The 57,671-nt window shown below is 63.7% G+C and carries 47 protein-coding genes and 1 tRNA gene (1 of these 48 running past the window's edge); 13 read left to right on the top strand and 35 right to left on the bottom strand.

Going from position 1 to position 57,671, the window contains the following annotated elements; translation table 11 throughout:
- The first annotated feature begins 594 nt into the window (after positions 1-594).
- Positions 595-1,218, top strand: a complete 624-nt coding sequence (locus PCE31107_RS20820) for a hypothetical protein (protein WP_150610527.1) — start codon at positions 595-597, stop codon at positions 1,216-1,218.
- A gap of 39 nt (positions 1,219-1,257) precedes the next feature.
- Here the strand turns inward: PCE31107_RS20820 and PCE31107_RS23885 are convergent, their stop codons facing one another.
- The 17 genes from PCE31107_RS23885 to PCE31107_RS20905 form a co-directional block, all read right to left on the bottom strand.
- The gene (locus tag PCE31107_RS23885) at positions 1,258-1,647 is read right to left on the bottom strand and encodes a DUF6710 family protein (RefSeq protein WP_150610528.1); all 390 of its coding nucleotides are present in this window, start codon (positions 1,645-1,647) and stop codon (positions 1,258-1,260) included.
- 176 nt (positions 1,648-1,823) lie between these two features.
- Entirely contained in the window at positions 1,824-2,654 is an 831-nt protein-coding gene (locus tag PCE31107_RS20830; RefSeq protein ID WP_150610529.1) for a hypothetical protein, read from the bottom strand.
- 31 nt (positions 2,655-2,685) lie between these two features.
- The gene (locus PCE31107_RS20835; protein ID WP_150610567.1) at positions 2,686-2,943 is read right to left on the bottom strand and encodes an SH3 domain-containing protein; all 258 of its coding nucleotides are present in this window, start codon (positions 2,941-2,943) and stop codon (positions 2,686-2,688) included.
- 126 nt (positions 2,944-3,069) lie between these two features.
- Positions 3,070-3,972: a hypothetical protein gene (locus PCE31107_RS20840; RefSeq protein WP_150610530.1), complete on the bottom strand. Its 903-nt coding sequence runs from the start codon at positions 3,970-3,972 to the stop codon at positions 3,070-3,072.
- The gene (locus PCE31107_RS20845; RefSeq protein WP_150610531.1) at positions 3,969-4,886 is read right to left on the bottom strand and encodes a recombination directionality factor; all 918 of its coding nucleotides are present in this window, start codon (positions 4,884-4,886) and stop codon (positions 3,969-3,971) included. Before PCE31107_RS20845 ends, PCE31107_RS20840 begins: the two co-directional genes overlap by 4 nt.
- A 45-nt stretch (positions 4,887-4,931) precedes the next feature.
- Complete coding sequence (locus PCE31107_RS20850) at positions 4,932-5,921, bottom strand: YqaJ viral recombinase family nuclease (protein WP_150610532.1); 990 nt, start codon at positions 5,919-5,921, stop codon at positions 4,932-4,934.
- Positions 5,922-6,020: 99 nt separating this feature from the next.
- Entirely contained in the window at positions 6,021-6,986 is a 966-nt protein-coding gene (locus tag PCE31107_RS20855; protein WP_150610533.1) for a DUF932 domain-containing protein, read from the bottom strand.
- Positions 6,987-7,089: 103 nt separating this feature from the next.
- A complete protein-coding gene (locus PCE31107_RS20860; RefSeq protein WP_150610534.1) occupies positions 7,090-7,437 on the bottom strand; it encodes a hypothetical protein in 348 nt (115 codons plus the stop codon).
- Positions 7,438-7,545: 108 nt separating this feature from the next.
- Entirely contained in the window at positions 7,546-9,003 is a 1,458-nt protein-coding gene (locus tag PCE31107_RS20865; RefSeq protein WP_150610535.1) for an AAA family ATPase, read from the bottom strand.
- Positions 8,996-10,105 (bottom strand): hypothetical protein, encoded by a 1,110-nt coding sequence (locus tag PCE31107_RS20870; protein ID WP_150610536.1) that lies wholly within the window; start codon positions 10,103-10,105, stop codon positions 8,996-8,998. The genes PCE31107_RS20865 and PCE31107_RS20870 overlap by 8 nt, the downstream gene beginning before the upstream one ends.
- Entirely contained in the window at positions 10,105-10,341 is a 237-nt protein-coding gene (locus tag PCE31107_RS20875) for a helix-turn-helix transcriptional regulator (protein ID WP_150610537.1), read from the bottom strand. Before PCE31107_RS20875 ends, PCE31107_RS20870 begins: the two co-directional genes overlap by 1 nt.
- Before the next feature lie 290 nt (positions 10,342-10,631).
- Positions 10,632-11,831 (bottom strand): tyrosine-type recombinase/integrase, encoded by a 1,200-nt coding sequence (locus PCE31107_RS20880; RefSeq protein WP_150610538.1) that lies wholly within the window; start codon positions 11,829-11,831, stop codon positions 10,632-10,634.
- A 176-nt stretch (positions 11,832-12,007) separates the two neighbouring features.
- Positions 12,008-12,098: transfer RNA gene (locus tag PCE31107_RS20885), tRNA-Ser, on the bottom strand.
- Positions 12,099-12,201: 103 nt separating this feature from the next.
- The gene (serS, locus tag PCE31107_RS20890) at positions 12,202-13,506 is read right to left on the bottom strand and encodes a serine--tRNA ligase (RefSeq protein ID WP_017235382.1); all 1,305 of its coding nucleotides are present in this window, start codon (positions 13,504-13,506) and stop codon (positions 12,202-12,204) included.
- A 165-nt stretch (positions 13,507-13,671) separates the two neighbouring features.
- Positions 13,672-15,078 (bottom strand): replication-associated recombination protein A, encoded by a 1,407-nt coding sequence (locus PCE31107_RS20895; protein ID WP_246181918.1) that lies wholly within the window; start codon positions 15,076-15,078, stop codon positions 13,672-13,674.
- 142 nt (positions 15,079-15,220) lie between these two features.
- Positions 15,221-15,871, bottom strand: a complete 651-nt coding sequence (gene lolA, locus PCE31107_RS20900; protein WP_130025242.1) for an outer membrane lipoprotein chaperone LolA — start codon at positions 15,869-15,871, stop codon at positions 15,221-15,223.
- 5 nt (positions 15,872-15,876) lie between these two features.
- Positions 15,877-18,207 (bottom strand): DNA translocase FtsK, encoded by a 2,331-nt coding sequence (locus tag PCE31107_RS20905; RefSeq protein WP_039830646.1) that lies wholly within the window; start codon positions 18,205-18,207, stop codon positions 15,877-15,879.
- Between the two features lie 324 nt (positions 18,208-18,531).
- Here PCE31107_RS20905 and trxB point away from each other — a divergent pair, with 324 nt between their 5' ends.
- Both trxB and PCE31107_RS20915 read left to right on the top strand, forming a co-directional pair.
- Positions 18,532-19,488 (top strand): thioredoxin-disulfide reductase, encoded by a 957-nt coding sequence (gene trxB, locus PCE31107_RS20910; RefSeq protein ID WP_026132246.1) that lies wholly within the window; start codon positions 18,532-18,534, stop codon positions 19,486-19,488.
- A gap of 98 nt (positions 19,489-19,586) precedes the next feature.
- A complete protein-coding gene (locus PCE31107_RS20915) occupies positions 19,587-20,264 on the top strand; it encodes a Smr/MutS family protein (protein ID WP_150610540.1) in 678 nt (225 codons plus the stop codon).
- Between the two features lie 322 nt (positions 20,265-20,586).
- On the opposite strand, the gene PCE31107_RS20920 is transcribed toward PCE31107_RS20915, so the two are convergent.
- The 5 genes from PCE31107_RS20920 to PCE31107_RS20940 all read right to left on the bottom strand — a co-directional run bounded on the left by PCE31107_RS20920 (position 20,587) and on the right by PCE31107_RS20940 (position 26,394).
- Positions 20,587-20,925, bottom strand: coding sequence for a P-II family nitrogen regulator (locus PCE31107_RS20920; RefSeq protein WP_017235376.1), 339 nt, complete (start codon positions 20,923-20,925; stop codon positions 20,587-20,589).
- Between the two features lie 87 nt (positions 20,926-21,012).
- Positions 21,013-23,115, bottom strand: coding sequence for an NAD(+) synthase (locus PCE31107_RS20925; protein WP_150610541.1), 2,103 nt, complete (start codon positions 23,113-23,115; stop codon positions 21,013-21,015).
- A 155-nt stretch (positions 23,116-23,270) separates the two neighbouring features.
- Positions 23,271-24,407 carry a GNAT family N-acetyltransferase gene (locus tag PCE31107_RS20930; RefSeq protein WP_026132245.1) on the bottom strand — a complete coding sequence of 379 codons (1,137 nt, stop codon included), beginning with the start codon at positions 24,405-24,407 and terminating at the stop codon, positions 23,271-23,273.
- Positions 24,408-24,579: 172 nt separating this feature from the next.
- Positions 24,580-25,107, bottom strand: a complete 528-nt coding sequence (gene ppa, locus PCE31107_RS20935; RefSeq protein WP_017235373.1) for an inorganic diphosphatase — start codon at positions 25,105-25,107, stop codon at positions 24,580-24,582.
- Between the two features lie 102 nt (positions 25,108-25,209).
- Positions 25,210-26,394: an alpha-hydroxy acid oxidase gene (locus PCE31107_RS20940; protein ID WP_150610542.1), complete on the bottom strand. Its 1,185-nt coding sequence runs from the start codon at positions 26,392-26,394 to the stop codon at positions 25,210-25,212.
- Positions 26,395-26,544: 150 nt separating this feature from the next.
- Here PCE31107_RS20940 and PCE31107_RS20945 point away from each other — a divergent pair, with 150 nt between their 5' ends.
- Positions 26,545-27,420, top strand: coding sequence for an IclR family transcriptional regulator (locus PCE31107_RS20945; RefSeq protein WP_017235371.1), 876 nt, complete (start codon positions 26,545-26,547; stop codon positions 27,418-27,420).
- 38 nt (positions 27,421-27,458) lie between these two features.
- Here the strand turns inward: PCE31107_RS20945 and PCE31107_RS20950 are convergent, their stop codons facing one another.
- From PCE31107_RS20950 to PCE31107_RS20970, 5 genes are all read right to left on the bottom strand, one after another.
- Positions 27,459-28,370 (bottom strand): dihydrodipicolinate synthase family protein, encoded by a 912-nt coding sequence (locus tag PCE31107_RS20950; protein ID WP_150610543.1) that lies wholly within the window; start codon positions 28,368-28,370, stop codon positions 27,459-27,461.
- A 47-nt stretch (positions 28,371-28,417) separates the two neighbouring features.
- Entirely contained in the window at positions 28,418-30,124 is a 1,707-nt protein-coding gene (locus PCE31107_RS20955; RefSeq protein ID WP_150610568.1) for an ABC transporter permease subunit, read from the bottom strand.
- A gap of 99 nt (positions 30,125-30,223) precedes the next feature.
- On the bottom strand, positions 30,224-31,369 hold the full coding sequence (locus tag PCE31107_RS20960; RefSeq protein ID WP_150610544.1) for an ABC transporter ATP-binding protein: 1,146 nt from the start codon (positions 31,367-31,369) through the stop codon (positions 30,224-30,226).
- A gap of 45 nt (positions 31,370-31,414) precedes the next feature.
- Positions 31,415-32,458 carry an ABC transporter substrate-binding protein gene (locus PCE31107_RS20965; RefSeq protein WP_130027752.1) on the bottom strand — a complete coding sequence of 348 codons (1,044 nt, stop codon included), beginning with the start codon at positions 32,456-32,458 and terminating at the stop codon, positions 31,415-31,417.
- Between the two features lie 214 nt (positions 32,459-32,672).
- Positions 32,673-34,109: an FAD-binding oxidoreductase gene (locus PCE31107_RS20970; protein ID WP_150610545.1), complete on the bottom strand. Its 1,437-nt coding sequence runs from the start codon at positions 34,107-34,109 to the stop codon at positions 32,673-32,675.
- Positions 34,110-34,369: 260 nt separating this feature from the next.
- Between PCE31107_RS20970 and PCE31107_RS20975 the strand changes: the two genes are divergently transcribed.
- From PCE31107_RS20975 to PCE31107_RS20990, 4 genes are all read left to right on the top strand, one after another.
- The gene (locus tag PCE31107_RS20975; RefSeq protein ID WP_130025235.1) at positions 34,370-35,809 is read left to right on the top strand and encodes an aldehyde dehydrogenase family protein; all 1,440 of its coding nucleotides are present in this window, start codon (positions 34,370-34,372) and stop codon (positions 35,807-35,809) included.
- A 106-nt stretch (positions 35,810-35,915) separates the two neighbouring features.
- The gene (locus PCE31107_RS20980; RefSeq protein ID WP_017235364.1) at positions 35,916-36,674 is read left to right on the top strand and encodes an SDR family oxidoreductase; all 759 of its coding nucleotides are present in this window, start codon (positions 35,916-35,918) and stop codon (positions 36,672-36,674) included.
- A gap of 93 nt (positions 36,675-36,767) precedes the next feature.
- Positions 36,768-38,084, top strand: a complete 1,317-nt coding sequence (locus PCE31107_RS20985; RefSeq protein ID WP_165385246.1) for an MFS transporter — start codon at positions 36,768-36,770, stop codon at positions 38,082-38,084.
- Positions 38,085-38,252: 168 nt separating this feature from the next.
- Positions 38,253-39,761: an MDR family MFS transporter gene (locus PCE31107_RS20990; RefSeq protein WP_130025234.1), complete on the top strand. Its 1,509-nt coding sequence runs from the start codon at positions 38,253-38,255 to the stop codon at positions 39,759-39,761.
- A gap of 33 nt (positions 39,762-39,794) precedes the next feature.
- Here PCE31107_RS20990 and PCE31107_RS20995 read toward each other — a convergent pair whose 3' ends face one another.
- The 4 genes from PCE31107_RS20995 to hemC all read right to left on the bottom strand — a co-directional run bounded on the left by PCE31107_RS20995 (position 39,795) and on the right by hemC (position 44,100).
- A complete protein-coding gene (locus PCE31107_RS20995; RefSeq protein WP_017235361.1) occupies positions 39,795-40,967 on the bottom strand; it encodes a heme biosynthesis HemY N-terminal domain-containing protein in 1,173 nt (390 codons plus the stop codon).
- A 9-nt stretch (positions 40,968-40,976) separates the two neighbouring features.
- On the bottom strand, positions 40,977-42,140 hold the full coding sequence (locus PCE31107_RS21000; protein WP_174966749.1) for a uroporphyrinogen-III C-methyltransferase: 1,164 nt from the start codon (positions 42,138-42,140) through the stop codon (positions 40,977-40,979).
- A complete protein-coding gene (locus PCE31107_RS21005) occupies positions 42,137-43,054 on the bottom strand; it encodes a uroporphyrinogen-III synthase (RefSeq protein WP_150610547.1) in 918 nt (305 codons plus the stop codon). The genes PCE31107_RS21000 and PCE31107_RS21005 overlap by 4 nt, the downstream gene beginning before the upstream one ends.
- Before the next feature lie 77 nt (positions 43,055-43,131).
- The gene (hemC, locus tag PCE31107_RS21010) at positions 43,132-44,100 is read right to left on the bottom strand and encodes a hydroxymethylbilane synthase (protein WP_150610548.1); all 969 of its coding nucleotides are present in this window, start codon (positions 44,098-44,100) and stop codon (positions 43,132-43,134) included.
- 79 nt (positions 44,101-44,179) lie between these two features.
- On the opposite strand from hemC, the gene ppc reads away from it, so the two are divergent.
- The 3 genes from ppc to argH all read left to right on the top strand — a co-directional run bounded on the left by ppc (position 44,180) and on the right by argH (position 49,763).
- Positions 44,180-47,146 carry a phosphoenolpyruvate carboxylase gene (ppc, locus tag PCE31107_RS21015; RefSeq protein ID WP_246181919.1) on the top strand — a complete coding sequence of 989 codons (2,967 nt, stop codon included), beginning with the start codon at positions 44,180-44,182 and terminating at the stop codon, positions 47,144-47,146.
- 310 nt (positions 47,147-47,456) lie between these two features.
- The gene (aroQ, locus tag PCE31107_RS21020) at positions 47,457-48,152 is read left to right on the top strand and encodes a gamma subclass chorismate mutase AroQ (RefSeq protein ID WP_174966750.1); all 696 of its coding nucleotides are present in this window, start codon (positions 47,457-47,459) and stop codon (positions 48,150-48,152) included.
- Positions 48,153-48,365: 213 nt separating this feature from the next.
- Positions 48,366-49,763 (top strand): argininosuccinate lyase, encoded by a 1,398-nt coding sequence (gene argH / locus PCE31107_RS21025; protein WP_150610550.1) that lies wholly within the window; start codon positions 48,366-48,368, stop codon positions 49,761-49,763.
- Positions 49,764-49,876: 113 nt separating this feature from the next.
- Here the strand turns inward: argH and gltS are convergent, their stop codons facing one another.
- The 4 genes from gltS to apbC form a co-directional block, all read right to left on the bottom strand.
- On the bottom strand, positions 49,877-51,091 hold the full coding sequence (gene gltS, locus PCE31107_RS21030; protein ID WP_130025226.1) for a sodium/glutamate symporter: 1,215 nt from the start codon (positions 51,089-51,091) through the stop codon (positions 49,877-49,879).
- 353 nt (positions 51,092-51,444) lie between these two features.
- The gene (locus PCE31107_RS21035) at positions 51,445-53,730 is read right to left on the bottom strand and encodes an arginine/lysine/ornithine decarboxylase (RefSeq protein ID WP_150610551.1); all 2,286 of its coding nucleotides are present in this window, start codon (positions 53,728-53,730) and stop codon (positions 51,445-51,447) included.
- Positions 53,731-53,835: 105 nt separating this feature from the next.
- A complete protein-coding gene (dcd, locus tag PCE31107_RS21040; protein WP_026132167.1) occupies positions 53,836-54,405 on the bottom strand; it encodes a dCTP deaminase in 570 nt (189 codons plus the stop codon).
- A 123-nt stretch (positions 54,406-54,528) separates the two neighbouring features.
- A complete protein-coding gene (gene apbC / locus PCE31107_RS21045) occupies positions 54,529-55,656 on the bottom strand; it encodes an iron-sulfur cluster carrier protein ApbC (RefSeq protein WP_255501466.1) in 1,128 nt (375 codons plus the stop codon).
- Positions 55,657-55,886: 230 nt separating this feature from the next.
- On the opposite strand from apbC, the gene PCE31107_RS21050 reads away from it, so the two are divergent.
- Complete coding sequence (locus PCE31107_RS21050; RefSeq protein WP_017235059.1) at positions 55,887-56,531, top strand: YiaD family glycine zipper/OmpA-like lipoprotein; 645 nt, start codon at positions 55,887-55,889, stop codon at positions 56,529-56,531.
- Positions 56,532-56,969: 438 nt separating this feature from the next.
- Positions 56,970-57,671, top strand: partial view of a methionine--tRNA ligase gene (gene metG / locus PCE31107_RS21055; RefSeq protein WP_150610552.1) — the beginning only. Its footprint extends 1,407 nt past the window's final position; 702 of the gene's 2,109 nt are visible here — the first part of the coding sequence; its start codon is at positions 56,970-56,972; its stop codon lies off the right edge, out of view.

The following is a 57,671-nucleotide window of genomic DNA, read 5'->3' on the forward strand; positions in this document are numbered from 1 at the left end:
CAAATCGGCAGCATGATTGCCTCGGACGTTCCACTTAAAAATCTCAGAAGACTGTCCGAACGAGCGAAGCCACCTCTTAAGGCTGGAATACATCGAGCTAGGCAAGCCGCAATAGAACGCGTACATCGAACGGTTCAACCGGACCGCGCGCTATGAATGAGGTCGATTGCTGCTGACGGTCCACCGTTCAACGCTAGGCGGAACAGTGACCAACGCTGGCCAGCTCCCACGCGAAGCTAAGTGGCAATGCTGTCAGCGTCTTATCCCGACGCTCTCATCAAACGCAGCCATTCCCTTCTAAATGGCGACATAAAAGCCCATGTGAAAAATTCCATTTCCCTGACGTTTGCTTCGAACTGCATTGGATATTTTCCATTGAAACGGGTTGTCCTCCTGCCCCTTGCCATTGCTTTTTATGTAATAGATAAAACAACATCAATTCATAAATGACAAAAACCGACAGGCAGATGAGCAACGGCTCAAGCCCATCATCGACAGATGAATGACGGTAGCCATCAGCTACACGATCCTCATATCGAATAAAAAAATATCAACACGGTTGATCCGTTGGCATAACCACCAACGAGATCAATCATGTTCGATGAAAACTGCTATGGCCACGGCATCAGCCGTGACAACGAGATCAAACGTCGTAAGGCTGAACAAGCCAGAGTCCGCAGGAACAGACGTACAGGCCTGAGCTTTGAAGAAGAGATGTTCGAAGATAGCTCGCGCCATCTGATCCTCTTCCCCACTCTGATCTACAAGAAACGGCACCGTCCAGACGTGATGCTCGGAACGATTCAGCAGCATCGAGATCGATTGTTCCGTCATGTCGAAGACTACGACAGCGAATTACTGCAAGGCATTCGCGGACTGATCTGGAAACTCGAAGAAGGCAAGCGCTCAGGCTTGCATCTTCATCTGCTCGTCTTCTATCGAGGTGATCGCAGAGCTGACGTACCGATTTGCAGGATGCTCGGCGAGTATTGGGAGCACGACATCACGAAGGGATGGGGCGACTACTGGAATTCCAATGCCCATAAGGCTGATCTGGAACACCGATGGGGAGTGGGTCTCGGCCAAGTCAATCGGCGTAATGATCCCAAGCGTGATTCCCTGCGTCTCTTCATCGAAAACTATATGGCGAAGTCCAACCAGGTGCCGAGGGATCGTACCGATGACGATAAGTTGTTCGGCGTGCGGTATTTCGGATAATCAGCGTAAGCACCCGGGGTATGCTGATCTGCCCCGTCGTCACGCTGCTTCTCCGCTTCGAGCTACATCGATGCTGTCGCGAAACGCCGGAAGACCCTTCTCATGCATCAGGTTACCAATCTCGAAAAACGCAGCTAAACGTTGGCTGAGGACCGGACCGAGTTTTCTTCCAGTCCCGATCTCTCGATAGGACTCTGCATCGGCATAGATCTCCGAGAAGAGATAGGTCATGTAAAAAACGTAAGTCGGCGTGAGAACCCCTTCGCCAGCGAGAACCCCCGCGGCAATGGAGTGATTGCCTCCTTGTACAAATCCAATACCCCAGGGTAGCCAGAGCGCCACGCGATGATTGGAGTCCTGGCGCCAAGCACCCGAGTGATGGCGATTCCAGATACGAGGATAAGAATCGGGACATGGCGCCAAAGCCAACTAGGTACCCGGCGGGACGGTTCTTCCGGAAAGGTCATTGCGCAGTCACCTCGGCCTTGATCCGGCTAGCCGGAAAAAATCCTGATGAGAAATGAAGCCTACCTGTTCTGCCCTTACGGGCAGAACAGGTAGCTCACTCTCAAGGGTAGATTTGCAGCAACGTACTGCCACTGCAGTTACTGGCTGCGCACAATGCTGTCTTGAACATTGAGCACGGCGTGAACGTGATCATCGCCCCGACGACGGAGCAAATTCCACATCGTCTGGTTCCAATTTCGATCTTGACGTATAGCGCTACCGTCCTGCCTCTCCAGCGCGACGCCGGACCAAGCAGGAACAACCTCGTTATCGCGGACGAACCACTGGAATACTTCGGTCGCTTTGGTCACGCCGCCGTATGCCTTGTCGATCTGTGCGAGCGCATCTTTCTCCGATTGTTCGAAACGGATGCGCTCATGCTCCACGGCAGCCAAACCACCCTTGGCATCATTCAGTTCCCGTTGCGCCCGTTCAACGGAGAGTTGGACCGCTGCCATTGCGCCTTCTCGGTTGACGAGTGACTGTTTCAGATCTTCCGGATTTGCTGGCGCTGGCGCACTCGCCTGTGCGGCTTGCAACTGCGCGAGTTGGCTCTGCGCGTCGGCAAGTCGTTTTTCCAGAGCCTCGGGATTCTGCTGACGGATGCTCTCAGCCGTCTGATCAAGGCCACGGTAGTAGCCTTGGAAGTCGTGTTGCGTATCGGCGATTTTCTGCTGACGAAACGCCGCAAGCAGCGCCGCGCCACTCTTCAGATCGCAGCGATATTCGACGACAACGCGGTTCGTGTCATCCTTGAACGAACGCCATTCGTCCTTCTCGCACGACTCGCGGTTCAACAGCGCTGTCGCGTAGGTATGTGTTGGGTCTTGCGGGACGGAAGCAGCCTTGACTGTATCCACCTCGGAATGGCCACAGCCTGCTAGCTCGACGCTGATGACGGCCGTTGCAATAAAGGAAATGCGTTTCATTTTTTCTCCAAAGTTAAGGTCGGGTTGTCAATCAGTAGTCACTTGGTAACAAGATCGTCGTCACCGATCGGTCGGCTTCCGTGATGATCCAGAACCTCTCGCCGTCAGGCAGGTCGTAGCTCGACAGCAGACGCTGGCCGGTCAACAAGGCCAGTTCGTTGGCGGCTTGGTCTTCGGCGGACAGCGCACCCCAATCGCCATGAAGATGACGAGCGAGAAGGAGCACACCGGACATTCCGATGGCATCGAGCGCAGCCTGAGCGGCGGGTGTGATGACCGGCTGACCCATGGGGAAGCGCGGTCTGGGAGGCGAATGATTCAAAGTGAGACTCCTGTAGAAATCGAGAACGAGCGCGGCCCTCCGGATGGACCGGATATGTGGTGTGAACGGGGAGAATTCAGCCGATTGAGGGAATTACGGCGTGGCGCTGGCCAACTGACGCCGAAGCGCAGCAGCCTTTGCCTGGGAACAACGCAGATGTCGGCGAATGCCGGAAACGGTAGGCACCACGATACCGGCCTGAATATCGCGGGTGAGCCTCGTGACTTCGGCTTCTGGCTCCGGGACGACAGGTAACGGTTCAGGCACAGACATGTCGGTTACCGCGACCGCTAGACTGTCTGTGACGGATACCTGCCTACTGGGTATCAATGCAATCCACCACAGCAGGCACGCCGTCGCCTCCAGTACCGCAGCGAACGCCAACCCTACGAGCAGATCGAGCGTCGAGCCTGCTGCCCCGAAAAGCGCCGCCAGTCGTGCCGTGACTGGATCACGACGAACAGCATCACGGCGGGTCTCGGCCCTGTCTTCGATGGCTTGATACCGGCGGATGTCACCCGCTTCGGCATCCAGCGCTTCGAGTCGGGCCGTCAGCCCTGCACGACGCCCATGCAGTCCCGTACAGTCACCAATACAGGGACGGGCGTTAGCCTGGGCCAGTTGCGCCGTGACCGATGCGCGATCCACCATGACTGCCGCGAGACTGCGATGTACCGGGGCGATCACGATAGGTGTGGATGCGACCCGGAGATCGCCCGCATGCGACTGAGACAGCAAGAAAAACGTCGCATGTCCAAATGACGCCGACGCTATGCGGCACAGCCACAGCGGCGAGCCGACACCGCGCACGGCAATCGGTGCTGAGAGGCACAAGGCAGGTAGCAGATGGGCGCTGACCACCAACACTACGCCTATCGCAACCCACACAAGCCGTTCCGACAACCACCCGCCGCGCTGCCAACCCGCCAGTACCGACATACAAACTGCCGTACTGGTCGCCATCGCCGCCAGAGCGAGTGCTAGACGGCGGGTCATGCCGCCTTCCCACCCAAGAGCGCAGCCCGCTGATCGAGTCGATCCTTCAGGCTGGGTGCGGTAGTTGTCTCCGTACCGTCGTGACCCTCGCCGTGGCTCCCAGTCTCGCCAGGCTCCCCCGGGTAGAACTCGTCCACGACCGCCGCGCCGTCTTCGATACTTTCCTCGAATGCACCGTTACCGAAGCCAGTACGCGCCGCCGCATCGAGTGCCACCTGGTCGAACCCGGCCCCCTTGCGCCGAGCATCCAACTCACGGGCTTCCGTAATCGCTGTTTCGATCGTGCTACCGAGCCTGACACCAATATCGGTGTAGTAAATCGGTGCGCGATAGCTCTGCGTGGTGGACTTGCCGCGCAGTTTCAGTTCCAACGGCAGACAGGCCAGCAGGTTGCCAGACACGGCGCTGAAGTAATGCAAGCGTGCAGCGAGCGTGCGGATCGAATTGATCGACGTCGTGCGAAAGCAAAAGCTCCCCATCTCGTCCTCGTCCCCAATCAGCACATTGAGCCGCCCGTAGGGCTTGCGCGCACAGCCCTGGCCGAAGGCACAGCCGTCCGGTGACGGGCACGACATCTCTTCGATGCCAGCATCCGTGACACGCCGACAGGTTTCACCATTACCAACGCAGACCGGTCGTCCTGTCTCGCGATCAAAGCACGAGTATTCGGCACGCAGGTTCAGGTCGGGATCGCTGAAGAGAAACCGCACGGGGATCGCGCGAAGTTTGCCGGTATTGGCTTTGCGCAAGGTCTCGTTGAGCGGGTGCAACACCCAGCCCTCGCGGTTTTGTACTTGGGTGGTCAGGGTGAACTGGTCGTCTTTCTCAGGAAGGCGCTTGCCGTTCTTTTCAACGACGCGCCCGATGCTGATCCTCCCGAGCACCGGAGGGGTGATAGCCAGGCCTTTGAGCATGATGGAACTCCTATATGTAGTTAGAGAGGGATGGCCAGGTATCGGTCAATCCCGGATCAGGAATCGACGAGTTCCGGGCTTGGTGATGGCGTACTCGGAAGCCAACTCGGGATGGTTCAGGAGCAGCAAATCGGTATTGATGACGGTGCTGTCCTGGCTACGCTTGAACAGAACGCGGCCCGTCTCGAACTGCGCCGCGGACGCATCGCCCATAGCCTGTTGCAAGGTCTGCTTGAGCTGCTCGGCGTAGTCCTGCTTGGCCTTGATGTCGGCGCGCAGGTTGACCAGGTCGGCAAACGTCGCCGATAGGTTCCCGTCGTCGCTGAAATCCACTGTGGATGAATTGCCGGGGTACAGGACACGCAGGGCGCGATCCGCCGACTCCGATCCATCGGCCGGGGGTGGCGTGTCGCTCGTGACGTACTCCCAGAACTGCGCTTCCAGGTGGATCAGCCGGGCAATGAGATCGTCGTCGCGTTGGATGCGATGGACTTCCAGCCGCTGGCCGCAGATCAGTACGGCGACGTCCGCTGTCTGCTTGCCGGTTACAGAAAGCTGGTGTTGGACTTGAAGCTGGACGTACTCTGGCACACCGTCCTTCCAAAGCCGTGCGCCGAACTCGCCCGCCGTCTTGCACTCCAAAATCGATACGTCTGGAGTGCCGACGACCTCCCGATCCAGGTTCGTCAGCATGAAGGGAAACTGCGGATGCTGAAGGATCGCGTTGACCTTGCGCACCTTGCGGCCCGTCTGTTGGGTATAGCTAGCCGCGACGATCGGTTCGAGCATCGTTCCCCAGTACACAGGCTCCGTGGTGTCCTTCGGATCGGGCCTAGGCAGATCGACATCCCGGTTGGTTTTCTCCATCCAGAGTTCGAGTTGGGATTTATACGGACTCAGGCCCACAGCGGCTGCGGCGTCGGAACCACCGATGCCGGTCTTGCGCACGTCCAGCCAGTCGGCCCGCTCGATCTTGCGGGTGTCGATCAGGCGCAGCGCCGGGCGGGTGTCCGGCTGTTGTTTGGGTAAAGCCATGATGGAGACCTCCAAAAATGAAGAAACCCGGCCAGCGCGTGAGCGCTGCCGGGCTTCATGGGGGATGATGAAAAAGTGGTTGCCTGTAAAAAGGCTTGCTCATGCGACGAGCTTCAGTGCCTCGTCCCAAGCTTTCTGCTTGATGTCAGCGCCAGCACCAAACCAGGCGGCATCCAGGCGGTGATCATCGGAACGGGCGCGACGGTGGTGATCCACATACTCGGTGATCGCGTTCACCAAGCCCCAAGCCGTACCCGCTGCCGAAGCCATCTCGGCACCCTTGCCCTGTCCGTTGTAAAGCGCGTGAACAGCCTTGAGCGCCCGGTCGTTGATCGCCACGGCCAGGCCTTCGGCATTGGGATTCACTGGATAGGTCAGCACACGCTTGAGGAACGTCTCGGCAGCAGCATCCGTGACCTTGCAGTCGCTCAGCGCCTTCATGCGAGCGAGGAACGAATCCCAGGATGACACTGCGATCCCGAGCTGGCGCTTGACGGCCTGTGCATCGAACTGGCTGCGGTGGCCGACCTTGATGGCGTCCGTGCCATTGCCGAGCGCCACGCGCAGGGTGTTGTTGCAGACCACGCGAATCGACGTGAACTGAGCCGTCGTAGCCAGGCTACCGTCATTTCCGGTCGCGAGGAGCAAGTAGCCATTGACGCGATCGCGACCTTTCAGGCAGGCGGACTGGCCGGTTTTGGCGAGCGCCCAGAGTTTGCGCCCCTCCTTCAACACGCCAGCGGTCTCCAACTCGAATCCGCCCGCTTCCACCAAATCGCGGTAGAACTCGATCACCTCACGGGGTTGCACGACATTGAAGCGGCGGGAGACGACCGACAGCGGAGCCTTGGTGTCGGAGCGGTACAAGACCTTCTGGTCCGGGAAGGCGTGGATGGAACCGATGTTGTCGCTGCCAGCGACGTAGCGGACGTCGGCGGACTCGACCGTCCAGTCCATGCCGGCTTCACGCTGCCAGACTTCGAGCGGTTGTTTGGGAGAGAGTTGATTGCCCAGGCCGTGCCAGGGCTCTTGGCCGACGTAGGCCATGGATTGCACCAAATGCATGGAAATCTCCAGATGGGAATGGGAAAGACGAACGCATAAATGCCTACAGCCCCGAAGGGCTGTAGGCATGGAGCGGAAGAAAGGAAAAGGCTGAGGACGGTGACTAGCGTTGCGCCAGGTGGCGTTTGCCGAAGGTATGACCGCAGGCGTGGCATTCGTAGTTGTCGAGCAGTGCGTTATCGACCTGTTCACCGATGGCCGCACCGGCAGCGCCTCCGGCGGCACCGCCGATCAACGCGCCCATGAGTGCTCCGGCCAGGCCACCAAATAGGGACCCGACCGGCCCGGCGATCATGCCGAGTGCAGCGCCGGCTTCTGCGCCCCCCAGAGCAGCGGCGGCGCTACCGGCAGCGCCGGCGGTGGTGCCCACGACCGTGCCGGTCTTGCGGCCGTAGTCATGAGTGGTGATGTGCTGCGAATCACAGCGAGGGCAGGAAAGGGCATTGTTCATTTATCGACCTTGTGAGAATTCGGGGCAATCGGTGTTGCCCAGGCAATCCAGGGTGGATGCTCAGTCGGGTGATATATGTGTGAAGTTTTCTGCGATGCCCTTGGTACGCTAGGATTGGGCTCCGTCCTTGCGCATGTAGCTGATGAATCTTTCCGATGTCGAAGGCTTGTCGGGAAGGTTCATCTCGTCCTGCCAAAAGGGAGTTGATCCGGGCTGAGTGTCCTGGCCAGCGTCAGGCAGATTACGCTCGGCCGCCCAAAACTCAGTCGGCTCCCTCGACTTTCCGTCTTGGTCGTGTTTTTCGTCTTTTCCGCTTTTTTCGACTTTCGGGATGTCATCATCGTAACGCCCCTCATCACGCGAGTTACGTCCTTGGTTGCGTCCTGGCGTGCGATCAGCATCATCGCGGCGGCGGATAAGGCGCTCCCCCTGGTAGCCAGCACGCGACGGGGCACAAAGGCTATCGAAATCAGCGCCGGGAAGCGCCCAGTACCATGCGCCACGCGACTGCCCAGGCTCCTTCGTCGACTTCCCACCCAGTTCGGCCAACGCCTTGCGCAAATTCTCAGGGGTATAGCCTTGGGCCTGCCCGCTACTGATGGCTTCATTGGCTTGTACCGGGCCACTGCGCAATAGGTCACCCACGAATTCCAATTCATCGGCCAACTCGTCCTCGATGGACGCGACATTGGACTCGGCGTCTCGAACGATGGTCTCGGGGTCACCAACCAAGTCTTGCATGTCCCACTTCAACGCTGTCGCGTCCGCAACACCATTTTCTGCATCAAGGCGGACGGATTGGATCGTAAAAGCGTGTCCGCCATTGGTCGGCCCGATGTTGGACTTGGCGCGCACCAGCACTCCGCGGGCGGGATCGTCCGTGGAAGTTCCAGTTCCCATCACCCTGCTGACGAACAAGACGACGCGAGACACTGCCAGGTAGGCGACGCTACCGTTGATGCGGTCAGCCAACTTCTTCTTGGACGAGGCCTTGGCCAAGTGACGCACGCCGATGATGGCAAGCCCTTCCTGTTCGGCCAGCAGAATCAATGGCTCCAGGTTTTTGCGCACGGCATCGTTATTGTTCGTATTGCCAGAACCCGATGGCAACGGGTCAATCGCAACGACACGAACATCTGTCCCCGAAGCGCGCAGGCGCTTGATCTCGTTGATCAGTTCGGGCATATCCGAAGGGCGGAAATAACGTCGCTTGCCGTGCTCGGCCATGCCGCGCAAGACCAGGATGTTTTTCAGCTCCGCGCGGGCTGCGATCAGGCGTGCCATAACCGTTTCTTCGATACTGTCCTCGCTCGTCCAGTACAGGCAAAACACTTTAGGTGCCCGCGTGCCATCCGGGAGCAAACCACCAGTGGAGAATGCGGCAAGCAGGTCGGCCAGCAGTGTGGTTTTTCCAGAGCCTGGCTCACCGACCAGCAAGTGCAATTTGCCGACGGCAAGCCAGAATCGCCAAAGCCAATCGATCGCCAGAAGCGCAATGTCACTGGCGCGATCAATGATCGGGCCGTTGCGTTTCGGGGGCGGCGTATAGGAGTCGTCGTTATGCATAGTGATACTCCTTACGCTGTGCGACAACCGTCATGGGCTGAATGAATGTGAAGGTCGGTAGCGCCTCGGAGCCTTTGGCGCGGACGTATTTCTCGCGCAAGGCACGGCACTCTAGTTCGAGCAGGAGCGCGTCCTTTTTTGCGGCGTCGTGCTGCTCAATCAAACCGCACCAGGAGCATTGCGGTTCACGCCAATGGTGAACATGGCCATCACCGTCCGTCACCTCGTCCCACAGAAGATCCACCTCGTCGGCAAGGTCGCTCGGCGCTGCACGGCCATCGGCCAGCAAAACGGCACCAAGATAAAGACCATGAACGCGAGAGAAATTGACTGTGATGACACCACCTCGAAGCTGGCCCTTGATGAACACTGTTCGTTCAAGATGATCTTGGAGCGCGAGTAGGTCTTTCTGGACCAACGCGATGCTGGGGCGGTGAATTACGTCGGGTTCGTCATATATCCTTTCCTTCGACATTGTCTCCAAGAATAGCAACTCGTTGTTCCTCGCACACTCGTACAGCGCATACGCGGCTGATTCGTTCGCTGGGACGAACGGCTTGCGCAAGAGAGCAACCTTGTACGCGAGAACCGGCTCGTCACTGAAAAACGCCGCTTCGATGGCACGCTGAACTCGCATCACATCGGCGCTGCTCTTGCGCTGCCATTGAATTGCGCGTGCTACGGCCTGAGCGCGCGCGCCTTCATGGCAAACCTGCTCGAACAGTTCGCGATTAAACATGCCCATTTCCTTGCGATCGGCCATTGTGCTCACAAGTTGGCTGAAATGGCTCGGCAGCAGGGTGCGCAAGAGAACGTCGATGACGGGGACATCCTCGCGATCCGGACTCGGAAGCGTTCGACACAGCTTCAGGCGACTGGTGATGTCATCCTGCTCTTGGTCGCTAAAGAACATGCGACGCCCATTGAAAATCTGTGCCGTAGTCTTAACCGCCGCACGCAGGCTTCGGGCGTAGTCGTCCACTAACCAATGCGTGGTGCCGTCGAGGCAATGAGCGATGCCGAAGTCGAGGCCGGCTTGCTTGATACAAGCATCGTGCTTACTCGGGCTAGACACGTTGTTTGTATAGGAGGGGCCGCTCATCACGCCACCTCCGTTACGCCGAGGACCTCACGGGTACGAGGGCGTGCTTTCAGCCAGGCCTCAACCTCGTCGGCGATATAGACGGTTTTGCGCGTGCCAAGCCTAATCGGCAGCGGCCACGTCGGATCGTAGTAAGGGGATTTGGGGTCTTGCCAACTGAATCGGGTCGTTTTGCCGATACCGATCAAGGTATCAACTTCGGCGCCCCGCAGGTGGAGCGGCTTGATTGTGTTCATGTAGCCTCTGAGCAGACGGTCGTAGCTGCGTGAGGGGTCGTAGCAAATGCGCGCGCCCACCACCCAGCATCCGAGTTAAAGGATGTGGTAATGGGTCGCAGTACGACCGCACGTCGGCGACTACAAAGGTTCCGCTGCTCAAGTCAGAGGTACAAAACACTACCCGGACAACCGGCCAGAAATGCCAGTCATGCGAAAGCCGGTTGGTGCGTCAACCAAGCCTGATACGAATGAGACCACAAATTTTCTTGCACGGCAACAAATTGTGATCTCGACGCCCCAGTGGTAAATCAGGCGCTACGTAGTTGCGTGACCGACGCGCCGGTCACACATCGATCCAGATAGTCCGACCAAGACTGCATCATCTTGGCTCGTGGCTCCAGATACAGCGCATGGTTGTATGCCGCGCTCACATCGTTGCGTTCCTGGTGCGCCAATTGCAACTCGATGTGCTCGTGTGGCCAACCTTGTTCGTGCAGGACCGTCGAGGCAACACCCCGGAATCCGTGCCCAGTCATCTGCCCCTTGTAACCCATGCGCTCTAGCGCCTTGAGGATGGTGTTGTTCGACATCGGCTTCTTGAAGTCGCGGTCGCCGGGGAAGAGAAGCTCCCGGTGGCCGGTCAGGGTGTGCAGCATCTGAAGCAAGGTTACGGCCTGGCGCGACAGCAGCACGATATGCGGTGCCTTCATCTTCATCCGCTCGGGCGGGATGTCCCAACGGGCATTGTCCAAGTCGAATTCGACCCATCGAGCGCCGATCAACTCGCTGGTGCGCACAAAGGTCATCGCCATCAGCTTCATTGCCATGCGGGTCACAGTACTGCCCTGATAGACCTCGATGTGGCGCAGCAGTGCAGGCAGTTCCTTGGCGTCCACGCGCGCGTAATTCTGTTTGCGGCGAGATACGAGGATGTCGCTGGGGCGAATTTCGGTAGCCGGGTTGCGTGTCGCCGAACCGTGGGCGATGGCATAGCGGAAAATCTGGCTACAGGTTTGCAGGGAGCGCTTGGCGATATCAAGCGCGCCGCGCTCTTCAATCGCCTTGGTCATGCGGACCAGCTCGGGGGCCTGAATCTCGCTGATCGGGCGCGCACCAAGCGTCGGAAAGATGTCGGACTCCATACGGCGCAACACATACTCGGCGTGGCGAGCGCTGCGTGACGGCGACCAGTGATCCCACCATTGGCGAGCAACCTGCGAAAAGGTCGTCCCAGCCGGAGCCAAGGCCTGCTGTTTGCGCTCGGCCATCGGATCGGTGCCCGATGCCAGCAATTTCCGAGCGGCTTGGTGTGCCTCACGGGCTTCGGCCAAGCTCACGTCCGGGAACACTCCCAAGGCCATGACCTTTTCCTTGCCATCGACGCGATATTTCCAGCGCCAGTACTTGCCCGCCTGATTGACCAGCAGGTAGAGCCCGCCCCCATCAGCGAGCTTCTGGGGCTTCTCGGTCGGTTTTACTTTGAGGACTTGTTGGTGGGTCAATGGCATGCTGGGGGTATCTGGCTTTGGGGGTACATAGACATACCCCCAAAAATACCCCTCAAGCTACCGGATTGCAACGAACCTTATCGGACCACCCAGAAGCAAAAAAGCCCGTGAAACGTTGATTTCACGGGCTTTTCGCCTACTTTCCGAACCGATTTGGATCGCTTCGGATTACATCTTGGCGGAGAGGGTGGGATTCGAACCCACGGTACGGTATAACCGTACACCGGATTTCGAGTCCGGCGCATTCGACCACTCTGCCACCTCTCCAAGCGTTCTTTTTGCTTTGGTTCGCTGCCCAAGTGGCCTCAAGCAGCGAGAAAGAGATTATAGCCGAATTTCGTCAGCCGCCAACCCCCTTTCTCCAATTTTTTTACGCAGCCGGCGCGAGACGCTCGATGCCGCCCATATACGGACGCAGCACATCGGGCACCGTCACCGAGCCGTCCGCGTTCTGGTAGTTCTCCAGCACCGCGACCAGCGCGCGCCCCACGGCCAACCCCGAACCGTTGAGCGTGTGCACCAACTCCGGCTTGCCCTGCGCATTGCGGAAACGCGCCTGCATCCGTCGGGCCTGGAAGCTCTCCATGTTCGAACACGACGAAATCTCGCGGTACGTGTTCTGCGCCGGAATCCAGACTTCCATGTCGTACGTCTTCGCGCTGCCGAAGCCCATGTCGCCCGTACACAGCACAATCGTGCGGAACGGTAGTTCAAGCTTCTTCAGAATCGTTTCCGCATGCCCCACCAGCATCTCCAGCGCGTCGTACGACTCCTCCGGACGCACCACATGCACCAACTCGACCTTGTCAAACTGATGCTGGCGAATCATGCCGCGCGTATCCTTGCCGTAGCTGCCCGCTTCCGAACGGAAACACGGCGTATGCGCCACCATGCGCAGGGGCAACGCATCGCCCGCCAGCAATTCGTCGCGCACAAGGTTCGTCAGCGACACTTCCGCCGTCGGAATCAGATAGAAGTTCTCGATGCGCTCGCCGTCCTCACCGCCCACCTTGCGCGGCACCTTGAACAGATCGTCCTCAAACTTCGGAAGCTGCCCCGTGCCACGCATCGACGCCGCATTCACGATGTACGGCACGTACGTTTCCGTATAGCCATGCTCGCTCGTGTGCGTATCGAGCATGAACTGCGCCAACGCACGATGCAGACGGGCAATACCGCCCTTCATCACCGAAAAGCGCGCACCGGCGAGCTTCGCCGCCGCGTCAAAGTCCAGACCCAGCGCAGCGCCCAGATCGACGTGATCGCGCGGCGTGAAGTCGAACGCGCGCGGCGTGCCCCAGCGGCGCACTTCCACGTTCTGCGTTTCGTCCGAGCCGAGAGGCACGCTCTCGTGCGGCAAGTTCGGCACGCCCAGCAATACGTCCGACAGACGCGTCTGAATCTCCTCCAGACGCACCGACGACGCCTTGAGCGTGTCCGCAATGCCGCCGACTTCAGCGATTTCGGCCGAGGCGTCCTCGCCCTTGCCCTTTTTCATGCCGACCTGCTTCGAGAGCGCATTGCGGCGGGCCTGCAGCTCCTCGGTTTGCGTCTGAATCTGCTTGCGCTCCGCCTCGAGCGCAGCAAACGTCGCCACGTCCAGCGTGTAACCGCGCGCCTTGAGTCGCGCCGCAACGCCGTCGAGATCCTTGCGAAGAAGTTGAATGTCGAGCATGGTGGGGTGTCTGTCGTTAGCGGCCCACCGTCGTGGGCCAAAAAATTCGTTCTGGCTGCCCGCTTGCCCATCAAGGCACCGGAGGCAGCATCAAGCCAGGGATTTTACCAAACGCACACGGCGATTTCGCCATTTGGCGTGTTGGCGACGGCAGGCGCGTCCGCGTCAGGCCGATTCATCGTCGGAAGGCTCGGCCGGCGCGGGCTTTCCGGAAGGCATCGCCCCCGCACCCGACGACTTCGCCGGGGCATCGGCACCACGCCCCTTGGTGTTCGCGCGCCGCCACTCGGCATCGAGCGACTTCAACCAGTTGAGCTTCTCCCCAATCTTGCCCTCCAGCCCCCGCGGCACCGGACGGTACCAATGCTGGGCGCGCAGATCGTCGGGGAAATACGTCTCGCCCGCCGCGTAGGCATCGGGCTCGTCATGCGCATAGCGGTACTCGTGGCCGTAGCCAAGTTCCTTCATCAACTTCGTGGGCGCGTTGCGCAGATGGATCGGCACCGCCCGCGACTTGTCCTTGCCGACGAATGCCCGCGCCTGGTTGTAAGCGTTGTAGCCGGCGTTCGACTTCGGCGCCGCCGCAAGATACAAGATGGCCTGCGCGAGGGCGAGTTCGCCTTCAGGCGTGCCGAGGCGCTCGTAAGTCTCTGCCGCGTCGAGCGCGATGCGCGCCGCGCGCGGATCGGCCAGACCGATGTCCTCCCACGCCATGCGCACAATCCGGCGCGCGAGATAGCGCGGATCGGCGCCGCCGTCGAGCATGCGGCAGAACCAGTAAAGCGCACCGTCCGGCGAGCTGCCCCGCACCGACTTGTGCAACGCGCTGATCTGGTCGTAGAACGCATCGCCGCCCTTGTCGAAGCGCCGCAGATTCTCGGCAAGCACGCTGGCGAGCAACGCTTCGTCAATCGTCGTGACGCTCTGCATCGCCGCTGCCTGCGCGACGATCTCCACGTTATTGAGCAGCTTCCGGCCATCGCCGTCCGCCGAATCGATCAGGCCCTGGCGCGCTTCGTCCGTAAATCCGATGTCGCCCAGTTCATGCGCCGCGCGCACGATCATCTCCCCGAGTTCGTCATCATTCAGGCTCTTGAGGACATACACCGCCGCGCGTGAGAGCAACGCACCATTCACCTCGAACGACGGATTCTCTGTCGTCGCCCCCACGAAAATGAAGAGCCCCGATTCGACGTGCGGCAGGAACGCGTCCTGCTGCACCTTGTTGAAGCGATGCACCTCGTCGACGAACACCACGGTTTGCTTGCCTTGTCCGCGCTGGATCTGCGCGGCTTCGACAGCGTCGCGAATATCCTTGACCCCGGAGAGCACCGCCGACAGGGCGATGAAGTATGCCTTGAACGCATCCGCCATCAGGCGCGCCAGCGTGGTCTTGCCCACGCCCGGCGGCCCCCACAGAATCATCGAGTGCGGACGCCCCGCTTCGAACGCCACCCGCAAAGGCTTCCCCTTGCCCAGCAAATGGCGCTGGCCAATCACGTCGTCGATGGTACGGGGGCGCAGGCGCTCGGCCAAAGGCACCGAAGCCGACAGAGGGGCGTCGTTTGACATGTTCTCAAGCAGCGCGGCCGGGGAGTCCCCGGCCGCTTTCAGATCGTCAGATGTCCCCATTATGCCAGCCCGGACACCGCCCCGCCGGCAAGTAACGCCACCGAGGACGGGCACGGCGCGGACTGACGCGGACGAAGTGCGTTCAACCCTTGATCAGATCCGCCCCCTTGGGCATCGTGAACTTGAAGCTGTCCGCCGGCATCGGCGGATTCTTCTGCATCTTGTCGAATGTCAACAACGTGACGTTGCCGAACGCATCGTAGAGTTCCATCGCCGCCAGATTCCCGTCGCGAAACCCGATACCCACGCGCTGGAACTGCGTGTCTTTCGCCTTCGGTTTCAGCTCCACCCAGTCGATGCCATTCTTCACGCCGGCATCCTTGAGGGTGAAATTCTTCTCGATGTCGTTGCTGCCGAACAGGATCGCCGCCGGGCTCGCGCCCAACGAAGCGCCCAGCTTGCGCTCGGTCACCTGGTTCAGATCCTTGTCATAGATGTAGAGCGTCTCGCCGTCGGCCTGCAGCAGTTGGTCGTAAGGCTTGACGTAGCGCCAGATGAAGCGGCCCGGGCGCGCAAACTCGAAGGTCCCCGAGGCTGCGTTCGACACCTTCACGGCCCCATCCTGCTGGCCCTTGACCTGCTTCTGCTCAAACTCGCCACGCGCCGACTTCACTTGCGCGACAAACGCCTTGAGCTGCGCCGTGCCGCTGGCATAGGCAGGGGCAACCAGCGCCGCCAGCGTCACACCAACAGCACCCGCGATAAGCGGCAAGCCGCGCTTGAATCCCAACATATTCCTTACTCTCCTTCGCGATTCGGCACCAGAATATCCCGGTTGCCGTTGCTCGCCATCGCCGACACAACGCCGGACTGTTCCATCTGTTCGAGCAGTCGCGCCGCCCGGTTGTAGCCGATGCGCAGATGCCGCTGTACCAACGAAATCGACGCACGGCGCTGTTTGAGCACCACGGCCACGGCCTGATCGTACAGCGGGTCGGACTCGCCACCGCCCTCGCCGGTTCCGCCGCCGGCACCACCGGCACCGTCGATGCCGCCGTCTTCACCGTCGACAACGCCGTCCAGAATGCCCTCGACGTAATTCGCCTCGCCCTGCTCGCGCAGGCGCTCGACCACGCGATGCACTTCGTCATCGGCCACGAACGCCCCGTGCACCCGCAACGGCAATCCCGTGCCCGGCGGCATGTAAAGCATGTCGCCCATGCCCAGCAACGTCTCGGCCCCCTGCTGGTCGAGAATGGTGCGCGAATCGATCTTCGACGACACCTGGAACGCCACGCGCGTCGGCACGTTCGCCTTGATCAACCCGGTAATGACATCGACCGACGGACGCTGCGTTGCCAGAATCAGGTGGATACCCGCCGCACGCGCCTTCTGCGCGATGCGCGCGATCAGCTCTTCGACCTTCTTGCCGACGACCATCATCAGGTCGGCCAACTCGTCGATCACCACGACGATATACGGCAGGCGCTGCAACGGCTCCGGCGCGTCGGGTGTGAGCGAGAACGGATTCGGGATGTGCTCTTCGCGCTTGGCGGCGTCGTCGATCTTGTTGTTGTAACCGGCGAGGTTGCGTACCCCGAGCTTGCTCATGAGCTTGTAGCGACGCTCCATCTCGGCCACGACCCAATTCAGCGCATGGCCCGCCTGGCGCATGTCCGTGACTACCGGGCACAGCAGATGCTGGATGCCTTCGTACATGCTCATTTCGAGCATCTTCGGATCGATCAGAATCAGCCGCACCTGCTCGGCAGTCGCCTTGTAGAGCAGCGACAGGATCATCGCGTTGATCCCCACCGACTTGCCCGAGCCCGTAGTACCGGCCACCAGCAAGTGAGGCATTTTCGCCAGATCGGCCACCACGGGCTTGCCGCTGATGTCCTTGCCCAGCGCGAGCGTGAGCAGCGACGCCGAGTCGTTGTATATCTCGGAGCCGAGAATCTCCGTCAACCTCACCGTCTGACGACGCGGATTCGGCAGTTCCAGCCCCATGAAGTTCTTGCCGGGAATGGTTTCGACCACGCGAATCGATACGAGCGAAAGCGAGCGCGCCAGATCCTTCGCCAGGTTGACGATCTGGCTGCCCTTCACGCCGGTGGCCGGTTCGATTTCGTAGCGCGTGATGACCGGCCCGGGATACGCGGCCACGACGCTCACGTCGACCCCAAAATCCTTGAGCTTCTTCTCGATGAGGCGCGATGTGAATTCTAGCGTCTCGGCCGAGACGGTCTCCTGTGCGGCCGGGGCGGCGTCGAGCAACGCGAGCGGCGGAAGGATCGAATCGGGCAAATCGGCAAACAGCGGCGCCTGCTTTTCCTTCTCGACACGCTCGCTGCGGGCCACGACCTTGACGGGCGGCACGATCTGCACGGGTTCGTGTACTTCCGCACGCACGCGGTTCTGCACGATGGCGCCTTCGCGTGCGATTGCGGCCTCCTCGCCCAGCCGACGGTCCTGGCGCGCCTCGCGGCGGCGGCGGATCACGGTGCCGGTATCGAGAATCAACGCGCCGAACTGCTCGGCAACGCTCAGCCACGAGAAATGGAACAGCAGCGACAGGCCGAAAACGAAGATGAGCAGCAATGCCAGCGTGCCGCCGGTGAACCCGAACGCGTGCTGGAAGAAGCCGCCGACGGTCTCGCCGATCACACCCCCCGAGGCGCGCGGCAATTGGGCTTTGAGGCGATATAGACGCAGCGATTCGATGCCGGCACTGGAGAGCAACAGCATCAGGGACGAAACGATCTCGACCCATCCGCCGCTGGCCAGCCGTTCGCGCAGCGGGGGCGCTTCGCGCTTGGCCGAGATCCGGCGATAGCCGGAAATCACGCGCCGGGCGATGAACACCACCAGCCAATACGCGGAAAGGCCCAGCATGAGCAGCAGCATGTCGGCCACCCAAGCCCCCACGCGCCCCGCCCAATTGGCGATGCGCTCCACGTGCGCCGCATGCGTCCAGCTGGGGTCCAGACGGCTATAGGACAGCAACGCCATCAGCAGGAACACCATCAGCGCGACCTGCGCCATCCAGCGAATTTCATGGAAGAGGTGCGTCACCCGGTTGGGTAACGACGATCCGGCACCAGCAGAGTAGGAAGATTTCGTCGTCATCAAGCCATGCGGTTGGGCGGGCAGACGGGCGGCCTGCCGCGCGGCAAGGCTCCATTGTAAACAACTATTCCCCCACTTAATGCACGAATACGTGACAAGCCGTAACGCCGGGCCTCCCGGCGGCCTTCGGCAGACCGCCGCGACCGGGCGCTCACCCGTCACACTCCGGTGGCGCGCGGGCTATCGCGTCGATTGCAAGACTCGATCAACGAAACGACGTCGGCCCCTTATAATGGCGGTTTGCGCCAATCCCCGCGCCGCGCCATCGCGGTGCAGGATCGGATCGGGCGCCAGCCCCCATCCCTTTCCGGTGAGTCCTCGTTCATGTCCGTTGCCAAGCACGCCAAAGTCCTGATTCTCGGTTCCGGCCCCGCCGGTTACAGCGCCGCCGTCTATGCCGCGCGCGCCAACCTCAAGCCCGTGCTCATCACAGGCATCGCCCAGGGCGGCCAGTTGATGACCACGACGGATGTCGAGAACTGGCCCGGCGACCCGACCGGCGTGCAAGGCCCCGAGCTCATGGCCCGCATGCAGGCCCACGCCGAGCACTTCAACACCGAGATGATCTTCGATCACATTCACACGGTGCATCTGAATGAGCGTCCGCTGCGTCTGATCGGCGATTCCGGCGAATACACCGCCGATGCCCTGATCATCGCCACGGGTGCCTCGGCACAATATCTCGGCCTGCCGTCGGAAGACGCCTTCTCGGGCCGCGGCGTGTCGGCCTGCGCCACGTGCGACGGGTTCTTCTACAAGGGCAAGGAAGTCTGCGTGGTCGGCGGCGGCAACACGGCCGTCGAGGAAGCGCTGTACCTCTCGAACATCGCCAGCAAGGTCACCGTGATCCATCGTCGCGACAAGTTCCGCGCCGAGCCGATCCTGATCGACCGTCTGCTGGAAAAGGCCAAGCAAGGCGCAGTCGAACTCAAGTACGACACTGTGCTCGACGAAGTCACCGGCGACGACTCGGGCGTGACCGGCATTCGCATCAAGAACGTGAAGACCGGCGCCAGCGAAGCCATCGCGCTGCATGGCGTGTTCATCGCCATCGGCCACAAGCCGAACACCGACATCTTCGAAGGGCAGCTCGAGATGAAGAACGGCTACATCGTCACGCACAGCGGCCTGAACGGCAACGCCACGGCCACCAGCGTGCCGGGCGTGTTCGCGGCAGGCGACGTGCAGGATCACGTCTACCGTCAAGCCATTACCAGCGCCGGCACGGGCTGCATGGCCGCGCTCGACGCCCAGCGTTACCTCGAAAACCTCGACCAGTAACCGCTGAATGACCTGCGACGGCGCCCTCGCCACGTGAAATTTCACACGCTGGGGGCGCCGTTGTCGTTTGATCTCTTACCGTCCTTGTTCGCACGACCATGAGCAAGAAGCCTCCCAGACTCGGCCTCGGCGATCTCGCCGGCCTGCGCGACGCGATCGCCAAGGATTCGGCCGCGCGCGAAGCCGAACGCCAGGCCGCAGCCAAACGCGCTGCGCAAGCCAAGCGCGACGCCAACGTGTTCCGCGACAGCGTGGGCGACATCGCCCCGATCGCGCGCAAGGGCGCGACCGATCGCGTGGAGCATCCGCGCCAGCCGCCCGAGCCGGTGGCCCGTCAGACGCAGGAAGACGAAGCGGCCGTCCTGCACGAGTCGCTGTCGGACGAGTTCGACCCCGAAGCCCTGCTCGACACCGACGATCGCCTGTCCTATCGCCGCCCCGGCATCAGTCACGACGCCCTGCTCAAGCTGCAGCGCGGAGAATGGGTAGTGCAGGCGCAGATCGACTTGCATGGCATGCGTCGCGACGAAGCCCGCGAGGCGCTGTCCGCCTTCCTGAACGACGCCGTGAAGCGCGGACTGCGTTGCGTGCGCGTAATCCACGGCAAGGGACTCGGTTCGGTGAACCGCGAACCGGTACTCAAGGACAAGGTCCGCGGCTGGCTGGCGCAAAAGGACCAAGTGCTGGCCTGGGCGCAAGCCCAAGGACGCGATGGCGGCAGTGGCGCGTTGGTCGTCCTGCTCCAGGGTGCGCAGACGCGAGCGCCGCGCGGGTAGCCCACACGCGCCCGGGCGCGCGACGTCTTGCGCGAACGCGCGCCGCATACACCACGTCGCATGCCGCTGCAGGCATCGCACCGTGGGAAGCGACATCGCCGTCACCTAGCCGTCATCGCGGCGTTAAGCAGAATCAAGCAGAATCAAGCGGCATTACGCGGCATTACGCGGCATTACGCGGCATTAAGCGGCATCAAGCGGCATCAAGCGCCATGAACGCCGAAGGGCGACGCCGCCTGCGCAGTCGTCGCCCTCCTCCGTCCAGCCCTTTGCGTCTCGCCCCGCTCGCCGCCGCAACCTCGCGACGACGCCCGAACCGGCGTCAGACCGCTTGCTCGCCCTCTTCGCCCGTACGAATGCGGATCACGCGCTCGACATCGGTCACGAAAATCTTGCCGTCACCGATCTTTCCGGTGCGCGCCGCGCCCAGTACCGCGTCAATGACCTGATCGGCCTGTGCCGAGCCGACCACCACTTCGATCTTGATCTTCGGCAGGAAGTCGACCACGTATTCGGCGCCGCGATACAGTTCCGTGTGACCCTTTTGACGGCCGAAGCCCTTCACTTCCGTGACGGTCAGGCCGGTCACGCCGACTTCGGCCAGCGCTTCGCGGACTTCGTCGAGCTTGAAGGGTTTGATGATGGCAGTTACGCGTTTCATTGTCGCCTCGATATCTTGGTTGGATTGTTCTGAGAATTCGCCGGGCTATTGTACCGGTCCGCGCAAGGCGCGCCGATCACAGTAGGCTCAGGCATGCGGGTCGTCGGGCACGGTGTCCAGGTCAGCGAGCCACACCACCGACTCCGAATCGCTCGGTGCCCGCCAGTCGCCGCGCGGTGAAAGCGACCCGCCCGTGCCGACCTTTGGCGCGTTCGGAATGCACGACCGCTTGAACTGACTGGTGCGGAAGAACCGATCCAGGAAAATGCGCAGGTTTCGCTTGATCGCCACCAGATCGTACGCGTGATGCGCGACGTGTCCTTCGTCAGGCCAGCGTCCCGTCGACGCGTCGTGCCACGCGCTCCACGACAGAAACGCCACCTTGCGTGGCGCGTAGCCGAAACGCAGCGTGTAGTAGAGATTGAAATCCTGCAACTCATAGGGACCGATGAAATGCTCGGTGCGCTGTTCCGGCGCGCCGTTGGCCTTGCCCGGTACGAGTTCCGGGCTGATTTCGGTCTCCAGGATATCGATGAGCACGTTGCGACGCGATTCGGCGTCCTTGCCTGTCTTGCTCGCGGGCTTGGCCGACGCCGCGCCGCCCAACTGCCCGGTTTCCGCCACCCATCGCACGAGGTGCATGATGAGCGTCTTGGGCACGCTGGCGTTCACGTTGTAGTGCGACATATGGTCGCCAACGCCGTACGTGCACCACCCCAGCGCCAGTTCGCTCAGATCGCCGGTGCCGATCACGATCGCCCCGAGGTGATTCGCGAGCCTGAACAGATGATTGGTACGCTCGCCGGCCTGCACGTTCTCGAACGTGACGTCGTAGACTTCCTCACCCCGCGAAAACGGATGGTCGAGGTCTGCCAGCATCTGCATGCAACTCGGGCGGATGTCGATCTCACGCGCCGTGCAGCCGACCGCCGCCATCAGCTCGCGCGCCTGGCGCAGCGTTCGCTCGCTCGTGGCGAAACCGGGCATGGTGTAGGCCAGGATGTTCGCGCGTGGCAGCCCGAGCCGATCCATGACCTTCGCGCACACGAGCAGCGCATGCGTCGAATCCAGGCCCCCGGACACCCCGATCACGACCTTCTGAATCTTCGACGAGGCCAGACGCTGCATCAGCGCCTGCACCTGGATGTTGTAAACCTCGTGGCAACGCTCGTCGCGGCGCCGCGGGTCGGACGGCACGTACGGGAAGCGTTCGATGGCCCGCGCGAGCGGCAGCTCGGCATTGCGCGGCATCGCGACGTCGACCTTGATCGTGCGGAAGCGCGCCACCTCGTCGGCATGGCGGCGCACCGACACTCCGAACGTCGTCTGATGCATGCGCTCGCGCGCGAGCCGCTCCAGATCGACGTCCGCATAAATCAGGTGCGATTCGCTGGCGAAGCGCGCCGACTCGGCCAGCAGGTCGCCGTTTTCATAGATGAGCGCCTGGCCATCCCACGCGAGATCGGTCGTCGATTCGCCCTGCCCGGCCGACGTATACAGATACGCCGCGAGGCATCGCGCCGACTGTTGTCCGACCAGTTGATGGCGATACGCCGACTTGCCGACGACGACGTTGGATGCCGACAGGTTGACGAGTACCGTCGCGCCCGCCAGTGCGGCAAACGACGACGGCGGCACGGGCACCCAGACGTCCTCGCAAATCTCGCAGTGAAAGCGCAGCAACGGCTGGTCGGCCGCCTCGAAGACGAGTGCGCCGAACGGCACCTCATTGCCGAGCAGCATCACCGTGTCGACGCCCGCGTCATCGGCCGCGTTGAACTGACGCGCTTCGTAGAACTCGCTGTAGTTCGGCAGGTAGGTCTTGGGAACCACGCCATGCACGCGTCCGCGCGCGACGACCACTGCGCAGTTGAACAAGCGTTGCTGCACGCGCACCGGCATGCCCACGATCAGTGCGGCGCCCAGTTCGCGGCTCGCCGCCACGATGTCGGCCAGCGCCACGTTGCAGGCGTCGAGCAATGCACGTTGCTGGAACAGGTCTTCGCAGCTATAGGCGGGGATGCCGAGTTCGGGGAAGGCGACGAGCACGGCGCCCGCGGCATCGGCCTGCTTCGCGAGGGCAATGGTCTGCGCGGCGTTGTAGGCAGGATCGGCGACACGGCATTGCGGCACTCCGACGGCCACACGCGCGAAATCGTGATTGTAGAGATTGAGAAATCGGTTGGTCATGTCGGCGGCTACGAGGCATCGTCCCTGAGCCGATACGCCGGCAGGCGAAGCGGCTAGGGGCCGACGCCCGCCCGACGCGAGCGGCGGACGTGAGAATCGCCAGTATATTACGCGCGACGCTGCCCTGCCCGGCGCGCACCCGCGTCGCTACGGCGTCAGGACGCCGAGCGTTTGAACGGCGTATGGGCCTCCAGCTCACCGATATGCTCGTCCATCGCCGAGGTCTCCGCATCGAGAAACTCGGCAATGGCGTCGGCGAAGCGTGCATCGGCAATCCAGTGGGCCGACCAGGTAGGTGTGGGCAGCAGACCGCGCGACATCTTGTGGACGCCCTGCGCCCCGCCCTCGAAGCTGCGCAGCCCATGCGCGATGCAATACTCGATGCCCTGCGCGTAGCACGTCTCGAAGTGCATGCCGGAGACGAACGCTGTCGTGCCCCAGTACCGCCCGTACATCGTGTCGCCGCTCACCACGTTGAGCGCGCACGCCAACGGCTCGCCCTCGCGCTCGGCCACGACGAGCAGCAGCGTGTCCGGCATCGCCGCATGCCACTGGCCAAAGAAGGCGCGGGTCAGATACGGCGCATTCCAGTGCTCTCGATAGGTGTTGTCATAGCACTGATAGAAGAAATCGAGCGCGGCTTCGTCGATGTCGGCACCGCGCAGCCACCGGTACGTTACCCCGGCATCGCGCACACGGCGGCGATCCTGTTTGAGCTTCTTGCGCTTTTCCTGATTCATCTGCGCGAGGAAGTCGTCGAACGAGGCCACGCCGGGGTTCTCCCAATGGAACTGCACGCCCTCGCGCAGTGCATAGCCGGCCTCGGTGAGCGCCGCCAGATCGTCGTCGTGCGCGAACAGCACGTGAATCGACGACAACTCGAGCTGCTTCGCGAACGCGATCGCGCCGCGCGCGAGCGCGACCCGGTCAGCGTGGGTGCGCGCCAGCAGGCGCGGCCCCGTCACGGGCGAGAACGGCACCGCGCACAGCAGCTTCGGGTAGTAGTTCAGGCCATGACGCGCAAACGCCTCGGCCCACGCGTGATCGAACACATACTCGCCGCGCGAATGTGATTTGACATAGAGCGGCATGGCGCCCACGAGGCTGTCGCCGGCCTGCATGAGCAAATAGGCCGGCTGCCAGCCGGTGCGCTTCGACGCGCATCCGCTCGTATGCATCGCATGCAGGAACGCGTGCTGCACGAACGGGTTGCCGCGCGCGAGCGCATTCCACGCGTCGGCCGGTACGTCTTCAATCGATTGCACTACACGGATGACTACATCGCTGCTCACCGCTCACCTCGTCTGCGAACCTGCGAGCCGACGTTGCGGCCGTCGGCATTGATCCATGGAACTGGTAGCCATTGTCGCCGAACTTGGCGAGGCTTTCAGCGGGCAACAAAAAAGCCCGGCACACGGCCGGGCTTCTCTGGCGTCGACAAGCGACGCCGCAGGCGAAAATCGCTTACTTCTTGGCGTTGGCCACGCCGTCGACGATTTCCTTGTGGGCGGCTTCGATGCCTTCCCAGCCTTCGATCTTCACCCACTTGCCCTTCTCGAGCGCCTTGTAGTTCTCGAAGAAGTGCTTGATCTGGTCCTTCAGGTAACCCGGCACGTCGTCGATCGACTTCATGTGCGCCGTCATCGGGCAGATCTTGTCGACCGGCACGACCACCAGCTTGGCGTCCACGCCCGACTCGTCGGTCATGTTGAGCAGACCCAGCGCGCGGCAGCGCACGATCGAGCCAGCCAGCAGCGGGAACGGCGTGACGACCAGCGCATCGACGGGGTCGCCGTCACCGGACAGCGTTTGCGGAATGAAACCGTAATTGGCCGGGTAACGCATGCCCGTACCGATGAAGCGGTCGACGACCAGCAGGCCCAGTTCCTTGTCCGCCTCGTACTTCACCGGGTCGCTTTGCGCCGGGATCTCGATGATGACGTTGAAATCGTTGGGGATGTCCTTGCCGGCAGGCACGTGGTTGAAGCTCATGATGGCATTCCTGTGTTTGAAAAGGGGCACGCCGCCGCACGGCATGCACGCCCGCCAACCCGCCGGATGCCACGCCGCCCGACGGCAATCGGGCGCGGAACATTATAGCGGGTTTGCCTGATTCGCCTGTATTGACGGCAGTCGGACCAGTCGCTGCGACGTGAGGTCGCCCATGTTTGCACAGCCCAGCAGTTGCATCGTCGTGCGCAACTCGCCCAGCAGCAGCGCGAGCACCCCGGCCACGCCCGCGCCGCCGCGCGCCGCCACGCCATACAGCGGCGCACGGCCGAGCAACACCCCCTTGGCTCCCAGCGCAACGGCCTTGGCCACGTCGGCGCCGCGCCGCACGCCACCATCGAGAAACACGGCCATCGCGGGCCCGCGAGCGCTCAATGCCTCGACGATCGGCGGCAGCGCCTCGAGCGGCGCAAGCGTGCTGCCCAGTTGTCGCCCGCCGTGATTGGACACGACGATGCCATCCGCGCCGTGCGCCTGCGCCAGTCGGGCGTCCTCCACCGTCTGGATCCCCTTGACGAGCACTTCACCGGGCCAGTGGCGGCGCACCCAGGCCAGATCGTCCCAACCGAGCGACAGGTCCATCTGACGGCTCAGCACTGCCGCGTGACGGGCCAGATCGGCGCGCTCGCCCACACTCCTGGCGATGTTGCGCAGTTGCGGCGCGCCGTAGGCCAGCATCTGCCAGCTCCAGTGCGGGTGCCGCATGCAGTCGGCGATGAGCCGAGGCGTCATGCGCAACGGCAGTTTGAAGCCGTTGCGCGTGTCGTGATCGCGCTTGCCATGCACCGGCGTGTCGACCGTCAGCAGCAGCGTGCGGAAACCCGCCTCACGCGCGCGGCGCATCATGCTCTCGGCAATACGCCGGTCTTGCTGCACATAGAGCTGGAGCCACATCTCGCCATCGGGCACCGCCGCGCGAACGTCTTCCAGCAGCGACGTCGACGCCGTCGATAACACGAACGGCAGCCCGGCGTCGGCCGCCGCGCGGGCAAGCCGCTCATCGGCACGTGGCCAGAACAACCCGTTGAGCCCGGTCGGCCCCACGGCCATGGGGGCGGCGGCTTCACGCCCCCAGAACGTCGTCGCACTCGAACATTGCGACGTATCGGTCATCACGCGCGGCGCAAAGCCCCACTGTGCGAACGCATCGCGGTTGCGACGCAGCGCGTCGCCGTCTTCCGCCCCGCCCTCCAGGTAATCGAACGCCAGCTTCGCCAGACGACGCCGGGCAGCCCGACGGTAATCCTCCACGCAGGAAAACGCGTGCATTGCTCCCCCTATTCTCATGTTCCCCCGTGGCGCTCGCCACGCAGCCTCATTCCTCGGCCAATGACGGGCTCTCCCGGTAATTCATCGCTTGCACACAAACAATTGCATTACAATCACAATCGTTACAATCCGAACATATTGGTACATTCCATGCCGCGCTTGCCCGCCCGGTCATCCGGCCGTACTGAAGACGCGCCGGCCACCGCGTCAGCCAAATCCGCCAGCGTGTCGGACGCTGCGCCGTCGACGCCCCGCTCGTCGCTCTTCGTCGGATCCACCGAAAAGACGTTTCAGGTGCTGCACGCCTTCGACGGCCCGGCGCGCTACATGACGCTTGGCGACATCGCCAAGGCGGCAGGGCTCGATCGCAGCGCGACGCAACGGCTCGTGCACACCCTCGAAGTGCTCGGTTATTTGTTTCGCGTGCCCGAGACCCGCACCTACGGTCTGACCACCAAGGTGCTTCAGTTCTCCTACAACTACATCCGCGCGAACGATCTCGTCGAGAAGGCCGCGCCGTATCTCCTGGACATCTTCCGCCGCGTTGGCGAGACGACCAACCTGCAGGAGCTGGACGGCCACGAGATCGTGTACGTCGCGCGCTTTCCCGGTCAGCATCTCGTGAATATCGGCATCGTCGTCGGCGCCCGCCTGCCGGCAATGTTCACCGCCTCCGGCATCGCCATGCTGTCGCGCCTGCCCGACGCACGCGTGCGGGAAATCCTCGCGAATACCTCGCTTGAACCGATGACGCCATACACCACGACGGACGAGAAGAAGCTCCTCGAACGCATCCAGACGGCTGCGCGGCGCGGCTATGCCATCGTCGAAAGCGAAACCGTGATGGGGGACATCTCGGTCGCCGCCCCTATCACCGATCACGATGGATACGCCGTCGCGGCCATCAACATCTCGGTGCCGACCTCGCGCTGGACACGCGAGCGCGTCGAGGCCGAACTCGCGCCGCACGTGCAGGTCGCCGCCACCTCGATCTCGAAGTCGCGAATCTCCACCTTCCGCCGCTAAATCGCGCCAGCGGCGGCAGGTCCAGACCGCGCCCGGCCTCAGCGGCCCTCGAAGATCGCCAGTTGCCTGGCCAGTTCCTCGCGCAATTGGGCCGACAGCGCCGGTGCGGGCGGCACCAGCGGGGCGAGCATCGCCGGCGCGTCCACGCCGATCAGGTCCATCACCGACTTCATCGGCCCCGGGTTGGTCTCGGCAAACGCCAGGTTCATCAGCGGAATCAGCGAGCGGTGCAACTCAAGCGCGTCGGCCGTCCGGCCTTCTGACGCGAGCATGAAGATGCGCTGCCACGCGCTCGGCAATAGCGACGCTGTCACCACGATGCCGCCTCGCGCGCCCGCCGCCACATGCAGCGGGAACAGCGTGTCTTCGCCGCTCAGCACGGCGAACGACGCATCGACGCCCGCGATCGTGCGCAGGAAATGCCACATGTCGGTGTTGCACGCCTTCATGCCCACGATGTTCTCGTGGCGCGACAGCTCGTGCAGCACTTCCGGGGCAATCGCGATGCGCGTGCGATACGGGATCTCGTAGATCAGGATGGGTACCGGCGACTCGTCGGCATAGCGCAGGAAGTAGTCGCGGATACCGGCTTGCGTCGGGTTGGTGTAGTACGGGGTGAGCACGAGCAGGCCGTCGGCACCCGCTGCCGCGAAGTCGCGACCGGCTTCGATGGCGTCGTGATAGCCCGGGTCGAGCACGCCGGCGATCACCGGCACGTCGCGGCCGTGCGTCTTCACTTCCTGCGCCGTGAGTTCGGCCATGCGCACGCGCTCGGCGCGCGAGAGCGCCCCGTACTCGCCGGTGCCGCCGAGCGGCACCACGCCGTCGATGCCCTGCCCCAGCAGATACCGCATCAGCGCGCGCGCCGCATCGGTGTGAATCGTGTCGTCGGCGTTCACCGGCGTGGGAATCGCCGGCAGAATGCCCTTCAGTTGTGCAGAGCGAAGCATGTGTTAAACGTCCGTGAATCGTGAGTTCGGTGAAATCGGATACCGCATCAGGTCGCGAGGCTACGCCGGCGCAAGCGCTCGGCCACCCAGATGAGTGCGGCGATGAAAAGGAACAGGCAGGTGGAGACCGCGGCGATCACCGGCGAGATCTGCATCGTGATCTCGTCCCAGAACTGCTTGGGCAGGGTGGTCGACAGACCGCCCGACGTGAACAGCGCAATCGTGAGTTCGTCGAACGACGTGGCGAACGCGAACAGGAACGACGACAACAGGCCCGCACCGAGAATCGGGAACGTGACGCGGCGAAGCGTCGCCCACGGACGCGCCCCCAGGCTGTAGGCCGCCAGGTCGAGGCGCGTGTCGTAGTTGCGCAGCACCGCCATCATCGTGATGACGACATACGGCACGGCCACGACGGTATGCGCGAGGGTCAGCCCGACGCTGGAGCCCACCAGCCCGATCTTGGCGAAGAAATAGAACACGCCGACGGCCAGGATCATGCGCGGCACCACGATGGGGGCGAGCACGAAGGCGAGCATCGCCGACTTGCCGCGCATGCCGCCGCGCACCAGCAAGAACGCGGCCGGCGTACCGATCAGCATCGACAGCAATCCCGCTCCGATGCCGACAAGCATCGAGCGCGTGACCGCCTGCATCCACAACGGCGATTCCCAGATCTGCTGATACCACTGCAGCGAGAAACCTTTCGGCGGCCAGGCCAGGCCCGAGGCCGAGTCGAACGACATCGGAATCATGAGCAGGGCCGGTGCGGCAAGAAACACCACCAGCAGGACCACGATCGTGCGCAGCACGCGCCCATCGCCCTGCTCGCCCTTGTGGCGGGGCATCGCACGCAGCAGCAGATCGGTGGCACTGCCCAGCGCCGAGAGCACGCTCTCGCCAAGCGCCCGGCTCCACCCGCCGCGCCGCTTGCCGGTCTTGATGTCGCCCGCGCCGCCGGCCATCGTCGACAGTCCGACCAGGCGGTCGTAGACGAAGAACACCACCAGCACCACGGCGAGCAGCAGCACCGAGATCGCGCCCGCGAAGCCCCAGTTCAATGCCTGCATCACCTGATCGATGATGAGCTGCGTAATCATCGTGTCGTGACGACCGCCGAGCAGCGTCGGCGTGATGAAGAAGCCGATCGATGTGACGAACACCATCAACGCGCCGGCGGCCACGCCCGGCAGCGACAAGGGGAAATACACCCGCCAGAACACGGTGCCGGGGCGCGCGCCCAGCGTCGATGCCGCGCTCGGCAGACGACGGTCGATGTTCTCCATGACGGAGAGCATCGTGAGCACCGCCAACGGCATGAGCGCATGCACCATGCCGAGCAACACGGCCGGAAAGCTGTAGAGCAGCGAGAGCGGCGCATCGATCAGACCCAGATCGAGCAATGTTCGATTGATCACGCCGTTGCGCCCGAGCAGGACCACCCAGGCAAACGTACGCACGAGAAAACTCGTCCAGAACGACAGCAGGAGCCAGAACAGCAGCCGCTGCTTGCGCGCGCCGCTCAGTGTCGAGAGCCGATACGCAATCGGATAGCCCGTGAGCACCGCGAAGAAGGTCGTGTATAGCGAGACCTTCAGTGTGATGAGCAGCACCTCGACATACACCGACGAGGCGAACAAGCGCTGATATTCGGCGAGCGTGAAGCCGCTCTCGCCGCGAATGCTCAACAGCAAGAGTTGACCGACCGGATAAATCAGCATCACCGCCAGCAGAATGACGATGGGCGCGGCCATAAGCAGCGGGCGCAGGCGCGCACGCCAGCGGGCCCGGCGCGGCGCCGGCTGGGCGGGACGGGACGACGAAGGACGAACCACGGCGGATGCACTCATCGCTTACCCCGCGATCGCCACGGCGTCGTCGGCACGCCATGCGAGACCGAGCGTCTGCCCGATCTCGAAACGGTTGCCACGACGATGTGTCGGAAACGACGCCACGAGCGACTTGCCCACCCCGCCCCCCTCGCTCACCGCCCCGCCCATCACCGACGACTGCAGGTACAGCTTCGTCATGCCGCCCGTGACCATGATGTCGGTGAGCTTCGCCGAGATCGTTGCCACGCCATCGCGGTTACCGCCATCGCCCCCCTCGGCGCCCTCGTGGATGTGCAGGTTCTGCGGACGCAGCAGCAGCTTGACCGCACGGCCCGGCTCGACCTTCGGGTCATAGACCATCGCACCGGCACCCTGCGCGCCTTCCACGCCCGGCATCGCCACGCGCACCTGATCGCCCGCGCGCGTCAGCACGGTGGCATCGAGCAGGTTGGACTCCCCGAGGAAATCGGCCACGAACACGCTCGACGGACGGAAATACAGATCGTCCGGCGTGCCCAGTTGCGCGATTTCCCCGGCGTTCATCAGGCAGATGCGATCGGACATCGTCATCGCTTCCTCCTGATCGTGCGTCACGTACACGATGGTGGTACCGAGTTCGCGGTGAATCCGCTTGATCTCGAGCTGCATGTGATCGCGCAACTTCTTGTCGAGCGCGCCCAGCGGCTCGTCCATCAAAATGATCGACGGCCGGTAGACCATGCAACGCGCGAGGGCGATGCGCTGCTGCTGCCCCCCCGAGAGTTCGCGCGGATAGCGCTCTGCCACATGCGGCAGATGCACCATCTCCAGCGCGTTCATGACCATCTTGCGAGCGGCCTGTGCGTCGGTGCGACGCATTTGCAACGGGAATGCGATGTTCTCCGCCACGGTCATGTGCGGGAACAGTGCGTAGTTCTGAAACACCATACCGATGTCGCGCTCGTACGGCGCGCCGTACGTGACATCGGTCCCATTGATGCGGATGGCGCCCGCATCGGGCTGCGACAGACCCGCGATGAGCGAGAGCAAGGTGGTCTTGCCCGAGCCGCTTGGGCCGAGCAAGGTCAGGAATTCGCCCTGGGCGACATCGAGGTCGGTCGGGGCAAGCGCGACGAAATCGCCGTAGCGCTTGGACAGACCCGACACTTGGAGATTGGCAACGGTCATGAGATCAGCACTCTAGAATGCATGAAACGGAACAGCAGGTGAGGATCAGGTCAGGATCCAACGATTGAATCGCTCGAGCGCCACGCTCTGGTTTTGCTGCCAGAACTTCGCGTTGATCTGCACGCCACTCTTCATGTTCGCGGGGAATGTCGGGCAGTGCTTCGCAATCTCGGGCTTGACGTAGTTGAACGCCTCGGGCTGCGTCATCCCGGCCGGGAAGAACTTGGTCAGTTCGGCCTGTCGCTTCGGATCGCTCACGAACTTGATGAACTCGCGGCAAGCACCGGCGTTCGGCGTGCCCTTGAGGATCGACCAGTTGTCGCACCCCCAGATGTTCTGGTTCCACACGATCTCCACGGGCGCGCCGTTGGCCTGCGCCGACTGCGCGCGCGAAGCCCACGTGGCGACCATGTCGACCTCGCCCGAGCCGAGCATCTGTTCGAGCTGTGCGCCGGTGGTCCACCATACGTCCACATGCTTCGCAATCTTGTCCAGACTCTTGAATGCACGATCGAAGTCGCACGGATACACCGCGCCGGACGCCACGCCGTCGGCCAGCAATGCTTCTTCGATGGTGTCGAACGGGTACTTGCGGATGGAGCGACGGCCCGGAAAGTCCTTCACGTTCCACAGATCGGCCCACGACGCCGGCGCCTTGCGGCCCTTGAACGCATCGGTTCGGTAGGCGAGCACCGTCGAGTAAATGTTGGTTCCCACGCCGAACGGCGACATGTACTGCGAGGGGATCTTCGCGATGACGGGGTCCGACTCGAGACCGTGGCGCTCGAGGTACTCCTTGCCGCCCCCCGTCAGCAGCAGGATCGCGGGCTGGCTGATCTTGGCCATGTCCCACGTGTAGCTGCCCGCCTCGACCATGCTCTTGATCTGCGCCGTCGGCTCGGCGTTGGCCTGCACGCCCACGACTTCGATGCCGGTCGCCTTGGCGAACGGCTTATAGAACACGGCGTCGTACGCCTTGTTGTAGATCCCGCCATCGTCGCGCACGACGATGCGCTTGGTGGCGGCGCGCGAGGACGTCCACACGAACGGGAATGCCACGGCTGCGGCACCGACGAGCGCCGTCTTCATGGCCGTGCGGCGGCCCGGCTGTGCGAGCGATGCAGCGTCGTTGTCGGCGTGGGTGTCAGCGATGTCAGCAGTATCGAGCGGGCTTGCGAAGGGCTTGCGTTTCATCTTGGTCTCCGGTCTTGACTGGGAGGGTGGGCGCGGCGACGGTGTGCGACTTCGGCACAGCCGCCGCGCGCGCGGTTATGGCACAACAAACAGCAATGCGTGAAATGACTCAGGGAACGAGACGTCCCGGATTGAACAACTGGTTAGGGTCGAGTGCCGCCTTCACGGTGCGCATGAGGGCGAGTTCGGCCGGCGCCTTGTAGCGCTGCATGAGCGGCAAGCCCGTCTGGCCAACGCCATGCTCGGCGCTGAACGTGCCGGACAGCCGTGCGGCCACGTCGTTTACGCACGCGCGCATGATGTCGGCCATCGACGCACTGTCGGCCAGCGCCGCCCAGGCGGCAAACGAGAACATCGGGATGAAGTGCACGTTGCCGTCGCCCATATGGCCGACGATGGCGATGTCGAGCCCCGGCACGACGGCGTGCACGGCGCGCGTGGCGGCGTCGATGAATTCGGGCACGCTCGACACCGGCACCGCGCAATCGGTCGTGAGCCCGACGGCGGCCTTCTTGTTGGCTTCGCTCACGCTGTGGCGCACTTCCCAGAGATCGGCGCGCTGCGTGTCGTTCGCGGCGATGACGGCGTCTTCGACGAGCCCTTGCTCGATGGCCTCGCCCAGCGTCTGCGTCAGCACGGCTTCGAGCCCTTCGGCGTCGCGCGTGTCGCTCAGCTCGACCAGCACATGCCAGGCATGCGCGTGCGCGAGCGGATTGCGGCGATTCGGCACATTGGCCAGCACCAGATCGAGCTGGTGACGGTTCATGATCTCGAAAGCCGACAGGCGCGCGCCGCAGGCGCTCTGAAACCTACCGAGAATCTGTTGCGCGGCGGCGGGATCGCGCGGCGCAAACCACGCGAGCGCATGCTGCGTGGGCAACGGATGCAGCTTGAGCGCGGCGGCCGTGATGATGCCCAGCGTGCCCTCCGCCCCGATGAACAGATGCTTGAGATCGATACCGGTGTTGTCTTTGCGAAGTGCGCGCAGACCGTCCCAGATCGTGCCGTCGGCCAGCACGACTTCCAGGCCCAGCACGTTCTCACGCGTGTTGCCATAGCACAGTACGCTGGTGCCGCCCGCGTTGGTCGAGAGCGTGCCGCCGATCTGACACGACCCCTCGGCACCAAGACTCACCGGATACAGACGTCCAACGCCGGCCGCCGTCTCCTGCACGGTTTTCAGGATGCACCCGGCCTCGACGACCATCGACCCGTTGGCCGCATCGACCTGCCGAACGCGACGCATGCGCGCCAGGTTCAGAATGACGGGCGCCGGGCCGTCGGTCGGCGGCACCGCCCCGCCGCACAGGCTCGTGTTGCCGCCCTGCGGCAGGATCGGCACGCCCGCGGCGGCGCATAGCCTGACGACATCGCTCACCTGCGCGGTGGTCGAGGGCAGCACGACACACAGCGCCTCGCCCCGGTAACGGCCCCGCCAGTCCTCGGTGTAACCGGCGGTATCGGGCGCATCGCTGAGCACGGCTTGGGCGCCCAGCGCGTCTCGCAACCGAGGGATCAGTGTTTCACGCGTCACTGCGTCGTTCATTGCCTGCGGACTCCTGAATACTTCCGTTCGACGTTGTCGCCACGGCGCGGATAGCCGTATGCGACGAGCGGTGGGGCTACGCCAGATGTCCGTCTGGCGATTCATTTCGATCAAGGATAGGTGATAAAAAATTGCAATAAAATCTCTTTAATTACAATGCGATCAATTTAGGTGTTTGTGCGGATGTGACGCATGTGACGGTCAACGCCCTCACGAGTTAAGTGATAATGAGGGCCACCCCCACACGAGGTGACGTCGTCATGCCCGAAGCTACACACTTCATCGGCAACCAATGGGTCGCTCCCGCGAAGAGCCCGACGATTCCCGTTGTTGACCCTTCCGACGGACAAGTCTTTACCCAGATCGCCCGCGGCGACGCCGAGGATATCGACCGCGCCGTGAAGGCCGCACGTTCGGCCTTCGAAGGCGACTGGGGACGCATCGGCGCCGCCGAGCGCGGCCGCGTACTCTACGCAATGGCGAACGTGCTCGCTCAACATCACGAGGCGTTGGCGCAGCTCGAAGCACGCGACACCGGCAAGCCGCTCAAGCAGGCACGCGCCGATGCCGCCGCCATCGTGCGCTATTTCGAGTTCTATGCCGGGGCCGCCGACAAGCTGCACGGCGAGACGATCCCCTACCAGCCCGGCTTCACCGTATTCACCGTGAGAGAGCCGCACGGCGTGACCGGTCACATCATTCCGTGGAATTACCCGCTGCAGATCTTCGGGCGCAGTGTCGCCGCGGCCCTTGCGAGCGGCAACGCCTGTGTCGTGAAGCCGGCGGAAGACGCCTGTCTGTCGTTGCTGCGCGTGGCCGAGCTGTCGATCGAAGCCGGGCTGCCGCCGGGCGCGCTCAATATTGTGACCGGCTACGGCGCCGAGGCGGGTGCGTCACTCGCGCGGCATCCGGGCATCGATCACATCTCGTTTACCGGCTCGCCCGCGACCGGCACGCTGATCTCGCAGATGGCCGCGGAAAACCATACGCCCGTCACGCTCGAACTCGGCGGCAAATCGCCGCAGATCGTTTTCGCCGACGCGGACATGGACGCTGTGCTGCCCGTGGTGGTCAATGCGATCGTGCAGAACGCCGGACAAACGTGCTCCGCCGGCAGCCGTCTGCTCATCGAGCGCGACGCCTACGAGCGCCTGCTCGCGCGTCTGGCCGAGGCGTTTGCGCATCTGCGCGTGGGACCGTCGCAGGACGATCTCGATCTCGGCCCGCTGATCAGTGCGCGCCAGCAGCAACGCGTGTGGGACTTCCTGTCCGAAGCGCAGCACGATGGCATTGCGGTGATGTCGCAGGGTGAAGTCGTCGGCAGCGCACCGGAAACCGGGTTCTATCAGGCCCCCACGCTCCTGCGCGACGTTCCCGCCACCCATCGTCTCGCCCGCGAGGAAGTGTTCGGCCCGGTGCTCGCCGCCATGCCGTTTATTGACGAGGCCGACGCCGTGCGGCTGGCCAACGGCACGCCCTACGGTCTGGCCGCCGGGGTCTGGACGCGCGATGGCGCACGCCAGATGCGCCTGGCACGCGACATTCGCGCGGGACAGGTCTTCATCAACAACTACGGCGCGGGCGGCGGCGTGGAGCTGCCTTTCGGCGGGCGCAAGCACTCCGGCCACGGACGCGAAAAGGGCTTCGAAGCCCTCTATGGCTTCACGACACTCAAGACCGTGGCCATCCGGCACGGTTGATTCGCAGGACCGACTGCACACTCCCTGATCTAGATCGCGGCGAAGCATCGAACGCACGCCCTGTGTCCGACGCTTCGCCATCCCCAGGCACTTCAGGAGACAAGGCATGCGTTTGCAAGAGAAAGTGGCCATCGTCACGGGCGCCGGTTCCGGCTTCGGCGAGGGCATCGCCAAGACGTTTGCGCACGAAGGCGCCGCCGTCATCGTCAACGATCTGAACCGCGAGGCCGGCGAGCGCGTGGCCGAGGACATCGCCAAGGCCGGTGGGCGAGCGGCGTTCGTATGCGGCGATGTGTCCCGAGAGGACGATCACGTCACCCTGCTGGACGAAGCCGTCACGCGCTTCGGCCATCTCGATATCGTGGTCAATAATGCGGGCACCACGCATCGCAACAAGCCACTGCTCGAAGTCACCGAAGCCGAGTTCGATCGCGTCTATGCCGTGAACGTCAAGAGCATTTTCTGGAGTGCGCGCGCGGTCATGCCGTACTTCCTGCAGCGCGGCGCCGGTGTGATGATCAACATCGCGTCGACGGCGGGTGTGCGCCCACGCCCGGGGCTCGTCTGGTACAACGGCAGCAAAGGGGCCGTGATTACGGCGAGCAAGGCCATGGCCGCCGAATTCGGCCCGAAGAACATCCGCGTGAACTGCGTCAACCCGGTCATCGGCGATACCGGATTGACCGCCGAATTCATGGGCGTGCCGAACACCCCCGAGAACCGCGCCAAATTCCTCGCAGGCATTCCGCTCGGGCGCTTCTCCACGCCGCAGGACATTGCCAACGCCTGCCTCTACCTCGCCAGCGACGACGCCGCATTCATCACCGGCGTGTGCCTGGAGGTCGACGGCGGACGCTGCATCTGATCGACCCATCGTTTTTGCAGTCGGTAATCCCGTAGTTGTCGCACTCACACCATAACGACAGACAACACCACGTCAAACCGGAGGAGCTTTCGTATGAACAGCGTTCCCACGCCCCCCTCGCCCATGACCGATGCGTCGTCGGCCGACTTTGAAGCGGCCACCTACCGCAAGGTCGGCTGGCGGCTGATTCCGTTTCTACTGCTGTGCTATGTGGTCGCGTATCTCGACCGGGTCAACGTCGGCTTCGCCAAGTTGCAGATGGTCGGCGACCTGCAATTCTCCGACACCGTGTTCGGTCTCGGCGCGGGTATCTTCTTCTTCGGCTACTTCCTCTTCGAAGTGCCAAGCAACGTGATCCTGCATCGCGTAGGCGCCCGCGTGTGGATCGCGCGCATCATGATCTCGTGGGGCATCATCTCGGGCGCGACGATGTACGTCACGTCGCCACAGATGTTCTACATCATGCGATTCCTGCTCGGCGTGGCCGAGGCGGGCTTCTTCCCCGGCATCATCCTGTACATCACCTACTGGTATCCGGCCTCGCGGCGCGGACGCATGACCGCCTGGTTCATGACGGCCGTGGCGTTGTCCGGCCTGATCGGCGGACCGCTCTCGGGCTGGATCCTCAAGGACATGAGCGGCGTGAATGGCCTTGCCGGCTGGCAATGGATGTTCCTGATCGAAGCGATTCCGTCGGTGGTGATCGGGCTGATCGTGCTGGTCGTGCTCGACGACCGCATTCGCGATGCCAAATGGCTCAACGATGCCGAGAAGTCGATGCTCGAGCGCAACATCGCCAGCGATGTGCTCAGCAAGGAAGACCTGCCGCTGCGCCGGGTGTTCTCGAGCCCCCGCGTGTGGATGATGAGCCTGATCTACTTCTCGTTCGTGATCGGCCTGTACGGTGTGGGCTTCTGGCTGCCGACGATCATCAAGGGCACGGGCGTGACCGATCCGCTGCAAATCGGCCTGCTTACGGCCATTCCGTATTTCTTCTCGGTGATCGCGATGGTCGTGGTCGGGCGTCGCTCCGATCTGCGCGGCGAGCGTCGCTGGCACATTGCGATACCCGCTTTCGTCGGCGCCATCGGCCTGTTCCTGTCGACGACCTGGAGCCACAACACCCAGCTCGCCATGGTCGCCCTGACGCTGGCCACGATGGGCATCATGATCGTGCTGCCGCTGTTCTGGAGCCTGCCCACGGCCTTTCTGGGCGGCACCGCCGCCGCGGCCGGTATCGCGATGATCAACTCGCTGGGCAATCTGGCCGGTTTCGTGGGCCCATACCTGATCGGCTTTCTCAAAGACGCCACGCACAGCACCAACAGCGGCATGTTCCTGCTCACGATCTTCATGATTCTGGGCGGACTGCTTACGCTGGCCGTGCCCGCGCGGCTCGTCAACCAGTGACGGGTACGGCGGGATCGGCTGACGAAACCGCATCTCGCCGGGCAAGACCGTCCCGCCACGGGGCCGCTGGCCGGGTCGCCACCGTAGCCATCCGTTGGGAGTAATATATTTCGCATCGAGAAGGCCGTCCTTGCCGGGACGGCCTGTTTTTTGCCCCCAAAGATCCGCATGCCCGCCAATGACTCTCAGACGACGCCGGCCGGCGTCTCGCTCACCCCCACCGAGGTCAAGTCGATCCTCTCCGGCCTGCTGCTCATCATGTTTCTGGGCTCGCTCGACCAGACCATCGTCGCGCCCGCCCTGCCGACCATCGCCCGAGACCTCGGTAGCTTCGACGCCGTGTCGTGGGTCGTCACCGCGTATCTGCTCTCGTCCACGGCCATTACCCCCATCGTCGGCAAGCTCTCCGATCTGCTCGGACGGCGCGTCGTCATCGCCGTGAGCGTGGCCGTTTTCCTCGTGGGGTCGGTGCTGTGCGCGCTGGCGCCGAGCATGCTCGCGCTGATCGTCGCGCGCGGCGTGCAGGGGCTAGGCGGCGGCGGTCTCATCGCGCTGTCCAATACCGTGATCGCGGATATCGTCTCGCCGCGCGAGCGTGGCCGATATCAGGGATATATCTCCGGCATGTTCGCCGTCTCCGGCGTGGCGGGGCCCATCACCGGCGGAGTATTCGCCCAGTACCTGAACTGGACCCTCATCTTCTGGATCAATCTCCCGCTCGGTCTGCTCGCCATCTACCTGAGCGACCGCGCGCTGCGCCACCTGCCCCGTCGCGAGGGCAAGCCGAGCATCGACTATCTCGGGTCGGCGCTGCTCATCGCCGCGACCGTCTGCCTGCTGCTGGCGCTCACCTGGGGCGGACATCGCTACGACTGGGTGTCGATGCCCATTGCAGGCCTGCTCGCCGCGAGCGTGATCGTGGGGGCGATCTTCCTGCGTCACCAGCGTGCGGTGCGCGAGCCATTGCTACCGGTGGCGTTGCTTGCCAACCCGGTGTTCCGGATGACATCGACGATGGCCGTGCTCGTGATGATGGTCAACATCAGCATCGGGATCTACGTGCCGCTATATCTTCAGTTGCAGCGCGGCGAATCGGCTAGCCGTTCGGGGCTGATGCTGATCCTGCCGCTGCTGGGCATCGTGGTGGGGGCGCTCAGCGCGGGGCATTACATGCGCGCGACGGGGCATTACAAGCGTCCGCCACAGATTGGCCTGCCGGTGGCGTTGCTGGGACTGACGACGATTGCGCTCGGCGTGCAGTCACTGCCGCTCTGGGTCGTGGGGCTGTGTCTCGGACTGGTGGGGATCGGCTTCGGCTCGGCCATGCCGGTGATGACCGTGGCGACGCAAAATGCCGTCGCGCCGCGCGACATCGGCATTGCGACGGCCGCACACGCATTCTTCCGGGCGCTCGGCGGGATGATCGGCGTCGCAATGTTCGGCGCGCTCATCGTCGGGCTGTTGGTCTCGGCAGACGGCGGCGCACCGCGCGAACTGACCGACTTCCTTCGCCCAGGCGGCGCACCGCCCGGGATGGAAGATCATGTACGGCTCGCCTTCGGTGCCTTCTTCGGCGGTAGCGCCCTCATTGCCGCGCTGGCCATCGTCGCGCTCGGCCGCTTGCCGGAACTGCCGTTGCGTCAGAGTTCGGGGAACGAAGCAACGGCCATCGAATGACGATGCGAGCCTGACGGCTCGCTCACCAGCCATTTACGCGCTCGCGCAGGCCCGATAGTGACGGTTGGCCAGTTCCATCTGCTCGAGCCCCTCGAAGAGTTGCGCCAGCGCGAGATGCACGCGCTGCTGCAGATGCCGGTCGTCGGTATGACGCAGTGCCCCTTCGAGGAACGTCTGCGCCTTGCCCCACAGCCGCTGGTGCTGGCACAGCTTGCCCAGGGCGAAGAGCAGATCGGGATCGTTCGGATGTCGCTGCTGCCACGCCTCGGCCTTCTGGATGAGCGGCAGGGCATCGCCGCCGGCACAATCGGCATAGCGGCGCAGCAGACGTGGGTCCCAGTGCTCGGCCAGCGCGGCCTCGACGATATCGCGCGCCTCGCGCAGGCGGTCGAGCGAAATCAGCAACTCCGCCGCGACATCGGCAATCCGCGCCGACGTGCGCGCATCGGCCGGCAATTCGTTCCAGCACTTGAGCAGCGCGTCGGCATCGTGGCGGTGATCGCGCAGAATGCCCTCGCTGGCCGTCTGCTTGAGCTTGGCCGCCAACGCCGGATGCAGCGCTTCGCGCTTTTCCAGCACCTTGAGCAGCGCCAGGACCTCGGGCCAATGCTTCAGGTGTTGATGTGCCCGCAAGGCGACCAACTGCGCCTGCATGCGGCGCGCGCCCTGCGCCCGCATCTCGGTCAGGGCTTCGAGCGCCCCTTCCGCATCACGGGTATCGACGCGCAACTCCGCCGTCTGCAACAGACGCGCCTCTTCGAGGTTCGCCCCCTGCGCCTCGGCCAGCCAGCTGTCGCGACGCGCAAACTCGCGCATACGATGCGCCGCGCGCGCCCCGATGATCGCCGCCACGCCACGATTGTCCTCTTGCTCGGCGGCTTCGCGCGCCGCTTTCTCCGCCCGCGTGTAGCGTCCCGCGAAGAGATTCGCCACGGCATCGCGCAACGCGATGTTCGCGCGACGGCTGCGTTGGCGATTGCGGTAAGCGGCCACGCGCTCCGGCATCTTGTAGATGTTACGCAGAATACGAATGACGACGTACAGCGCAACGAACAAGGCCAGCAACGCCAACACAAAAAGATTCAGCGATACGTCAACACGGTACGGTGGCACGAGCATCACCACCTGCCCGTGATTGAACGTCGCCAGCACGGCAAAGCCGGCCGCGACCGCGAACAGGAGCGTCAACCAGATCAGTCCTCGCATGCCGGCTCCTTAGGGCTTGTCCTTGACGTCCTTGACCTGACCGATGGCGGTCAGGCTGGCGTCAAGGGTCGGCAGTTCGATCGTGCGCGAGCCCGCGTCGACCTGGTCGAGCAACGTTTTCACGGCGGCGATGCGACGCGACTTGGCGTCGAAATACTTGTCAAGCGCGGCCTGCGCGACCACCACGTCGCTATGCACAGCTGACGCGTTGCGCGCAAGCAGCGCCAGACGCGCATTGAGCAGGCGCAGCTTGAGATTCGCCCGCAGGAACGCGCCCTGCTCCGGCGCCACGAGCATGACGTCCGGGTCGTCCAACCGGCGGACCTGCACCAGTTGCTTGAGGCTGCCCAGCATCTCCGAGGACAGGCGATGCCACGTCGCGATCCAGCCCGCTTCGCTCACGCTGCCCGCACCGGCCGCGCCCCCCGCCGCCGACGTCGGGTCGACGCGCCGCTCCTCGGCCTGCAACGGCAACGTGTCGACCATGGCAATCGCCTGATCGAGCTTGCCGGTCAGTTGCGGCAAATCGGCCGCCGGCACGGCCTTGAGCCGGTCGATGTCCTTCTTCAACGCGTCGCGCACGCCTGCGAGCTGCGGTGCGCCGGAGCGTGCCAGGCGAGCGTCGGCACCCTCCAGCGCAATCAGCGCGCCGCGAACGTTGCCGGTGAGCTGCAATTGTTGATTCGCACTCGTGACGATCTGCTCGGTCTCGGCGAGTACCCATTCGTCTCGGTTGTGCGCCAGATCCTGATAGAGCTGTTCGAGTGCGGCCTGCTGGCTGCGCGAATCGGACACTCGCCCTTCGAGCGCCGTGAGCCGATTTTGCAGATCGCGCTGATTGTCGAGCGCCTGCGCCGTTCGCACCTGCGCCTGCATGACCTGTGCATCGCCCGTCTGCTGACGGCGCGCCATTTCCTGCTGCACGCGGTCGAGCTTCTGGTTCAGCGACCAGCCGCCGATGCCGGCCCCGGCCGACACAAGCACGAAGAGCAGCCAGGGCAACGCGGCCCCCGACCCTCGACGCCGAGGCGGCGGCTCGGGCGGCTGCCATGCGGGCGGGCTACCCGTCGTGCCATAGGGAGCACCGCCGGCCGTGGTTGCATTCGACGCCGCCGGGCCGGTCGACGCCGACGGGTTCTGGGAAGACTCGGGAACGCGATTATCTGTCGTCATGCTTTGACTTGAATGGGATCCGCCCATGTTTTGAGTGCCGCCAACAAGTTCTCGTCGCCGGGCGCGCATTGCGTAATCCTATCAAACCCCGCAGCCCGCGCGGCATCTGCGATGCGCACATGCGACGTAAAGCACCGCGCCGCCAGGATTTGCGCCAGCACCTGCGGGGTGCCCGGCGTGTGAATGCCATCGCGCGTGCCGTAGCGCGCAGCGAGCTGTGTGGCCAGATGACGCACCGCCTCGGAACTGGTCAGCACCCAGGCGCAACGCTCGGGCGAAGCCAGCCGGGCTTCCAGCGCGGCCCACGCGGCGGCGTCCGGCGCGGGCGCCCGGCGCGTGTAGGCACTGACGAGGTCCACCTGCGCGCCACCGGCGCGCAACGTGTCGGCCAGCAGTTCGCGGCCGCCGTCGCCCCGCACGATTAATACGCGGCGTCCTGCCAGCGAAGCGAGGTCGAGTTGCGCGAGGAGCGCTTCCGAGTCGAAACGCGCCGCCGGACCGCCCGGCGGCACGATCACCCGATGTCGTGGCGCGGCGATGCCCGCGTCGGCCAGCGCCTGCGCACTCCCTGGGCCGACCACGGCCACCGGCAATGCCGCGGGCCACAAGTCGCCCACGTGGGTACCGACATCGGTGAGGTCGTCGCTCGTTCGATGATCGAGGGATGCCAGAAGCGCCAGCCGAGCCAGGCCATGCGTCACCGCGTTGGGCGAGACGAACACCGCCAGCGCGTAGGACGCCAGCGAGCGCAATGCGCGATCAAGCGCCGCCAATGTATCTGGGTCGGCCTGCGCGGCAATGTGCAGCAGCGGGAATGCGAGCGTGTCGATGCCTTCTGCGCGCAACGCGCGGGCAAGTGCATGGGCTTGTCCGTCGGGGCGCGTCAGGATGGCGCACGGCGAGCGAGGCGACATTGCCCCACCGGCAAGGCGCCCGCAGACGGACGCTGGCGCAACGCCAGCGGCGGGCGGCAAGACCGGCGCGCGCGGGCTCAAGTGGGAGGATCCTTGGGCTCGGGCGGCGGCACCAGTGCCAGGCCTCCCGCATCGATCAGTTCCTGCGCGACCCGCTTCCCGAGCGCCTCGGCGCCGGCCACATCGCCTTCGGCGACATTGGCCGTGCCCTGAGCGCGAAGCACCGTCGCGCCGTCCGTCGACGCAATGAAAGCGCGCAGTGCCAGGTCGCCCTGCGGCGTAAATTCGGCAAACGCGCCCAGCGGCACCTGGCACGAGCCCCCCAGCGCACGCGACACGGCGCGCTCGGCGCTCACGGCCAGCGTGGTGTGGCCGTGGTGAAGTGCACCGAGCCATTGCAGGATTTCGGGACGTCCCGCGCGCACTTCGATGCCCAGCGCGCCCTGCCCGGCGGCCGGCAGGCTCACCTCCGGCGCGAGCGTGGCGCGAATGCGCTCGCCCAATCCCAGGCGTTTGAGACCGGCCGCCGCAAGAATGATCGCGGCGAAATCGCCCCGGTCGAGCTTGCCCAGACGCGTATCGAGGTTGCCCCGCAACGGCGCCACCTTCAGATGCGGATACCGGGCACGCAAACTCACTTCACGGCGCAGGCTCGACGTGCCGACCACCGCCCCGGCGGGCAATGCCTCGAGACTGTCGTAGTCGTTACTCACGAAGGCGTCGCAGGGATCCTCGCGCTCGAGCACGGCGGCCAGCGTGAAGCCGTCGGGCAATTGCATCGGCACGTCCTTGAGCGAATGGACGGCGAGATCGGCGCGTCCATCGGCCAGGGCAAGTTCGAGTTCCTTAACGAAAAGCCCCTTGCCGCCGACCTTCGCGAGCGAGCGATCGAGAATTTGGTCACCGCGAGTGGTCATTCCGAGGATACTCACGCGACACTGCGGATATAATTTGTGCAGCGCGTCACGCACGTGTTCGGCTTGCCACATGGCGAGCCGGCTCTCGCGCGAAGCGATTACCAGGGTTTCAGGAGCAGCGAAGTTCATTCAGCAACCGCGTGAAGACCAAAAGAAAAAATGGTAACACGCTTGACCGGCCCGAACGGCGGGTCGTGAGAGGAGCGACATGAAGAGCAGCGCAAAGGTAAAAGCCCCGCAAGAGGGCCTCGCCAAGTCGGTCGGCAAGATTTCCCCCGCGAAAGCAGCAGCCGCGGCCCCATCCACTTCCCGCCAGGTGGCGGTTGGGCCGGCCAAGGGCAAGGCCCGCCGCTCGCGCGAAGACAAGGACGCCCCGCTGCGCGAGGACATCCGCTTCCTGGGCCGTCTGTTGGGCGACGTGCTGCGCGAGCAACAAGGCAGCGACGCGTTCGATCTGGTCGAGACCATTCGGCAGAATGCGGTGCGCTTTCACCGGGAAGGCGACCGTAGCGCCGCGAAGGCGCTCAACAGCCTGCTCAACGGCCTGACCAATGAGCAAGCCATTCAGGTCGTGCGCGCGTTCAGCTACTTCTCGCACTTGGCCAATATCGCCGAGGACCGCCATCACAACCGCCGCCGCCGCGTGCATGCGCTCGCCGGTAGCCGCGCCCAGCCGGGCAGCCTGCGCGCCGCCCTGCAAAGTCTGAAAGATGCCGGCCTCGCCGATCCTGCCACGCTCCAGGCGTTCTTCGCAAGCGCGCTCATCGTGCCGGTGCTCACCGCCCACCCGACCGAAGTCCAGCGCAAGAGCATTCTCGACGCCGAGCGCGAAATCGCCCGTCTGCTCGCGAATCGCGACGACGCCCTCACCGAGCGTGAGGCCTCGCGCAACACGGAATCGATGCGCGCCTACGTCACCACGCTCTGGCAGACGCGCATGCTGCGCAGCTCGCGCCTGACGGTGGCCGATGAAATCGAGAACGCACTGTCTTACTACCGCAGCACGTTCCTCTCCGAGATTCCCGCCCTGTACGACGACGTGAGCGCCGAGCTTCACGACGCCGTGCCCGCCGTGCGCGCCGAAGGCCTCGGCCGCTTCCTGCAAATGGGTAGCTGGATCGGCGGCGATCGCGACGGCAACCCGAACGTCACGGCGCAAACGCTGCAACTGGCCATCACGAGCCAGGCCACCGAGATCTTCGCGCACTACCTCGAACAGGTGCACTTGCTGGGCGCGGAGTTGTCCGTCTCGCAATTGCTCGCCGGCTCCAGCGACGCGCTGCTCACGCTCGCGCGCCGCTCGCCCGACGACTCGCCGCACCGCACGGACGAGCCCTATCGCCGCGCCCTCATCGGCGTGTACGCGCGTCTGGCCGCCACGGCGCGCGAGTGGGTCGGCCATGTGCCGCACCGCGTCGCGGTCGGTCGCGCCAGCCCGTATCTCGACGCGAGCGAATTCATCTCGGATCTGAATACGGTCGTCGCGTCGCTCATGGCGCATCATGGCGGCGCCCTGGTCGCCCAGCGCCTCGGGCCGCTCGTGCGTGCCGCCGAAGTGTTCGGCTTCCATCTGGCCAGCATCGACCTGCGCCAGAGTTCGGACATTCACGAGGCCGTCATCGCCGAGCTGTTCGCCAAGGCGGGCATCGAAGCCAATTACGCGAAGCTCGACGAAGACCAGAAGCTCGCCCTGCTGCTGCGCGAACTGCGCGAGCCGCGCCCGCTGTTCTCGCCTTATCTCGACTACTCGCAGCGCACCCGCGACGAGCTGGCGGTGTTTGCCGCGGCGCGCGACATCCGCGCCCGCTTCGGACCGCGCGCGGTGCGCAATTACATCATTTCGCATACGGAAACCGTGAGCGATCTGGTGGAAGTCATGCTGCTGCAAAAGGAGACCGGCCTCTTCCAGGGGGCGCTGGGTAGCAACGGCGCGAAGGCCATCGAGCCCAAGGTCGGTGCGATGGTCATCCCGCTGTTCGAAACGATTGCCGACTTGCGCAATGCGCCGGTCATCATGCGCGCGTTCTTCGACATTCCCGGCATGTCCGAGGTGGTCACGCAGCAAGGCGGCGAGCAGGAAGTCATGCTCGGCTACTCCGACAGCAACAAGGACGGCGGCTTCCTCACGTCGAACTGGGAGCTGTACAAGGCCGAACTCGCGCTGGTGCATCTGTTCGAGGAGAAAGGCATTCGCCTGCGACTGTTCCACGGCCGCGGCGGCACTGTGGGGCGTGGCGGCGGCCCGACCTATCAGGCCATCCTGTCGCAACCGCCGGGCACGGTGAAGGGGCAGATTCGTCTGACCGAGCAAGGCGAGATCATTGCGAGCAAGTTCGCCAACCCGGAGATCGGGCGGCGCAACCTGGAGACCATCGTGGCGGCCACGCTCGAAGCCACGCTGCTGCCGAGCCGCAACCAGCCGCCGCGTCTGGCCGCGTACGAACAGGTCATGCAGACACTCTCGGACACGGCCTTCGCCGCGTATCGCGACCTCGTCTACGAGACGCCGGGCTTCACCGACTACTTCTTCTCGGCCACCCCGATCGCGGAAATCGCCGAGCTCAACATCGGCTCGCGTCCCGCCTCGCGCAAGTTCTCGGATCCGAAGAATCGTCGTATCGAAGACCTGCGCGCGATTCCGTGGGGCTTCTCGTGGGGCCAGTGCCGTCTGCTCATCACCGGCTGGTACGGCTTCGGCAGCGCCGTGCAGGCATTTCTCGACGGCGGGCAAGGCAAAGCCGCGAAGGCCGACGCCGAAGGTCGTGAAAAGCGTCTCGATACCTTGCGCCAGATGGTCAAGCGCTGGCCGTTCTTCGCGACGCTGCTCTCGAACATGGACATGGTGCTCGCCAAGACCGACCTGGCCGTGGCGTCGCGTTATGCCGAACTGGTCCCGGACGAAAAGCTGCGCAAGCGCGTGTTCAATCGCATCGTTGCCGAATGGCAGAGCACCTCGCAGGCGCTCGCGCTCATCACCGGTCACGAAGAACGACTGGCGGACAACCCGCTGCTCGCCCGCTCGATCAAGAACCGCTTCCCCTACCTCGATCCGCTCAACCACTTGCAAGTCGAGTTGTTGCGCCGGCATCGTGCGGGGGAATCGGACGAGCGCGCCCGACGTGGCATCCACCTGTCCATCAACGGCATTGCCGCCGGGCTGCGCAACACGGGCTGACGTCCTCGCGGCGTGGCGCCGCCGCGCCGGCTCCGCAGTCCGCGGGGCCGGCGCACAACGTCGATGGGCCGGAAACGCCATCTTGGCCGCGCGCTACTCTGCTTGAGATTCTCCCCAACGACAGTGGATCGATAGAACGGTATATTTCGGAAATTCGATTCGATGGCTGCTGGGGGGCCCATCCATCATGCAATCCGATTCCAACGCAGTATCCGCGCGAGGTACCCGCTTACGACGGGTCTCCAGACGCCTCACGGCCACCGCGCTTGGCCTGATTTGCGCAGGCGCGCAGGCGGATCCGGCCATCCAGATGTCACCACACAACGCCAGCACCAGCCTCTCCTCATCCGCATCCGCGCCCGCGCCCGCGCCCGTTTCGCATGCACTCGCTGCGGCGCCGCACGGCGTGCGCGGTTTGGCCGTACGCCTCGTCTCGCAAACGCTCGCGACGTCGCCCGCCAGTCCACCCAAGCCGCTGCCGATCGTCGATCCCGTGCTCGACCCGCTGATGCACGGCATTCTGGAGCGGCTGGCGATCAGCGAAGCGGTTGCGCGGACCAAATACACGTCAGGCAAGCCGGTGCAGGACACCCCGCGCGAGCAGGCATTGCTTGACGGCATGGGAGACCGGGCCACCCAGTACGGCCTGACGCCCGCGCAGGCGCGCACGTTCTTCCGTCTGCAGATCGAGGCGGGCAAGCTGGTGCAGACGGCCTTGCTGGCACGCTGGAAGCGCGAAGGCAGCGCGCCCGGGGAGCCGGTCGATCTGGCCACGCGTTTGCGCCCGGCGCTCGACCGGCTCGGCACTTCACTCATGCGCGATCTCGGTCGCCTGTGCGCATTGCCCGACGATCCATCGCGCATGGCGCGCATTCACCACGCCCGCGAGCGGATCGCCAGGGCGGCGAAGCTCGAAGCGCTGCAACGTGCGGCGTTCGACGAGGCGACCTCGGGACTGTGCCTGTCGGCGCCGCCGCGCGTCTGGACGCTGTCGATGACGCACTGACCGGCACGCGCTGGCCCGGCCGCGCTCGACGCTGCGCGGACCGAAGCACCCTGCCCTGAGTGCTGTCGATGCGGCGCAGGCTGGGGCGCGCTGGACCCGCCGTCGGCCGAGTCGATGGGCCAACGCCGGGGTTGTATAATCCCGGTTTGCCGTGCTCCGCCACGGTCCGCTTCCATCTGCCCCCGATGGGCCTCGATTAGCCAAGCTACGACAATGACCTCCCAACTCCACAAGAAAGGCGAAGCCTGGTCGGCCCGCTTTTCCGAACCCGTTTCCGAACTCGTCAAGCGCTATACGGCGTCGGTCTTTTTCGACAAGCGCCTGGCGCTGTTCGACATCGAAGGGTCGCTCGCCCATGCCGATATGCTTTCGGCGCAAGGCATCATCAGCGCCCAGGATCTGGCCGACATCCAGCGCGGCATGACGCAGATTCGCGGCGAGATCGAGCGTGGCGAGCTCGAGTGGCAACTGGATCTCGAAGACGTTCACCTGAACATCGAAGCGCGCCTGACCGCCCTCATTGGCGATGCCGGCAAGCGCCTGCACACCGGCCGCTCGCGTAACGATCAGGTGGCGACCGACATCCGACTGTGGCTGCGCAGCGAAATCGATCGCATCGGCAATCACCTCGGCGACCTGCGCCGGGCATTGCTGGATCTGGCCGATCAGCACAGCGCCACGATTCTGCCGGGCTTCACTCACCTGCAAGTCGCACAACCGGTGACGTTCGGTCATCACCTGCTGGCTTACTTCGAGATGTTCAGCCGCGACGCGGAACGCATGCTCGACGTGCGCCGCCGCGTGAACCGGCTGCCGCTGGGCGCTGCGGCGCTCGCCGGCACGAGTTATCCGATCGATCGGGAACGGGTCGCGGCGACGCTTGGCTTCGAAGAAGTCTGCGCGAACTCGCTCGACGCCGTATCGGATCGCGACTTCGCGATCGAATTCACGGCCGCCGCCGCGCTCGTGATGACGCACATCTCGCGCTTCTCGGAGGAGTTGGTGCTGTGGATGAGCCCGCGCGTGGGCTTCATCGATCTGGCCGACCGCTTCTGTACCGGCAGCTCGATCATGCCGCAGAAGAAGAACCCGGACGTGCCCGAACTCGCGCGCGGCAAGACCGGTCGCGTCAACGGTCACCTGATCGCGCTGCTCACGCTGATGAAGGGGCAGCCGCTCGCGTACAACAAGGACAATCAGGAAGACAAGGAACCGCTGTTCGACACGGTCGACACCGTGATCGACACGCTGCGCATCTTCGCGGACATGGTGCCGGGCATCAAGGTACGCGAAGCCAATATGCGCAACGCCGCGCTGCAAGGCTTCTCGACCGCCACCGATCTGGCCGACTACCTCGTCAAGAAGGGTCTGCCGTTCCGCGACGCCCACGAAATCGTGGCGCATGCCGTGAAGATCTGCTCGGATCGCGATATCGATCTGGCCGACCTGTCGCTCGCCGAGTTGCAGAAGTTCTCGCCGCTCGTCGGTGAGGATGTCTTCGATTGCCTGACGCTCGAAGGCTCGGTCGCAAGCCGTAACCACATCGGCGGCACCGCGCCCGCCCAAGTGCAACGCGCCATCGCCGCCGCACGCACGAAGCTCGCCAAGTAAGTCGGCCCGGCCAGGTCGTTCGACCTGGCGGGCGCCAACGAAAATGCCACCCGGATGGGTGGCATTTTTCATGCGCGCGAGATGGACGTACGCGCGGGATCACGCCCCTCGCATCAGAACAGCGGCAGCGACAGGAACCCCTTGATGATGATCGCGTTGAGGATGTCGATGAAGAACGCCCCCACCATCGGCACGATCAGGAATGCAATGTGCGACGGGCCGAAGCGCTCGGTCACCGCCTGCATGTTGGCGATGGCCGTCGGCGTCGCACCCAGCCCGAATCCGCAGTGGCCCGCCGCGAGCACGGCCGCATCGTAGTTGCGTCCCATGACGCGGAACGTGACGAAGATCGCATAAGCCGCCATCGCGACCGCCTGCACAACGAGAATCACGATCATCGGCAGCGCCAGCGTCGAGAGATCCCACAGACGCAGGGTCATGAGCGCCATCGCCAGAAAGAGCGAGAGACTCACATTGCCAAGCACCGACAGCGAGCGCTCAAACACCTCGTAGCCCACGAGCGACAGCAAATTGCGCACAACGACACCGCTAAACAGCACGCACACGAATGTCGGCAATTCGAAGGCCGTGCCCGCCAGCCAGCGCGCAATGACCTCGCCGCCCAGCAAACAGATGGCAATCATCGCGACCGTTTCGATCAGCGCCTGCGCGGTGATCAACCGCACCGTGTGCGGCTGCTCGAAGCCCTCCGGCGTGGTCTGTTGCGCCGCGGCGGCGCCCGGCACGTTGGTGCCAAGACGCCCCACCAGGTAACGCGCGACCGGCCCGCCCAGCAACCCGCCGAACACCAGCCCGAAGGTGGCGCAAGCCATCGCGATTTCCAGTGCCGACTGCACACCATAGCGCGCGGTCAGCGTGTCACCCCATGCCGCGCCCGTGCCGTGTCCGCCCGCCAGCGTAATCGACCCGCCCAACAAACCGACGCCCGGCGCCAGCCCCATCATGGACGCAAGGCCCACGCCGATCGCGTTCTGTACGATCAGCATGCCCGCCACCACGCCAAGGAACAGCACCAGGCGACGCCCGCCGGCCTTCAGGCTCGCTAGATTGGCCGACAGCCCGATGGTCGCGAAAAAGGCGAGCATGAGCGGCGTTTGCAGCGACGTGTCGAACTTCAACTCAACCTGCCCGAACTGGCGCAGCGCCAACGCGCCCACGGCCACCAGCAGGCCAGCCGCCACGGGTTCAGGAATGCTGTAGGTGCGCAGCGGCCCAATCCATTCGACCAGCTTGCGCCCAAGCAACAACACCAACGTGGCACAGACAAGTGTGCCGTAGGTGCTGAACTCCAGTTGTCCGGTTTCCATGAATCCTCCCGCTCGAAAAAAGTGCGTCGAGTGTAGCAACCGATTCAGTCCGAATTAACGGGAAATCACCCAAATTGGCGCAGTTCGAGCCAAACCACAAATCGGGCATGCCGCGCCACATTTCAACGATCGCCGGACATCTTCCACCATTCACGGCCAACTTCACAGATTAATCTACGCATCTTGCGTCAGGCGACGCCCAGCAACGCTCACTACGCGAAATGCGCCCGGCAAAAACGGGCGTATAAGGCGCGACGCCACGCGTTGGGCATCCGCATGCCGACTTCGCTGAAACAAAAAAGCCCCGTGCTTTCACACGGGGCCGGATGTCGCCTCAGGCGCGGTCGCGTCGCTTACTGGCGCACGCAATCCACAAAATACTCGGGGCGTCCGTCCACTTCCTCGACGACCAGACCGTGGATATCGGTATGGAAGCCCGGGAAGCGTTCGTTGAAGTCACGCGCGAAACGCAGATACTCGATGATCGCGGCGTTGAAGCGTTCGCCGGGAATCAACAACGGAATACCCGGCGGATACGGCGTGAGCAACACGCTCGTCACGCGCCCTTCGAGCTCGTCGATGGGCACCCGGTCGATCTGGCGGTGCGCCAGCTTCGAGAACGCGTCGGTCGGCTTCATCGCGGGCTGCATGTCCGAGAGGTACATCTCGGTGGTCACGCGCGCCACGTCGTTCGCCTTGTACACGCTGTGGATCTGATCGCACAGATCGCGCAGCCCGATGCGCTCGTAGCGCGGGAACTGCGCCACGAACTCCGGCAGCACGCGCCAGAGCGGGCGGTTGTGATCGTAATCGTCCTTGAACTGCTGCAGCTCGGTCACCATCGAATTCCAACGGCCCTTGGTGATGCCGATGGTAAACATGATGAAGAACGAATAAAGCCCGGTCTTCTCGACGATGATGCCGTGTTCGGCAAGGTACTTGGTGACGATGGCCGCGGGAATGCCGCTCTCGCCAAACTCGCCGTCCACGTCCAACCCCGGCGTGATGATCGTCGCCTTGATCGGATCGAGCATGTTGAAGCCGTCGGCCAGATCGCCGAAGCCGTGCCAACGCTCGTTGGCACGCAGCACCCAGTCGTCGCGCTGAATCGTGCCCTCGTCGCCCAGATGCTCCGGGCCCCAGACCGAGAACCACCACGAATCGCCATACTCGGCCGCCACCTTGCGCATGGCGCGGCGGAAGTCGAGCGCCTCGACGATCGACTCTTCCACCAGCGCCGTGCCGCCCGGCGGCTCCATCATCGCAGCCGCCACGTCGCACGACGCGATGATCGCGTACTGCGGCGAGGTCGACGTGTGCATCAGGTACGCCTCGTTGAAGCGATACGTGTCGAAGGTTCGCGCTTCCGATTCCTGCACCACGATCTGCGACGCTTGCGAAATACCGGCGAGCAACTTGTGCGTGGAGTGCGTGGCGTAGACCGTAGCCTCAGCCGAGCGCGGACGCCCTTCGCCGATCGCGTGCATGTCGCGATAGAACTCGTGGAAAGCCGCGTGCGGCAGCCAGGCTTCATCGAAGTGCAACGTGTCGATGTTGTTGCCCAGCAATTCCTTGATCATCTCGACGTTGTAGATGACGCCGTCATAGGTGCTCTGCGTGATCGTGAGAATGCGCGGCTTGGCATTCGGATCGCGTTCGAGCACTTCGCGCGCGAACGGGTTCGCTTCGATCTTGGCGCGAATGACTTCCGGCTCGAATTCCGACTTCGGGATCGGACCGATGATGCCGAGGTGGTTGCGCGTCGGCGTGAGGAACACCGGCACGGCGCCCGTCATCGTGATCGCGTGCAGGATTGACTTGTGGCAGTTGCGGTCGACCACGACGATGTCGCCCGGCGCCACGGTGGCATGCCACACGATCTTGTTCGAGGTCGACGTGCCGTTCGTCACGAAGAACAGATGATCCGCGTTGAAAATGCGCGCCGCATTGCGCTCCGACGCGCCCACCGGGCCGTTGTGGTCAAGCAACTGACCCAACTCTTCCACGGCGTTGCACACGTCCGCGCGCAACATGTTCTCACCGAAGAACTGGTGGAACATCTGGCCCACCGGGCTCTTGAGAAACGCCACGCCGCCCGAGTGGCCCGGGCAGTGCCACGAATAGGAACCGTCGGCCGCATAGTGCGTGAGCGCGCGGAAGAACGGCGGCGGCAGCGAGTCGAGGTACGACCTGGCTTCACGGATGATGTGACGCGCCACGAACTCCGGCGTGTCTTCGAACATGTGAATGAAGCCGTGCAGCTCGCGCAGGATGTCGTTCGGAATGTGGCGCGACGTGCGCGTCTCGCCGTACAGGAAAATCGGAATGTCCGGGTTGCGACGGCGCACTTCCTGCACGAACGCGCGCAGGTTGATGATGGCCAGCGCCAGCTCGCCCTCGCCTTCACCGCCCGCTTCGCTCGAAAACGTGCCGAACTCGTCGTCGTCGATGGACAGGATGAAACTCGATGCGCGGCTCGCCTGTTGCGCAAACGAAGTCAGGTCACCGTAGCTCGTGAGACCGTTGACCTCCATGCCCTCGGCTTCGATGGCCTCCGCCAAGGAGCGAATCCCGGATCCGGAAATGTTTTCGGAGCGGAAGTCTTCGTCGATGATGACGATCGGAAAACGGAATTTCATTGGCGTTCCTTCGACAAAAGAACGAGCCACGGTCCGACATGGCCGTGGCTCTTGGGCAGTGCGACGTTGCGGGTGCTCACCGGTGGCGAGTCAAGCCTGCGCAGGCTAGGTTTTCGGCAGCGTGACGCCACGCTGTCCCTGGTACTTCCCGCCGCGATCCTTGTACGACGTCTCGCAGACTTCGTCGGATTCGAAGAACAGCACCTGAGCCACGCCCTCATTGGCGTAGATCTTGGCCGGCAGCGGCGTGGTGTTCGAGAATTCCAGCGTCACATAGCCCTCCCATTCGGGCTCGAACGGCGTCACGTTCACGATGATGCCGCAACGGGCATACGTCGATTTGCCGAGACACACGGTGAGTACGTTGCGCGGAATACGGAAGTACTCGACGGTGCGCGCAAGCGCGAACGAGTTCGGCGGAATGATGCAGACATCGCCGGAGAAGTCGACGAACGACTTTTCGTCGAAGTTCTTCGGATCGACAATCGTCGAGTTGATGTTCGTGAAGATCTTGAATTCAGCCGCACAGCGAATATCGTAGCCGTAACTCGACGTGCCATAGCTGACGATCTTCTGCCCGTCCTGGGATTGCCGGACCTGCGACGGCTCGAAGGGCTCGATCATGCCGTGCGCCTCGGCCATACGCCGGATCCATTTGTCGGACTTGATGCTCATGTGTGGGCCTGAATGGGCGTGGTACGTGAAAAATTGGGCGTATTTTACGCGATTGTTGCGGTGCGGTGAGGTTTTCACGCGCACCGCGCCGCACGGGGCTCCCCGGGCCCCTGTGCGCCGTCCTTACGTGTTCTGAACGACGATCGACGGGAACTTGCTCGTCATGTCCTTCTGACGCGCCGCGATCTTCACCGCCATCTTGCGGGCAATGGCCTTGTAGAGCGCCGCGACCCGGCCGTCCGGGTCGCCCACCACGCTCGGCATGCCGGCGTCGGCGTGCACGCGGATACTCATCTCCAACGGCAGCTTGCCCAGCAGCTCGACGTCGAAATCGTGGCTCATGCGTTCGCCGCCGCCCACGCCGAAAATCGGCTCTTCATGTCCACAGTTCGAGCAGATGTGCAGACTCATGTTCTCGATGAGACCGAGGATCGGCACGCCGACCTTCTCGAACATCTTGAGACCCTTGCGGGCGTCGAGCAGCGCCAGGTCCTGCGGCGTGGTGACGATGACCGCGCCCGTGACGGGCACCTTCTGCGCGAGCGTGAGCTGGATGTCGCCCGTGCCCGGCGGCATGTCGACGATCAGGTAGTCGAGGTCGTGCCAATTCGTCTGGTTGAGCAGCTGTTCGAGCGCCTGCGTGACCATCGGGCCGCGCCAGACCATCGGATTGTCCGGCTCGATCAGGAAGCCGATCGAGCTGGCTTGCAGGCCGTGCGCCGTCATCGGTTCGAGCGTCTTGCCGTCTTTCGACTCGGGTTTGCCGTGAATGCCCAGCAGCGTGGGTAGCGACGGACCGTAGATGTCGGCGTCGAGAATGCCGACGGTGGCCCCCTCGGCCACCAGCGCCAGCGCCAGATTCACGGCCGTGGTGCTCTTGCCCACGCCGCCCTTGCCCGACGCCACCGCCACGATGTTCTTCACGTTCGGCAGGAGCTTCACCCCGCGCTGCACCGCATGCGCCACGATCTTCTGGCTGATGTCGACCGCCACGCGTTCGACACCGGGCAGCTTGCCCACGGCATCGGTAATGCGCGTGCGCATCGCCTCGAACTGGCTCTTCGCCGGATAGCCGAATTCGATCTGGATACCGACGTGACCATGCTCGGCCACGACCTGCTTCACATACTTTCCGGCAATCAGGTCGAGCCCCGTGTCGGGATCGACGATGCCACGCAGCACTTCATTGATTTGGGCGACTTCCATTTGGGTCTCTCGCTCTGTCGAGGCGCGCCGGGAAAGCCCCGGCAAGCGCTAACAACTTGTAACATCCGTGGCGCACGCTCTCGATTAGCATGCGAGGCGCGCGTGTTATGGGGAACCCGCCGGCATGGCAATCTGTCCTTGCCTGCGGTTGACACTCAGCGCTATTGTAAAAGACCGCGCGCCGGCAGGTTCAAAACCCCTGCGACGCACGCGTGCTTCGGCGAAGTGCTCACGCGTTGTTTCACGACTGCTAGCTAATCGATAAGGAGCCTCACATGAATAAGAACTCTCTGCGCGCTTGCGCGCTCGTCCTGACCGCCGCCGCCATGCTGGCCGGTTGCCAGACGCCGCAGGGCACGAACACGGCGGTCGGCACCGGTGTGGGTGCGGCAGTGGGCGCAGGACTGGGCAACCTCATCGGAGGCAACACGACAGGCACGCTGATCGGCGCCGCCGTGGGTGCCGCCGCTGGCGGCGCGACGGGGTATAACTGGAGCGCGATCAAGAACACCTTGGGCGGCCACACGGCCGGCACGGGCACCACGATCTCCGAGCAGCCGGACGGCTCGCTCAAGGTCGCCGTCCCGAGCGACGTGACGTTCGACACCGGCCGCGCCGACATCAAGCCGAACTTCCGCGCCGTGCTCGACGACGTTGCCGCGTCGCTCAACCAGAATCCGGGGATTACGGCCAACATCGTCGGCCATACGGACAGCACGGGCGGCGATCGCATCAACATCCCGCTGTCGCAAAACCGCGCGTCCAACGTGATCCAGTATCTGAACAGCCGTGGTATCGCGATGAACCGCATGAGCGGCACGGGCGTCGGTTCGAGCCAGCCGGTCGCCTCGGATGCCACCGCCGCCGGCCGTGCGCAGAACCGTCGCGTCGAAATCCTGCTGCACGCACCGCGCGGCTGAACGCCTCGCGATTCGCTTTCTGCCCCCCGCTTTCTGCCTGATGGGGCATTGGGATTTCGCCGCACAATCGCAGGTCCGGTCCGCCGGGCCTGCGTTCTGCCGACGCACCCGAGCAGCATGCTGCGACGCACCATCGAAAATCGGCACCTCAGTTGAACTAAACCCGTGTCACATCGCTCAGACCCTTCGGAAGTGCTGACTGTGGGCGCTTCCATCTCCTCTTTGTTATTGACGTTACGTGTGCCTAGTTAAGCCGGAACCTGGTTCCGGCTTTTTTTTGGCCGCGCCACGGACGCAGTCGCCATCTTCCACGACGGCCCTGCACCGGCCACCTCCCGCCCGACCGGATGCGTCGGCCGAGTCGGCCGGTTGGGCGTCAACCGGCCCCGCCTGCTAGAATCGTCCTTTCCCGGTTCCCTCAGAGCACAGTCGATCCTCATGTCCCGCCGCATTCTTGTCACCTCCGCCCTGCCGTACGCCAATGGCCAGATTCACATCGGCCATTTGGTCGAATACATCCAGACCGACATCTGGGTACGGTTCATGCGGATGCAGGGCCATGAGGTCTACTACGTCGGCGCGGACGACACGCACGGCACGCCCGTCATGCTGCGCGCCGAGAAGGAAGGCCTCACCCCCAAGCAATTGATCGAACGCGTCTGGAAGGAACACAAGCGCGACTTCGACAGCTTCGGCGTCTCGTTCGATAACTACTATTCGACGGATTCCGAGGAAAACCGCGAATTGTCCGAAGGCGTCTATCTCGCCCTCAAGGCGCAGGGTCTGATCGAAGCCCGCGATATCGAACAGGCGTATGACCCGGTCAAGGAAATGTTCCTGCCGGATCGCTTCATCAAGGGCGAGTGTCCGAAATGCGGCGCCAAGGACCAGTACGGCGATTCGTGCGAGGTCTGCGGCTCGACTTATGCGCCGACCGACCTGCTCAACCCGTATTCGGTCGTCTCGGGCGCCACGCCGGTGCGCAAGACGTCCACGCATTACTTCTTCAAGCTCTCGGACAAGCGCTGCGAGCAGTTCCTGCGCAAGTGGGTGGCCGGCCTCGCACAACCCGAAGCCGCCAACAAGATGAAGGAATGGCTCGGCGAAGACGGCGAGTCCACGCTGGCCGATTGGGACATC

Origin of the sequence: Pandoraea cepalis (genome assembly GCF_902459625.1) — a bacterium.
GTDB lineage: Bacteria > Pseudomonadota > Gammaproteobacteria > Burkholderiales > Burkholderiaceae > Pandoraea > Pandoraea cepalis.

What these genes read in the sequence shown, in the direction of transcription:
- PCE31107_RS20870 (WP_150610536.1), bottom strand. Translation starts at nt 10,105, where the DNA reads ATGAGCGGCCCCTCCTATACAAACAACGTGTCTAGCCCGAGTAAGCAC.
- PCE31107_RS20865 (WP_150610535.1), bottom strand. Translation starts at nt 9,003, where the DNA reads ATGCATAACGACGACTCCTATACGCCGCCCCCGAAACGCAACGGCCCG.
- PCE31107_RS20970 (WP_150610545.1), bottom strand. Translation starts at nt 34,109, where the DNA reads ATGAACGACGCAGTGACGCGTGAAACACTGATCCCTCGGTTGCGAGAC.
- PCE31107_RS21000 (WP_174966749.1), bottom strand. Translation starts at nt 42,140, where the DNA reads ATGACGACAGATAATCGCGTTCCCGAGTCTTCCCAGAACCCGTCGGCG.
- PCE31107_RS20940 (WP_150610542.1), bottom strand. Translation starts at nt 26,394, where the DNA reads ATGCACGCGTTTTCCTGCGTGGAGGATTACCGTCGGGCTGCCCGGCGT.
- PCE31107_RS20920 (WP_017235376.1), bottom strand. Translation starts at nt 20,925, where the DNA reads ATGAAACGCGTAACTGCCATCATCAAACCCTTCAAGCTCGACGAAGTC.
- PCE31107_RS20820 (WP_150610527.1), top strand. Translation starts at nt 595, where the DNA reads ATGTTCGATGAAAACTGCTATGGCCACGGCATCAGCCGTGACAACGAG.
- PCE31107_RS20975 (WP_130025235.1), top strand. Translation starts at nt 34,370, where the DNA reads ATGCCCGAAGCTACACACTTCATCGGCAACCAATGGGTCGCTCCCGCG.
- ppa (WP_017235373.1), bottom strand. Translation starts at nt 25,107, where the DNA reads ATGAGCTTCAACCACGTGCCTGCCGGCAAGGACATCCCCAACGATTTC.
- gltS (WP_130025226.1), bottom strand. Translation starts at nt 51,091, where the DNA reads ATGGAAACCGGACAACTGGAGTTCAGCACCTACGGCACACTTGTCTGT.
- aroQ (WP_174966750.1), top strand. Translation starts at nt 47,457, where the DNA reads ATGTCACCACACAACGCCAGCACCAGCCTCTCCTCATCCGCATCCGCG.
- lolA (WP_130025242.1), bottom strand. Translation starts at nt 15,871, where the DNA reads ATGTTGGGATTCAAGCGCGGCTTGCCGCTTATCGCGGGTGCTGTTGGT.
- hemC (WP_150610548.1), bottom strand. Translation starts at nt 44,100, where the DNA reads ATGAACTTCGCTGCTCCTGAAACCCTGGTAATCGCTTCGCGCGAGAGC.
- PCE31107_RS20960 (WP_150610544.1), bottom strand. Translation starts at nt 31,369, where the DNA reads ATGACCGTTGCCAATCTCCAAGTGTCGGGTCTGTCCAAGCGCTACGGC.
- PCE31107_RS21050 (WP_017235059.1), top strand. Translation starts at nt 55,887, where the DNA reads ATGAATAAGAACTCTCTGCGCGCTTGCGCGCTCGTCCTGACCGCCGCC.
- PCE31107_RS20915 (WP_150610540.1), top strand. Translation starts at nt 19,587, where the DNA reads ATGAGCAAGAAGCCTCCCAGACTCGGCCTCGGCGATCTCGCCGGCCTG.
- PCE31107_RS20985 (WP_165385246.1), top strand. Translation starts at nt 36,768, where the DNA reads ATGAACAGCGTTCCCACGCCCCCCTCGCCCATGACCGATGCGTCGTCG.
- PCE31107_RS20850 (WP_150610532.1), bottom strand. Translation starts at nt 5,921, where the DNA reads ATGGCTTTACCCAAACAACAGCCGGACACCCGCCCGGCGCTGCGCCTG.
- PCE31107_RS20840 (WP_150610530.1), bottom strand. Translation starts at nt 3,972, where the DNA reads ATGACCCGCCGTCTAGCACTCGCTCTGGCGGCGATGGCGACCAGTACG.
- ppc (WP_246181919.1), top strand. Translation starts at nt 44,180, where the DNA reads ATGAAGAGCAGCGCAAAGGTAAAAGCCCCGCAAGAGGGCCTCGCCAAG.
- PCE31107_RS20895 (WP_246181918.1), bottom strand. Translation starts at nt 15,078, where the DNA reads ATGTCAAACGACGCCCCTCTGTCGGCTTCGGTGCCTTTGGCCGAGCGC.
- PCE31107_RS20990 (WP_130025234.1), top strand. Translation starts at nt 38,253, where the DNA reads ATGCCCGCCAATGACTCTCAGACGACGCCGGCCGGCGTCTCGCTCACC.
- PCE31107_RS20835 (WP_150610567.1), bottom strand. Translation starts at nt 2,943, where the DNA reads ATGGGTCAGCCGGTCATCACACCCGCCGCTCAGGCTGCGCTCGATGCC.
- PCE31107_RS20880 (WP_150610538.1), bottom strand. Translation starts at nt 11,831, where the DNA reads ATGCCATTGACCCACCAACAAGTCCTCAAAGTAAAACCGACCGAGAAG.
- PCE31107_RS20905 (WP_039830646.1), bottom strand. Translation starts at nt 18,207, where the DNA reads ATGACGACGAAATCTTCCTACTCTGCTGGTGCCGGATCGTCGTTACCC.
- PCE31107_RS20995 (WP_017235361.1), bottom strand. Translation starts at nt 40,967, where the DNA reads ATGCGAGGACTGATCTGGTTGACGCTCCTGTTCGCGGTCGCGGCCGGC.
- PCE31107_RS21005 (WP_150610547.1), bottom strand. Translation starts at nt 43,054, where the DNA reads ATGTCGCCTCGCTCGCCGTGCGCCATCCTGACGCGCCCCGACGGACAA.
- serS (WP_017235382.1), bottom strand. Translation starts at nt 13,506, where the DNA reads ATGCTCGACATTCAACTTCTTCGCAAGGATCTCGACGGCGTTGCGGCG.
- PCE31107_RS20830 (WP_150610529.1), bottom strand. Translation starts at nt 2,654, where the DNA reads ATGAAACGCATTTCCTTTATTGCAACGGCCGTCATCAGCGTCGAGCTA.
- PCE31107_RS20925 (WP_150610541.1), bottom strand. Translation starts at nt 23,115, where the DNA reads ATGACCAACCGATTTCTCAATCTCTACAATCACGATTTCGCGCGTGTG.
- PCE31107_RS20980 (WP_017235364.1), top strand. Translation starts at nt 35,916, where the DNA reads ATGCGTTTGCAAGAGAAAGTGGCCATCGTCACGGGCGCCGGTTCCGGC.
- PCE31107_RS20955 (WP_150610568.1), bottom strand. Translation starts at nt 30,124, where the DNA reads ATGGCCGCGCCCATCGTCATTCTGCTGGCGGTGATGCTGATTTATCCG.
- dcd (WP_026132167.1), bottom strand. Translation starts at nt 54,405, where the DNA reads ATGAGCATCAAGTCCGACAAATGGATCCGGCGTATGGCCGAGGCGCAC.
- PCE31107_RS20950 (WP_150610543.1), bottom strand. Translation starts at nt 28,370, where the DNA reads ATGCTTCGCTCTGCACAACTGAAGGGCATTCTGCCGGCGATTCCCACG.
- trxB (WP_026132246.1), top strand. Translation starts at nt 18,532, where the DNA reads ATGTCCGTTGCCAAGCACGCCAAAGTCCTGATTCTCGGTTCCGGCCCC.
- PCE31107_RS20860 (WP_150610534.1), bottom strand. Translation starts at nt 7,437, where the DNA reads ATGAACAATGCCCTTTCCTGCCCTCGCTGTGATTCGCAGCACATCACC.
- PCE31107_RS20875 (WP_150610537.1), bottom strand. Translation starts at nt 10,341, where the DNA reads ATGAACACAATCAAGCCGCTCCACCTGCGGGGCGCCGAAGTTGATACC.
- PCE31107_RS21035 (WP_150610551.1), bottom strand. Translation starts at nt 53,730, where the DNA reads ATGAAATTCCGTTTTCCGATCGTCATCATCGACGAAGACTTCCGCTCC.
- argH (WP_150610550.1), top strand. Translation starts at nt 48,366, where the DNA reads ATGACCTCCCAACTCCACAAGAAAGGCGAAGCCTGGTCGGCCCGCTTT.
- PCE31107_RS20855 (WP_150610533.1), bottom strand. Translation starts at nt 6,986, where the DNA reads ATGCATTTGGTGCAATCCATGGCCTACGTCGGCCAAGAGCCCTGGCAC.
- PCE31107_RS20945 (WP_017235371.1), top strand. Translation starts at nt 26,545, where the DNA reads ATGCCGCGCTTGCCCGCCCGGTCATCCGGCCGTACTGAAGACGCGCCG.
- PCE31107_RS20965 (WP_130027752.1), bottom strand. Translation starts at nt 32,458, where the DNA reads ATGAAGACGGCGCTCGTCGGTGCCGCAGCCGTGGCATTCCCGTTCGTG.
- PCE31107_RS20845 (WP_150610531.1), bottom strand. Translation starts at nt 4,886, where the DNA reads ATGCTCAAAGGCCTGGCTATCACCCCTCCGGTGCTCGGGAGGATCAGC.